This window comes from Ruegeria sp. HKCCD7628 (assembly GCF_057221005.1).
The window spans coordinates 1233780-1282937 of sequence record NZ_JBWVBA010000001.1 but is presented as its reverse complement, the minus strand read 5'-3'; the positions used below and the strand labels follow the sequence as shown (position 1 = coordinate 1282937).

The window sequence follows — 49158 nt, the reverse complement described above, 5'->3', positions numbered from 1 at the left end:
GGCTCATAACCTGAAGGTCGCAGGTTCAAATCCTGCTCCCGCAACCAATCTCTAGCCAACAGAGTCTCGAACAAGCCGCCTCAGGGCGGCTTTGTTCGTTCTGGGCCAACCCAATCATCGCTGAAAGTGCCCCTTCCAGTTCGGTCTACACGCCATAGAAAAGGCGACACTAGCGCGCTGACCCTGTCCGCCTTTCTTGCAGATTGATGCGAATGTGGCGCGGTATTAAGTTTGTTAATTCTTGCTGAGCAGAGTTGAGCACGATTCGACCTCATTGCGTCTCCCGCTATGCTCATTGATCCTTGTCAAGATTTGAGCGGGCAAGAAGTGGTACAATCAATGATAACTCAGGGGGGATTCATGGAAGAGTTAGTTGAAATCGGTAGATCCTTCGTCCAGGCCATGCGTGAGCGCAGGGGCATTGGAAGTGTCGATGAAATGTATGCCGAAAACGCACAGTCGATAGAGGCAGTCGTGCCTCCGGCTCGACAATTCCGCGTTTCAAAGGGGCGAGAAGCCATCAAGGGAAAAAGAGAGGATTGGTTGGCATCGCACGAAATCCAGGAACTCGACGTGGATGGTCCCTACGTCCACCCACCCAACCGCTTTGGAGTGCGTTTCAGGGCTGAAGTGATTCAGAAATCTACGGGTGAGCGCATTTCGCTGCGCGAGATCGCTTTGTATTCGGTGGCAGACGGCAAGATTTTGCTGGAAGAGTTCTTCATGCTGCCGAAATAAATAGAGCGACTGACAACAAAATCTATTTGTTGGTTTAATCAGTGCGCACGGCGCTGGGGCGAAGTGAAATTCCGGACGGAGGTCGGGAATGCGACACAGAACAGTGGCATATTATGTAGGAGTTGATGCTGACGACGCGTCGATTTTGGAATGCGCTAAAACTGCCCGCATCCAAAACGGCCACTTGATTTGTGTATTGATTGCGGCTTTACCCAACCTGCCTTATCTAAACTATGGATCAAACAGGTTCGTTGAGGCGGGTCTCCCTTCAAACTGGTTGGATGTTCTAGACGAAAAAAATGCCGCCTTGAAGTCCCGCGCCACCGAAGTTGAAGCGCTTCTGGCCGCGCAGGGTGTATCGGCAAATGTAAACGCCTTTATTGGATCTGGAACTGACTTACAGCATCTTGTGGCAGGCCGAGCCAAATGCTGTGATATCGCCTTTCTTGACGCTGAGTTGCGAAAAGATCCCGATTTGTTTCATAAGGTCGCGTACGGAGTATTGTTCCATTCGCCAGTCGCCATGATGATAAATGGAGATCCGTTTGCCCAACGCGACTGCATTTTCTTAGCATGGAATGATAGCCTGCCTGCGTCTAGGGCTGCGCATTTAGCTTTACCTTTTTTTCTGGCGGCCAAGGAAGTTGTGGTTGGGTGTTTCGATTTGCGGTCGTCTGATGACGTAGAAGGCGAAGAACCCGGAACTGACGTTGCTGGATGGCTCCGTCATCACGGTTGCAAAGTGACCGTGTCGCAGTTTCCGTGTGGTGAGGCCTCGATCGAACGCTGCATTCAGGATAGCGCAACAGAATTGGGAGCCGATCTCGTTGTTATGGGCGCGTATGGGCATTCCCATCTGCGCGAGTCAGTCTTTGGGGGAACGACGCAAGCAATGTTGGAGCAGACAGGGTTGCCAGTGCTATTAGGACACTAATGAAGCGAACCGGCGACTGTGATTTTCTGGTAAATACGAGAGTAGCCAGCTGTTGTTAGGATATCGTTTGAGATTAATGCTGATTGGCCCGGCCGTTTCCACCAAGAAAATCTACCACAGTAGACGTTAATTCGTCCCAATCAGTAAACTCCCGTGCACCATCTCGTGGATCGATTTTTCGACCCAGCAAGACAACGTGCTTTAGGATCTCCCTCTCAAAATATCCGTAGCTTTCGGGCCTCACTGCGCCTGCGACCAACGCTGTTGCATCTGGTTCAAAACCTGTTCGCATTAGCATTTCGTTGAGATAGTCTTGCGCTTCTTCTCGACCTGACGCGAAAGCAGCTTTTAGACCGACGGAAAGCACGAGAGACTTTCGTTCCATTAGGGCATTTCTATTTGAAGCGACAAAAGCCTCGAATGACTCGGGATGCCTACGCTCGTGGACAGGGGCCAGAAGAACAACCTTGACCACATCGTCAAGTGATATGTGGCTGGACATTTCATCGGTATTGATAAGCTTTGCGTTGAATCCGGCATTCTTCGCGACACTGCTGATGAAGCGCGCAATCTTTGCTGTCTGGCCTTCGACTGTAGCGAAGGCGATGAGTACGATCATTCCGATCCTCCCATAAATCGGTCTGAATAGATTGCTGATTATGAATAAGTGGCTTGGTTTGCCCTTGATCTCCATCAAAGGCGTTACTTGGGAGCGTATCGCGAGAGTTGTGGTTCGCTTTTGCTGTCCACGCAAAGCATGTTTTTAAGGAAGATCGCAACGACCTACATCTCGAAGCAAGTCGGCTTTTCTGGGCTGACAATTTTTGAAGCTGGCTATGGCCCGATGGTTTGTTTTGCTACCTTAAGGAAAAGGCCAAAACAGCGACGAGGATTACAAAACTGATGCACCACACCGTGACCTTCACTTGTTGGCTTGCGGGCAGATTTCTGAGCAGTCTAGTCATAGTCAAACCTTTCAGACAAAATCCGGTGTGACGCGGTGCCCCGAGCGATCAGATGATCTTCGACGGCGTCCATCATGGCCGGGGGGCCGCAGAGAACAAAAAGCCAGCTCTCAAATTGTTCAGATGACAAATTGCGGTCCAACAGGGGACCGTCGATCAAACCAGTTTCGCCGCGCCAATCCTTGGGCGGTTCGGATAGAACAAATACTGTTTCTTCTTTGGACAACTCCCGAGGATAAACAATCTGCTCCTCCACCCGGTTGCCATAGATAAGCTTGAGATCGCGTTGTGTTCCGCTCAACCTTACTTGACGCGTAATGCTCAACATCGGCGCGATACCCACACCTCCTGCGATCAGAACAATGCCTTTCTCAGGACGGTGGCTGATCGACAAATTTCCGTGTGGGGCATCCAGATAGACCGGGGTTTGCGGAGCGATCTGTCCGAGACCGCATGTGAAATCCCCAAGTTCCTTTATCACAAAGGACACTTCGGGGCCTTCGGCTGGTGCCGAACTAATCGAGAATGGGTTCTCGTGCAGCGAGAAAGCACTGTGGCCGACATTTAGCCAAGCAAACTGCCCTGCTTCGAAAGTTAGTCCGGTGTGACCATCGGGCTTGAGCCGCAACTCCCATTGCTTTGGTGTTAGTCGACATAGAGAAGCAACGCGCCACGGCCTTTTCCTCTGACGCAAAGGGCAAACGAGATAGACATACAGTAAAGTCCCTACTGCAATAGTGGTCAGGGCAAGCCAGAGAAACGTCATTAGCGGATGTCCGCCGTAGCGCCCGGCATAGACTGTGTGGTGCAACAGCAGGCAGGCAATCACCAAGGCTCCCAGCCCGTGCAATAGGCGCCATGTCTCGTACTTGTAATCAAGGGATTTACGGGCAATTGCCGAGGCAACCAGAATGAACAGTAAAAAATATGCGCCGATGCCCGATACTAGCGTAGAAAAGTCGGTCGAAATCGTAAGTTGGTTTGTTTCATCCCACGGGCGGCGTCCGCCAGATGGCGTACCCTGGTACAGCAGCGGGTGTATTAGCGCAAAGCCAAGCGCTGTACGCGCCATCATCTGATGCACCCGCATAGTCACATCCATACCCAGACCGGAAGAGATGAATCTGAACCGCCCAGACAGCAAGAACTCAACTAGTATTATTGAAAAAGCAAGCATTCCAAGCCCGGACGCGAGCTCTTGATGAAATGATCGTGGTTGCCATCCCAGAGACCAAGAAAAACCCAAGGGGGCCAAGATCAGCAAAACGTAGATCAGCGCCAGATAAGGCCATTTCATACGGCTTTGCTCCAAATTTCTAAAGGTAGGCAACCCGGGCTCATTCAGAATAAACGCTAAGCTGACATGGGACTCCGATCAAGACTGCTGAGATTGGTCTGAATTGCAGCATGACAGGGCAAGAGTGTTTGCCGACGGTTCCCATTTCTGTTCGTCCGGTCGGTACGTGCGATCTGGCTGAAGCTGAGGCTGCATGCTTGCGCAAGATCAAGGTCATTGACCGCGTTTCCTGTCATAATGTTGCGCGCGCGAAATCCGACCAAAGGAGGAGGCTCAAAAAATGCTAGAAGACAAAAAGTCCCCGCAACTTTTCACTGGAACGCATCCGCTCTCCGACAATTTTCGACGTGAAATGGAAACCCTGATGTCGCGGTTTTTTGGGGGAGGATCACCTTTCCTACCTATGGAAACGGCTGCGCAACGCACGGGTTTTCCGTCTCTTGATATGACAGGCGCGATTTCTCCGGCAATCGATGTCCAAGAGACGGATTCTGCGATAGTCCTTACGGCTGAATTGCCGGGGCTCGAAGAGGATGATGTAGAAATTGAAATCAAGGATCGCAGGCTAATCCTGCGCGGTCAGAAGAAGATTGCGCATGACGAAACGGGCGATCTGCGTGTCAGCGAAAGAAGCTATGGCAGCTTTTCCAGAGCCATGTCGCTGCCAGATACTGTGGAAGTCGACAAGGTTTCAGCAACATTCGACAAGGGCGTTTTGCGTATTCAAATGCCGAAGACTGAACCTCAGGATCCAAGCCGTAAGATCAAGGTATCGTCGAAATAGACAGACTGTTGGCGCGATACGGTGCTTGCAAATGCCAAAGCAGAGGGCCGATCATGGATCGGCCTTCTTCGAACTGCGGTCTGATAGTTGTTTTTGGTTGAATCCGGGTAGGCATCGCAGGTGCTTGTTTAAATCTGCTTTTTTGTACATTCGCGTCAAACCATGGGTTTGGTGTTGCGGCGTGATAGAATGCCCTCACGCGTTTGGATAGGGGGCCACAATGCGCAAACCAGAAGTGAGCGACATGACACCCTCAGTGAATGGTGGTGAAGGTGAGGTGCGGGCCTTTTTGGAGAGCCTTACAGGTCCATCGCGCGGAAACGTGAACTGGCTTGTCGACAATGCCCTGACTGTCTCTGTTGGTGATGGCAGGGTGTTAAGCATTCGACCTAAAGATGACCTGCCTCCCCATGACAACGATATTGCCACACTACAGTGGGCTGACGACGGTTACACAATAGCCGCATCGGTTGGGCGCAATGTATGGGTAAACGGGCAAAAAGCCTCTGCGGCGTCTCTTAGGCATGGTGACATGATCGAGTTCGGCGAAAAGGGCCCCATGTCTCGATACAGGTTGTGCGATCACTCATTTCCCGCACACCACACAGTCGAAGATATCCTCAGCGACGCATATGCTTACACCCGAACGAGCCGTCGACCCTTCGCCAAAAAGATGTCTGGTGCCTTGCGCGATAGTGGGCGGCGGCTTGCCTCTCAAACCACGATACTGTTCAGGATCACGGTTCTTGCAACGCTTCTTGTGATCGCGGGGTTTGGGTACCTGCTTTACCAAAACGACCGGCGCTTGGCGGATAGTATCGAACAGGAGTCCCGCAAGATCGAAGCGGTCGCGGTTATGCTTGCCCAGACGCGAGAAGATGCACTTACGCCTGATGACTTGGTTTCGTTGCGTGACGCTTTTGAGAACCAGGTTCTGTCGACCGAGCGGCGTCTTGGAACCTTGGAGCAACGCGCGGGGGCACCCACGCGAGTGATAGCTGCCTCCACTCGATCTGTCGCTTTCCTTCAGGGAGCTTATGGATTGCGCCACGTGGAAAGCGGGAAGATACTACGGCACGTTTTGGGACCGAACGGAGAAAACCTGAAAACCCCGTTTGGTCAGCCTTGGATCGAACCGGACGGGACCGGCGAACCCGCAGAGTTTCAATTCACCGGAACGGGGTTTTTGATCGCTGGGGTCCCGTTGATGGCGACCAACCGCCATGTCGCTTTGCCCTGGACCTCGGGGAACCGAGAAAAAGCGCTGAGCGACGCTGGTCTTGAGCCAGAGATGTTGAAGCTGCTGGCCTATTTGCCTGATCAGACGGAACCAATAGAGGCGCGGCTGCTTCGGTTCAGCGAAGCGGCAGACTTGGCGATTTTGGAAGTTGAGCCAAGCCGCGTTCAGGACCTTGGAATTCCTTTGGCGGATACCAAGTCGCGCGTAGGTGAAGAGCTTTATCTGTTGGGATACCCAACGGGTTTGAAAGCATTGATCGCGCAGGCTGGTCCGGGCTTTTTAAAGGGATTGGAGGCTGACGGAACGTTGAACTTTTGGTCGATAGCGTCCCGGCTTTCCACACAAAGCAAGATTCATCCGCTAGCAAGCCGGGGGATCGTTGCGCGGACAAGTGAGAGCGCCATCGTTTATGACGCTGAGACCACGACCGGTGGGAGCGGAGGACCAGTATTGAATCGGCGTGGTCAGGTCGTTGCCATCAATGCTGCGATCCTGCCCGAGTTCGGTGGTTCAAACATCGGCGTCCCGGTCTCACATCTCAGAGTTCTGCTGGGAGAGGTGGAAAGCCAGTAATCATTCGCTCGTTCGGAAGCGTGAGTTTTGTACGAAGAATACAGTAGCGAGTGGAACGATCACTGAGATCATGGCCACGCAGATCAGCAGGTATCCAAGTTGACTGTAGTCTGCGGTCGACGTGACCGCACCGGTTTCTGGATTTGTGACAGCGCGAGTCACAACGAATGTTTGGTTGAGGTATTTGGTGCTGAGGCTGCTGGCCGACAATGCCATGTTGGTAAACGATGCCATCACCGCAAAGAAGGTCGCTTTCAACTGAACAGGGGCATTGCGTGCAATCCAAGCCAACATCGGGACCATGGCAATCTGCCCAAGCGGCGATTCAACAGCTGTATCAAGAATGGCAATGAACCTTGCATCGACAACTCCGCCGGTACGCGCTGCCGTCCATTCATGCACGCCGTAATATAAGGCGAGGTTGGGCATGGCGAGAACGCCCGCGGCGATCGTTAACAATACCACCACATGCGCAATAGAGCGATTGGCCATAAATGGCCGGAGAACGATTAACCCCAACAACGCCAGCAGCGAAGTTAATAGTGCCAGGATTGCCAGGAACTGTTCATCGAACCCAAGTTCATCGATTTCAAACCAAGTCAGGCCTGGCCCCGGCAGAGGAACGGCACGGAATACAAAAATGATTGTCGCTGTCCCGATCAAGGCCATGGCTTGGGCCGGTTCCAGCTCTTTCAGCAGACGCGACATGAGGTACAGGATCACCGTTAGAGAAACCGCAAAGACTGTTTCTTGCGCAAACTCGAAATCGGCGGTTCCCAACACGATGCTAAGCACAACGAATGCCAGGCCGCCCAGTAATATGGACCATTTGACTTCGGTGACTTCATCCGGTGTGTGAGACGAGTGGCCGCGCTTGATAAGTTGACGCTGGAAAAAGCTGTGAAGAACCACTCCACTGACGGACAACACCGGGATGGCCAGAGCTATCAGGTACACTTGGCCATAAAGCGCAAGACGTTCCGATTTTTGCAGATCTTCAGTTCCAGAGAAAATCCAGATGTTCACAGCCGCAACCGCCGCAAACCCGGAAATGATCGAAACTCTGCCCAAGGTTTGCATTGTCGTGTGCTGTGCACGGGTTTCTTCAGGCGTAAACGGAAGGCCGTGCTGGTTAACCCTGGGGACCGCTTCGACCGTCATGGCGTCCGCAACAACGTCTTGAATGGCATAGCCTGAAGGCGCCAGCAGCAGGGCTAGGACATACCAGTCTTCCAGTGGCATGAAATTGGACATCACGGCAGGCGCGGTCACGAGACCGTACATTGTGAGCAAAGACAACGTGATCAGGGATGCGCCAAACAGGATCAGCAGGGACTTCCAGCGCCAAAACAGGTCCACGACATGACCAAGCGGCATTTTGAGTATCCACGGGATACCAGCCCAAAACGCGAGTCCTGCAACGAAAGAGGCGGATAAATCGAGATAGTCTTTTAGGAAAAAAGCGCCGACGACCGAGGTCAGGCCGGACACGCCGGCCGCGAAATAGACCATCAATGGCGGCAAATAGGACCATCGCAGCTGCTGAATCAGATCCACAAATGTTCTATGCCACCAGCCTGAGAGTTTTGATCCTATGGAAGTTTGGTCAGTCGTCATATGCTGTGGTAGCTCTTGGAAGCCTTTGGGTCGTTGTATTTAGTTAGAGAAATCCAGATCCGAAAAGCAATGCACTGGTGATCACCCCAAGGATCGGTACCACAAAAGGAACGCGGAAGTGCTTGGTGGCCTCATCCGGCTGCATCTTCAACAGGATCAGCGAAATGTTGACGAGCACAAAGACGCCCAGAACGATCTGGGATGTGCGCTCTGCCAAAGTACCAATCGGTATAGTTTGGGTCAGCAGAACGATGATCACCACGACCAGCAAAGTAGCAACTACTGGTGTCTGCGTTGCTTTCGGGACAATCGCCAGAACCTTCGGCAGATGGTCACGGTCAGCTAGTCCATAGATCACCCGCGAGGCCATAATCATCTGGATCAGTACTCCATTGACCGTCGCTACAATCGCGACCGCGGAAAAGCCCTGTTTAATCATCTCAGGGGCGTTTGAAAACACAAGCGCGAGGGGTGCTGCGGACGTCGAAAGAACATCAATCGGAACAACAAGTAGGACCGTCATTGAAGTTCCCAGATACAACACGGTTGCCAGAACGAGCGTTAGCAAAATCGCTTTTGGGATGGTGTGCACTGGGTCTTTCACCTCTTCCGCGACATTGGCCATGTCCTCGAAGCCAACAAATGCAAAGAAGGCGAGAAGTGATGCCGCGAAAATGCCTCTCCAAGCGTCGAGTTCCAGCGGCGGAAGCATCGAACTGATCTCGTATCCCTGCGGATCCTGGATCGACATGCCCCAGCCAATCACAAAGAGAAGACCTGCGATCTCGATGATCGTGATGACAGCCGCAACAAAGACCGACTCAGTGATCCCCCAAAGCGCGATTAGACCCATGATCAAAACGACGCTGATGGTCAAAACAGGGATCGCAAAACCGGTCAAAGCATGAAGGTATGATGCTGCGCCAATTGCAACGGCTGAGGCGGAGATAACGCCCGAGGCTGCCACCGCAAGCCCAACGAAAACCGCCATCCATCTTTTCTGAAATCCCGCTTCAACATAGGCCGCTTCACCTGCGCTCACAGGAAATCGAGTTGCGAGTTCTGCATAGGAAAGCGCGGTGAGTGATACGACGAGGGCGGCTACAACAAACGACAACGCCGCAAAAGGTCCGGCAATGTCTGCTGTTGCACCGACCAAAACGTAAATGCCCGCGCCGACCGTTACCCCAAGGCCATAAAGCGTGAGCAATGGGGTAGTAAGGGCTCGTCTGAGTTTCTGTTCATTTGGATCAACAGAGTTCATAAGTGATTTCCGCCAACTGCCCATTCCGAACGTCGTCAGTAGCGTCCTTCTCTTTTTGTCTCGATTGGCGCAGCGGCTTAGTCCTATGGTCCAAGCCACACCGAATGCCTTATGTCTCAACGTCTGGGCGCATTGGGCGCCAATCAACTAACTGGGGGGCTCGCCATCACTCCTGCCGAGCCCCCGTGGGTGGAACCTCCACTCCTTCAAAATTCCGTTCACCTTTGTGTTTACTTGGGGACAGGAGGGTGAACGTAGAGAATGTTGAAACATTCGAATTTCACTATGTAAATCGTATTGGTGCTTTGATCTATGTCAATCAACTCGCGGCTTCTGGTCTGCGAGGCTGAACGCAAACCAACTATCGTTTGTCGTCGGACTTAAAGGCAAAGCAAACATGTTAGGTGGTGTGAGATTTAGGGTGGAAGGCAATTCGTGATGCTCTGGAACCTGTTACCAGCCCTGGGTGGCATCGGCCTATTCCTTATCGGCATGCTGTTGATGACGGACGGTTTGAAGGCTTTGGCAGGGGCGCAACTGCGAGATATTTTGGGCCGATTCACATCGACACCTTTTACCGGGGCGGTAACGGGCGCGGTCACGACAGCTGCAATCCAGTCTTCCAGTGCGACCACCGTTGCGGCCGTTGGATTTGTCGCGTCTGGTCTGCTCACGTTTCCCCAAGCGCTTGGGATCATCTTTGGGGCCAATATCGGAACGACGATGACAGGTTGGCTTGTCGCGCTTTTGGGGTTCAAGCTGGATTTGGGGCAAGTGATGTTGCCCGTTGTTTTTGTTGGGGCTTTGCTGGCGCTTTCGGGAAGGAAAGCGGTTGCCGGCTTTGGGCTGGCGTTGGCCGGATTCAGCTTGATTTTCATTGGGATCGAGCAACTCAAATCCGGGCTTGACGCCTTTCGCGGCGTAGTTACCCCTGCCGATTTTCCACCTGATACGCTGCTGGGCAGGCTGAAGCTTGTATTGATCGGTGTCGTTATCACCATGGTGACGCAGTCTTCGAGTGCTGGTGTTGCAACGGCATTGGCTGCGTTGAGCGCCGGTGCCGTGAACTTCCCCCAAGCAGCGGCTCTGGTCATTGGAATGGACGTGGGGACAACTTTCACCGCTGTTCTGGCCACCTTGGGCGGGGGCACGATGGCGCGCCGCACCGGTTTTGCTCATGTGATCTACAACGTGATGACAGGGGCAATGGCATTTTTTCTGCTGGGGCCGTTTACTGCGGTCTTTGTAAGCGCGACGGGGGCTGGAAACTCTCTCACTGCGCTTGTCGCGTTCCATAGTTTCTTCAACGCGATAGGCGTGGCGCTGATCTTGCCGTTCGCGAAACCTTTCGCCAGATTTGTCGAGGCGCTCGTACCCGACGAAGGGGCTGACTTAACGAGACCTCTGGATCCTCTCGTCCTCGGGATGCCGGAAATAGCGGTGGATGCAGCAAAAGCCGCAGTCGAACAAATTGTAAGGACCGAAGTGGCGCACCTTCGGTCATGTATCGGGGCATCTCAGCCAAGCGGACCCGACTATGGGCGGGACAGCATTGAGACTGCTGTATCGGAAGCGCGCTCGTACCTAGACAAGATTGAACTGCCCAGCAGGTCCGACGCAGAGATATCCAGCATCAAGGGTATGTACCATGTCCTCGACCATCTTGACCGGCTGCTTTACCGGTGTAGCCAAGATGATCGGATAAGCGAGTTACCAAAAGACCGGCGTTTGAAACGGCTTGCTTCGGTGTTGATTACAGCGACTGACGGCTATTTAGAGATCGACAATCCAGTGCAGTGTGAAAGCACGCTGAACCGTCTTCGCCGTTTTATGCGGCGACAGAGGAAACTTCGCAGAGACTTGCTCATCTCCGACGCTGCGACTGACAGTCTGCCGGATGAAGTGGTCTGGGCTCGCTTGGATGCCCTCAGATGGTTGCATCGTGTGTCTTATCACCTCTGGCGAATTCGCTGGCACATGAACGCATTGGAAGGAGTGCCGTCTGGGCGCAAGGGTGGTGAGGTCACTGACGGCGTGGCGTAGTTGGAGGCTGACCTGGATTAGATTCGGCACTTGCTCAAGCGCTATTCGACCTAAACGCCAATCTTCGTGCTGAAGGGTGCAACATGAGCGAGGTCAAAGAAGTTTCTTAAGGATGCGCATTAATAAGATTTGCATCCGGTGCAGCTAATTGGAGGAGCGTATGCAGATTGTTCGCGGGATTTTACTGGCACTGTTCGTCACGGGGCCCGTACTAGCGCAGGAGGTCAGCGTCGATGAGGGACGAGATTTGTACCGGACGTATTGCTGGCAATGTCACGGTTTCGAAGCAACCGGAGACGGGCCAATGGCGGAAATGCTTGCTATTCGAACACCTGACCTCACCAAATTGGCAGGCGAAAACGACGGTGTGTTTCCGATAGATCGTATAGCTGAACAGATTGACGGCCGTTCGCAATTGCTCGCCCATGGGGGCGAAATGCCAATCTTTGGTGCGGTGTTTGAGACAGACCAACAAATCGCGGTGGCTTTGCCTGGTGGGCAACGAATGATGGTAGGCTTGCCGTTGGCGAATTTGCTCGCCTTTTTGGAATCGATTCAGGCTGAATAGCCACGGGTCAATCTGCTAATCTGTATCAGCCGTGCGTCTGATTGACATGAGAGTCAGTGGCGGCCCCAACACTTCGAAGGCCACAGTGCTGGCAATAGTAAAGGCCATGATGGACGCGGCCCAATTCGGAAATTGCTCTCCGGCGACAAGAGCCATTCCGACCGCAACACCAGCCTGTGGCAACAAAGCGGGGCCGTACCAGCGGGTCTGATGGCGAGGCAGGCCGCCCAGTCTCGCTCCGCAATACCCTCCGACAAGACGGGCCACGGCGCGCAAGATCAGGAAAAGTGCACCAGCCCAGCCCATCAAGCCGAAGGCTTCGATATCCAACGTGGCACCCGCCAACAGGAAGAACAGGATCATGAATGGCCACTGAATGTGCTCGATCTCATGAAAAGCACGGTCATGATGGCGGGCAAGATTCCCGATAGCTGCGCCCGCAACCATGCCTGCTACCAAGAATGAAACTTCCAGCCAAAGCGCGAGGCCCGCTGTCAGAAAGACTATACCCACTGCTTCTGCCTGCATCGGCTCTCCCGGTTTCAAGCGGCCGGTCAGGTAAGCGGATGGCACGCCTAGTGCGGCACCCAACAAAATAGCCCCTCCGAAATCCCACATCGCTGTGGTCGTGACTGTGGCCCAACCATCCGAATGACCGGCCAGAACTAAGGCGATGCTGAAAACGATCAGACCCCAAGCGTCATCAATTGCGACGACGCCCTTTAATGTCTCGGTGAAGCTGTTGGACACTCCAGATTGATTGATCACGTCTGTCATGGCGGCCGGAGCTGTAGCCGTAGCAATTGCCGCCAGCACCAACGCCAACCCGAAGGGCACGCCAATGGCGGTCAGTCCAGCAGACACAATAGCAAGGGTTGCAACCACGATTGAAATAGAAATCGTAAGGATGGCTCGACCATGCCGAACCAGGTTCTCGCGGGTCAAAGAACCTCCAAGAAGAAACGCGACCATCGTCAAAGCCACAATGGAAATCTCGTCGAACCACATTGCAACTTCTAGTGGGATCAAACCAATTCCGGCGTTCCCTGCGATCAGACCGAGGAAAAGTAAGGTTGTAACACGAGGAAGATGCGTGGCCCGGCCAAGTTGGTCAGCCGCCAATCCGGCAAGGAAGAGGATGCCAAGGGTAATCAAAAAGCCGGCAATGTGCATAGAAAACCAAGCGTTAAGTTCTTGTCCAGACTACTCTAACTCCAATACTGCCTGCTAGGAACCGGTGTCGGAGAGAATGCGAATGTCCCGTCGCTGCCTAAGCTGAAGATCCTAAAAATAGGGATATTGATCTGTATTAAGGCGAAAGCGCGCAGCAGGTGGCACAATAGCTCATTCAGGAAACGAGGAGGAATTTTCGATGCCGACAAAGAAATCTAGCACAAATAGCCCGACCTCACTTGTGGATGTTTTCAAGCAAATGCAGCCGCCCATGTCTGGCAATCCGGCCTTCGGCGCCCAGATCGAACAATTTTGGGACGCGCAGGAAAAATTGCTCGAAGAAACAGAGGCCTTTGCGCAGCATTGGTTCGAACGGCGTCACGAGGCGGTTCGGACGGCTCTACAAGCTGCACGCAAAGTGTCTTCTGCGAACCCGTCCGATCCAACGAAAGCGCTTCAGAGTATGACGGAATGGCAGCGCCATTCGGCTGAGCGGTTGGTTGCTGACGCGCAGGAATGGTTCGAAACCGTGTCCCGTTGTGTATCTTATGTCACTGAAACCGAAGTTGCAGCTGTTGAGAAAACAGTTGGTGATGTTGCAGCCGCTACAAAGAGCGCGGGGAAATCTTCAAAGTCCGAGCCTGTTTAAGGTTTGTGCTGCCGAATAACCAAACTGAAATCATCGGAGCAGTAGATAGGAGGTCAAATGTACAAGAACATCCTGATCCCGGTTGCTCTGGACCAAGAACACGATACACAAGCGTCGTTTGAAGCCGCGCGCCAATTGGCTGATGCGGAAACTGTATTCACCGTGATACACGTCCAAGAACCAATTCCGGCGTATGTAGGGTCTCAGATTCCCAGCGAGGTACTTGCCAATACGCGGCATGAAATCCTGGAAAACCTGCATCAGACTGCTTCTGAAATTCCGGGCGCGAAGGCTCGGCTTATCTCTGGGCACGCGGGCAGGGCTATTGTCGACTTCGCAAATGAGAACGAGTCGGATTGCATCGTCTTGGCTTCGCACAAGCCTGGTTTTGAGGACATATTTTTAGGTTCCACTGCGAACAGAGTCGTGCATCACGCCAGGTGCTCGGTTCATGTAATTCGTTGAGCCAGTGTTAGCGGTGTGGCTTCCTTTTTGATTGGCCCGTGAGCCAAATCAGATCGAGAGAATTGACCGCTGAGCCAAAGAACCCTTGGACTGCAGCTGGCCTGCGGTTTCGAATTTATTAGAATGCTGGATTACTTTATTGTGCAGAGCAGTTGCTGGTCGGTCGCTTGGAGGCTTTCGACACTTGAGTTGCCTCGGAGCCTCAGTTTGTGTTTCGAGACGTAGTCTACTTTCCTTTTCTTCGAGGGACGGTTGTTCGATGAAGGCCAAATCCTGCTCCCGCAACCAATAATCCCAGACAGATAGCAAAGCTCTAGCGCCGCCTTCGGGCGGTGTTTCTATTTGTGCCATCACAACTGGAAGCACTGTGAATGCAAACAGGAGCGAACTCAGACTGAGGCGAACGCCGTAACAAACTCGTTGTTGCCATTGATTTTTGACGGTGCCTTGTTGGCCGGACATGATCCCCAAACGCTCCTATCGCCTTTCCCTGTCTGACACGCTATTCTGCGGTGCAGAATGGCTGTTGGAGGCTTGATCTATGGGTGGTCGTATTATCTGTGTGGCGCAGCAAAAGGGCGGGGCGGGGAAGACGACGCTTGTCTCGAACTTGGCAATCGCCTTCCTGCAAGAAGGGAAAAGCGTCGCGCTTGTGGATACCGATCCGCAGGGAAGTCTTGGAAAATGGCTGGACGTGCGCGAAGAAACGTTTGGCGAGAACGCAGACCTTCGGTTTTCGACGGCGACCGCATATGGAATTTCACGGGCAATTCGTGGCGTCGGCGGGGATGCTGATATCGTGCTTGTCGATACGCCGCCCAAAGCCGACAGTGACGTGCGGTGGGTCCTGCGCGAGTCTGACCTTGTGTTGGTGCCGGTCTCGGCCAGTCAGGCAGATGTTTGGGCAACTCATGATATTCTGGATCTGGCTGACCGTATCGGGAAGCCGACGCAAATCGTTTTGAACCGAACCCGGGCCGGCACTCGCGTCGGTGAAGATGTTGCGAAATCCCTTAGCGAGATTGGCGCGGCGCAGTTTCAATCCTCATTGGCCAATAGGGTGATATATGCGGAAGCTTTAGGTCAAGGGCTGGGTGTGCTTGAGGCGAAGCGCGCCAGTTCCGCTGCGGAAGAGGTGCGCGCGCTTGCGGATGAGGTCGCGGGGCTTTTGAATGGCTGACCCCTGAAAGCCGCTCACTTGGAATTTTGCGGTCTTGGATCGTCTGTGGCAGAGAGCGTGAATGAACGAAACATCACCCAATCTGTTTTCGACGGTTTCAAGTGACTTTATCGCCGACTGGCTGTCGGCGTTGGAGCCACTTTGCACGGTTTCACATTTTGGGTCGTTATTGGAACGGTCCGAACTGCCGTCGGCGGGCGATACACGTCAGGACCGGGTAACGCTGGATCAGATTGTCGACCTGTATCAGCTGGCGGCTGTTGAAACCGGAGACGAGATGATGGGTCTTTGGTCGCGGCCGATTAGACCCAGAGCTTTGCAGCACTTGCTGACGTCTGTTCGCGAAGCGACGTCATTGTCATCGGCGCTCTATCGGTTCTCAACCTTCTGGAACCTGTTACTGGACGACTATCAGTTCAAATTGACCGAGGCCGATCAAGCCGTCGAACTGGCGCTTATGCCTGTGCACGAGGTCGAGGCCCAGCGGTTTGGTCATATGTTGATCCTAAAGCTGGCCCACGGCCTCATGTCCTGGCTGGCCCGAGGTGAAGTGCCTGTCAAAGCCGTGGGGTTTTCGTTCGACCGTCCGGTCTTTGACGAGGATTATTCGGTTATCTTTCCTGCGCCGGTATATTTCGCCCAGCCGGCCTCCTTCATTTCTTTTGACGCAAGTGTATTGGGTCCGATTCATGCCCGCCAGACGAGCGACCTAGACCTGTTTCTGGAAAATGCGCCAAGAGATTGGATATTCACGCGATCAAGTGAACACACCCAGTCTCTGCGGGTGCGCAGTTTCCTAACCAAAACGGGGTGGGATCACGCGAACCTGTCGGCGGCTGCGAAAGCAATGAATATGACACCGCGTACCTTGATGCGCCGATTGGAATCAGACGGCACATCCTTTCAGGCGATCAAAGACGCACTGCGCCGGGACATTGCTATTGGGCACCTTCAGGCAGGGCGCAAAAGCGTTGAGGCGATCGCTCAGGATCTTGGGTTTTCGTCGTCGGCCAGCTTTCACAAAGCGTTCCAAAGATGGACAGGGGCTGCTCCGAGTGCCTACAGGCGCTCGCCGATTGGATCTCGATAATTTTGTCACTTTTGGACAATTGTCTGTCGTCTCATGAGATGGCGAGCATCCTGACGCGCGGATAGAACCCTTAAAAATATATGAAACGTTCAGTGTGCCGAATTCTCTTGCTTCTGGGGTGGTCGGTGGATTGACGATTTCGGGCAATATTGCTTGTGAAAGGACTTCTCATGTCAGAAAAACTCGCCACAATTCTTGAGGCCGCGCGCCAGCATGCCGAGGATGTCATTGCACCCAACGTGGATTCGTGGAACGCGGCGCGGGCCTGGCCTCGTGACGCCTCGGACAAGGCGGGTGCTGTCGGGTTGACGGGCCTGTACGCTCCTGAGGAGTGGGGCGGTCAGGGTCTTCCTATGTCAAAAGGCATTCAGGTCTACGAACAACTGGGGCTTGGCGATGGCGCCTATGCTTTTGCATTGTCCATGCATAACATCTGCACTTTCGCCGGATGTGGTTACGGGACCGATGCATTCAAGGAAAAATGGGCACGTGATCTGACCTCGGGGCGCAAATTGGCGAACTTCGCGTTGACCGAGCCTCAATCCGGGTCTGACCCCATGAAGATGTACACCCGAGCGACCATCAACGGGGACGGTACGTGGACGATCAGCGGCGCCAAGGCATGGGTCAGCCTGGCGACTGAGGCGGATGTATATTTCACTGTCGTCAAGACAAGCGACGCGCCAGGCCACACGGACATGGCGATGATCGCGATTCCCGCTGACGCACCGGGTGTCAGCTTCGGGCCATTGTACGACACACCCTCTTACGGTTTCCTCCCGATTGGTGAAATGTATCTCGACAAGGTTGTTGTCAGCGAAGACAACATCATTTTGCCGGTTGGTCAGGGACTTCAGGGATCATTGATGGCGATCGATATAGCCCGGGTTTCGATTGCTTCGGGGTGTTGCGGGCTGATGCAAGCGGCGTTGGATACCGCGCTATCCTATTCGAAAAACCGCAAGATGTTTGGTGGCACAAACCTTCAGCTGGATGGAATTCAATGGATGCTGGGTGAGGTCGCGACCGAGCTTGAAGTCTCGAAGCTTCTGTACCGCAAAGCGGCAGAGGCGCTGGGAACGCCCGAAGGCCCGTTGATGGCAGCCCATGCCAAACGGTTCGTGCCGGATGCGGCGGTCAAGGCGGCCAATACCTGTACACAGGTTCTTGGTGGAATGGGCCTGCTGCAACCCTACGGGCTTGATCGCTTGTCACGTCTGGCGCAGATGCTGCGTATTGTGGACGGAACGACCGAGATCAGCCGGGTTGTGATCGGCCGGGCGCTGCAGAAACGCGCTGCTGGTCTGCCTGATCTTCCGGTGCCTAAAGGGTTCGGAGAAACTGACGACGCCAGCCCATCCGTTGCGGCCGAATAAGTCAGATGCGGCGTGCCTGCCGGCACAAGACTGCAAAGCCCAGCTTTCGAAAGAAGGCTGGGTTTCTTGCTTGAGCGCAAGTCCGGGTCGGATCAATCTCTTGGTTTGCGCGACACTTTTTTAAGGCTCGCGGGGACTGCTGCGCTCACTTAGCCATCACCATGGTTTCGGTGCCTTGGGTTTAGATTGCGAAGAGGTGACGGACGCGTCGCGAACTTCCCCAGTGGAATTGCTGATTTGCGGTCACGTCCGCGTCGCGCTGGGTTTGCATAGGATTTTGCGCCTCAATAGCAGAGCTACTGACATTAACAAAGTTTAACTCTCCGCCCGACATTCGTTAATCGGGCCAACCTTTATCGACTGTGTACCCCGCAACATCACCTTAATGATAAAGGAGGAGAAGATGGACTACGCACAGACAGCCAGCCCTCGGAAGGGTTTGTTTTTTAGCTTGTTTTCGAACTATGCAGAAGCGCGCGTCGAACAATTTCGCCGTAAAATCTATGGCAATACAGTCCGCGTTTTGGAGAAGCTGAGCGATCAACAGCTGGAGGACATCGGCATCCCCCGGAGCGAGATCAAGCAGCGCGCGTATCAAAGCGTCTATCACCAGATGCCGTATGACCACCGCGTGCAATAAGCGTCGCATTGTTGAAACTGGATTTGAAGGTGGAGGGATATGATGCTTGATACACATACTTGCTCGGGCGCAACCCCAAGCACGAGCGCTTTGGTGCTGTTTGACCGGGCAATGAAAATCCATGCTATCCGTGCCGATATCGTTCGAGCCGCGCAAGAACTGAACTGCCTGAGTGATCGTCAGCTTTCTGAGATGGGGATCAATCGCACGGATATTGACGAGATGATCGCAAGGTATATCTGAGATGCCTGCCCCATCCCTTGCCGGCAATGATGTAGGACGCGAGAGAACCAAAAAAGCCGCTCTGAGGGTTTCAGAACGGCTTTTATTCGCATGAAGGTTTGTGGTGTGGTCAGGCCTGGTGATCGACCACTTGCAGATGTTGGGCCAGCTTGTCGATTTCGGCCATCCAGGCTTGCACCAGTTTCGGATCGCTGGGGGCGGCATGCACTCCGGCGGGGATCGCGCGGTTCAGAACTGCCTCAACTGCCAAGGATACCGGGATCGAGACCAGACGCGCCATCGCCGTGCCTCGCGCGTCACCCCATGCATCCATGACATAGGTTTTGTGCCAGGTCTCGACGCCTTCTTTCTCGGCTTTCAGGCCCACGCACAGAACAACGCGGTCGGGCTCGCCTTCATCATAGGCGTTCTCATCCCAGAACTGGTCCGACATCTCTTTCAGACGCGCGTCGCCTTCGGGGCCGGACAGGGTCTCGATCTCGGTGAACACATCCGACCACGCATCGGCCCAGCCGTTCAGGCGCAGGGTGCCGCGGACGAATTCTTTGACCGGCCAGTGATCCTCGAACTGGTATTCGGCCATGAAGGGGATCGAGTCGCGGTTTGGGTAAACCTCAAAGCTTTCGGGTGTGGGCAGCGGCGCGACATAGCTGGTGATCGCGTCCCACGGGCGGGCCACATCCAGCGGGGCGTAGTCCCGGATGGATTTTGAGGGCGACCGCAGGGCTTTCAAAACGCCCAGCGGCGACCAGCTGAACTTGTAGCGGAACGGGTTGGGGTTTTTCGGGATGCCACCGCAATAGGAGATAAAGCTCAGGTGGTTTTGCGCATCGAACGCGTCGGACGCGCGATAATCGGCCACCAAGGCGTGCGCCATCAGGTGGTCAATGCCCGGGTCCAGCCCAACCTCATTGACCAGAGCCACACCGGCCTCGCGGGCTTTGTCATCCAGCGCGCGCATTTCGGGGGCGATGTAGGACGACGAAACGAAATTCGCCTCTTTGGAGATCGCCAGTTCCGCCAGCGGAACGTGCCAGTCACCCGGCAGCATAGAAACTATCACGTCGCCCTTGACCAGCACCGCGCCCAAGGCGTCGATGTCAAAGGCGCGGATGTCGTCGGTCAGGTCTCCGACCTCAGCCTTGGCCTTGTCGATGGTCCGGTTCCAGACGGTGACCTTGTGACCGCCCTTGATCAGGCGGCGCAGGCCGGGGATGGCCGACAGGCCGGTGCCACACCAGTGAATCGTCATCTCTCAGATCCCTTCAATATGGGTTTTGTAAGTTGCTTCGGCCCGGCCCCAGACGCCGCTGTTCAGATCGGTCAGGCTCAGCAGGGAGGGCAGCAGCTGCGCGGCGTAGTCTTCCGAGCTTTCGACGGGCAGCATCGACGGCAGGTTGTCGATGGCCATCACGTCCATCACCGGATCACTGGCCACGCGCAGGGCGGGCGCGTCCCATGTGGTGGCGCGATTATAGACCGGCACGGGGTTGTAATCGCTGTCGGGGTCGCAGGCCACGTCTCCGATGGCAGTCAGGTTGCGCGGTGCGTTCAGCGTATCGCGCGGGACAAAGACCGGCGTGCCGGGGCGCGCGAAGATGCAGTTCAGGAACAGATCATGGTCAAGGATCTCGGGGAAAGGCCCGCCGCTGGCGGTCTCGGCCATGTCCCATTTGGTCACTGAGACGCCCATCGCCTCGCACATATCGGCCGCGCCTGTGCCAACGCGGCCCAAAGCGCCGATGACGATTGCGCGGGGGCGGGTGCCGGTGGCATCCAGCTCGGCCAGCAGTTCGGCGTTCAGCGCATCTTTGTTTTGGTACACTCCGACCGGAGGGCATTCCTGCCCGCGCTGCTGCGCAGCCCATGTTTTCAGCGTTACCGCCGCGCCTGCGTATCCGGCCCAATAACCAAAGGCGGCGACCCGGCGGCCGTCTTCGGCAACCAGATATTCCAGATCGTAGAGCGTGCCGCCGCCGGCCTTGAACCGCTCCAATAACGCGCGCCCGGAATGCTGCCCCTTATAGGCATGGCCGAACATGATATGACGATGCGGCAAGGGCGTGCCGTCCTCGGGCAGTTCCTTGAGGCCAAAGATGATCGCATCCAGCGGGGCCTCGGGCCACGCATTCTCGGCTGCGATCTCACACCCTGCGTCTTTGTACCCCTGCAGCGGAATGGCGCGCACGGAACTTTCCTCGATCGTCACGCGGATGCCTGCGGTGATCAGGGCGGCGGCACCTTCGGGGGTCAACCCTACCCGTTCCTCGTTCGGGCGCTGTTCTGCCCGGACCCAGAGATGTGTCATGTCAGTTCCTTATGTTCAGAGCATTCCGGCGGCGCGTACGGCCTGAACCGAGGCCCGTGCCTCCATCGCTTCGCGAAACGCGATAATCTTGGGAAAGGCTGCGACGTCAACGCCGTCGCCCTCCAGCCAGCTGCAAACCACATACAGATAGGCGTCCGCCAGTGAGACCTCATCCCCCAGCACAAATGGACCCCGCAGCCCGTTTGAGCAGATATAGTCACAGGACGCAGTCATCGTCTGCGCCACCTTGTCCTTCATGTCTTTCCAGCTGGATTTCTTGTCGGCCCACCGCGCCCCGCGCATCTTGTGGGCGTGGTTCACATGCATGGTCGAGGCAAGGTAATACATCACCTCGCGCATCCGAGCGGCCATGATCGGGTCCGAGGGCACCAACCCTGCCTGCGGCGCAATCGTGGCGATATAATCCAGCAACGCGCCTGTTTCGGTCAGAATGCCGCCATCCACCACCAGCGCGGGCACGCGGCCCTTGGGGTTGATCTGCTTATAGGCGGGTTTGGTCTGCTCACCCCCGGCAAAGTCCAGCTTGATCGCCTCATACTCCAGCCCGGCCTCTTCCAAAGCGATGGCCACGGCGACCGAGATCGTGCGGGAGGCGTAATAAAGCTGCATTGGGGCCTCCTTACAGGTGAGTTTGGGCGTAGTGCCGGTCGGGCGCTTCCAGATGGGGCACCGCGTTGAACAATACCGGACTCAACTGGCTGCCAATCGGATGCAGACGATGCATCGACGTGTTCATGATGGCAAGCGCCACCCGCGCCATCGCCGGAATGTCCAGCCCCATCGCCTGGCGCACTGCCATCGAAATCAGCGCGCCTGAGGTCACCACAATCGCCGGCCCGCCTTCGGTTCCGATATCGTGCAAGGCGTCTGCGACGCGCGCCTCGAACGCGGCAAAGGTTTCGGGCGCATCCGCGATCTGGCCATTGGCCCATGCCGTGAATGTCCGGGGCAGGTGTTCGACGAACCCCTCACGGTCGGTGGGAACCATAACGTTGTGCTGTTGTTCGAAAAGCTGCGCGAGGGTGAAATACTCGACCTCGTTCAGACGCGGATCGCGGATCGGCTCCGGCAAGCCCATGCTCGCCGCTGTTTCCACATGCCGGGTCAGCGTGCCGCTGTAGACACGGGGATAGTGCGCGCGGGTGTCCTGCAGATGCCCGCCCAGCCAGCGTGCTTGCTGATGACCCAGATCGCTGAGTTTGTCATAGCTTTGCTCGTCTCGCGCGGCGGTGTTGGCCTGCCCGTGACGCACCAGTGTAATATGTGACATGGTCGCCCCTCTTGCCGCAAAGTCTTAGGGCAGGTTGTGGGCCAGGACCAGAGGCGTTTGGAATTCTGTTTGCAAAATCTTGGCCGTTCGAAGCTTTCCCCATGGTCAGTTTTTTACGCGGGACAGGGGGGTTTTCTATTGCGCTACGAAAAAAAGTTTCCTATAGGAAACCAAGCTGTGGCATGCGGGTGTATACACCATTCCCGAAGGTACTGCGGCCCACTCTGGCGTGGAACACGTGTCTAACTCTGTTGACTTACAGCAAAGGAGTGGGAAGCTGGCGGAACACCGCCTTTTTGCAGGACGGGGCGTTTGCGACAGTCTGTGACAACGGCTTAGGAAAGCGACCACCCATGACCGAGATTAAGCGCACGCCTTTGTATGATCTGCACGTTGAGTTGGGCGGCAAGATGGTTGATTTTGCGGGCTGGGAGATGCCGGTTCAGTATCCACTGGGGATCATGGGGGAACACAAGCAATGTCGCGAAAAGGCGGCGGTGTTCGATGTTAGCCATATGGGTCAGGTGATCCTGCGCGGCGAGAATGTGGGCGAGAAGCTGGAAACGCTCTGCCCGCAGGCTTATGCTACGCTGAAGGACGGCAAGGCGCGGTACGGGTTCTTTACCAACCCGGAAGGCGGGATCATGGATGACCTGATCGTGTCGAATGCAGGGGATCACTACTTCGTGGTGGTGAATGCGGCGCTGCGTCATCAGGACATTCCGCATATGCGCGAACATCTGGACGGCGTCGAAGTGATCGAGATTTTCGACCGTGCGCTGGTTGCGGTGCAGGGACCAAAGGCCGAGGATGTGGTGGGCGCGCTCTGCCCTGTGGCGCGGGATCTGAAATTCATGGAAACCACTGTGGCGGATATCAACGGCGTTGAATGCCGTATCTCGCGCCTGGGTTACACCGGTGAGGACGGGTACGAGATCTCGATCCCCGAGGACAAGGCCATCGATATCACCCGCGCCTTTCTGGCGCATGAGGATTGTGAACCGGCGGGCCTTGGCGCGCGCGACAGCCTGCGGCTGGAGGCTGGGCTGTGCCTTTATGGCAATGACATTGACCAAACGACCTCGCCGATCGAGGCGAGCCTTGGCTGGGCGATCCAAAAGCGCCGCAAGGAAGAGGGCGGCTTTCCCGGTGCCGACCGCATCCAGAAAGAACTAACTGAAGGCCCCGCACGCAAGCTGGTCGGCATAAAACCCGAAGGCCGCGCGCCCGCCCGTCAGGGTGTTGAGATCCAGTGCACGGAAGGCAACACCATCGGTCAGATAACCTCTGGCGGGTTCGGCCCCACGGTCGGTGGCCCTGTGGCAATGGGCTATGTGTCCGCAGGCCATGGCGAACCGGGCGAGGTGGTCAACTTGATCATTCGGGGCAAGCCGCAACCGGCGCAGATCGTGGCGCTGCCCTTCGTTACCCAGAATTACAAGCGTTGAAGTCAGGAGAAAAACCCAATGGCAACCTATTATTCCGAAGAGCATGAGTGGATTGACGTCGATGGTGACACCGCCACTTTGGGCATCACCAAACACGCGGCGGAACAGCTGGGCGATGTGGTCTTCGTGGAACAGCAGGAAGTCGGCGAAGAATTCACCAAGGACGGCGAGATCGGCGTGATCGAATCCGTCAAGGCGGCGTCCGAGCTTTATGCTCCGGTTGATGGTGAAATCATCGAAGTGAACGAGGCGCTGGCCGACAATCCGGGCGCGCTGAACGAAGACCCAGAAGGCAATGCATGGATCTACAAAATCAAGATCACGGACGCGTCGCAGCTCGAAGATCTGATGGATGAGGCCGGCTACAAGGACTTCATCGGTTAATTCAACGGCGGATCTTTACACGGATCCGCCCTTCATCTGGCTAAAATACCTCCGCCGGAGGCTCCCGCAGCCTCCGCCGTGTCTGACTTATTCATAGGAGCGCTGCAATGGCTTTCAAACTGACCGACTACGAAGCCTATGACTTTGCCAATCGCCGCCATATCGGGCCCAGCCCGACCGAGATGCGCGACATGCTCAAGGTGATCGGCTTCAAGACGCTGGACGCGCTGATCGACGCCACCGTCCCGCCCGCGATCCGCCAGAAAGAGCCGCTGGACTGGGGTCCGGCGATGACGGAACGCGATGCTCTGTTCCATATGAAAGAGGTGGCGAGCAAGAACAAGGTTCTGACCTCGTTGATCGGGCAGGGATATTACGGCACCACCACGCCTGCTCCGATCCTACGCAACATTCTGGAAAACCCGGCCTGGTACACCGCCTATACGCCCTATCAGCCCGAGATCAGCCAAGGCCGGCTTGAAGCGTTGTTGAACTTCCAAACCATGGTCAGCGATCTGACCGGGCTGGACGTGGCCAATGCGTCCTTGCTGGACGAAGCCACCGCCGCGGCTGAGGCCATGGCGATGGCCAAGCGCGGTGGTCGGTCCAAGGCCAACAACGCCGCCTTCTTTGTCGACCGCAACTGCCACCCGCAGACCATCGCGGTGATCAAAACGCGCGCCGAGCCGCTGGGCATCGATGTGCAGGTGGCCGACCCGGATCAACTAGACGCGGGCGCGGTTTTTGGCGCGATCTTCCAATACCCCGGCACCCACGGCCATGTGCGCGACTTCACCGCCGAGATTGCGGCGCTGCATGAACACAAAGCCATTGTCATTGTCGCCGCTGACATCCTGTCGCTGGCGCTGCTGAAGTCACCGGGCGAGATGGGCGCGGATATCGCCATCGGCTCGACCCAACGGTTCGGCGTGCCGATGGGCTATGGCGGGCCCCACGCGGCCTATATGGCGACCACCGACAAGCTGAAACGCGCGATGCCGGGCCGGATCATTGGTGTCAGCATCGACAGCCGTGGCAACAAGGCTTATCGCCTGGCGCTGCAGACCCGCGAGCAGCACATTCGGCGCGAGAAAGCCAACTCGAACGTCTGTACCGCACAGGCGCTGCTGGCGGTGATGGCCTCGATGTACGCTGTCTATCACGGTCCCGACGGCATCAAGGCGATTGCGCAATCTGTTCACCGCAAAACCTCGCGTATGGCCGCCGGTCTGGAAGAGGCGGGCTTCTCGGTCGAACCCGAAGTGTTCTTTGATACCATCACTGTTGAGGTCGGCCACTTGCAGACGACCGTCATGGAGGCCGCCGTTGCCCGTGGCATCAACCTGCGCAAGGTCGGCGAGACGAAAGTGGGCATCAGCCTGGATGAACAGACCCGCGCCGAGACGATTGAGGCGGTTTGGGGCGCCTTCGGCATCGACCGGAAGGATGACAGCTCGAACGTCGCCTACCGCCTGCCGGATTACGCCCTGCGCGAGACGCCGTATCTGACCCACGAGATCTTCCACAAGAACCGGGCCGAGGCCGAGATGACCCGCTATATGCGCCGTCTGGCCGACCGCGACCTGGCGCTGGACCGGGCGATGATCCCGCTGGGGTCCTGCACCATGAAGCTGAACGCCACGGTCGAGATGATCCCGGTCACCTGGCCCGAGTTCGGCAATCTGCACCCTTTCTGCCCCGAAGATCAGGTGCAGGGCTATCACGAGATGATTGCCGATCTGAACGACAAGCTGTGCCAGATCACCGGCTATGACGCGATCAGCCAGCAGCCCAACTCGGGCGCGCAGGGCGAGTACGCAGGTCTACTGACCATCCGCAACTATCATTTCGCTCGCGGCGAAGGGCACCGCAATGTCTGTCTGATCCCGACCTCGGCACACGGGACCAACCCGGCCTCGGCGCAGATGGTGGGCTGGCAGGTGGTGCCGGTGCAATCGGATGAGAACGGCAATATCGACCTTGCGGACTTCCGCGCCAAGGCCGAGAAGCATTCGGATCATCTGGCCGGCTGCATGATCACCTACCCATCGACCCATGGCGTGTTCGAGACCACCGTGCAGGAGGTCTGCCAGATCACCCATGACCACGGCGGTCAGGTCTATATCGACGGCGCCAACATGAACGCCATGGTCGGCCTGTCGCGCCCCGGTGATATCGGCGGCGATGTCAGCCACCTGAACCTGCACAAGACCTTCTGCATCCCGCATGGCGGTGGTGGCCCTGGCATGGGCCCGATCGGCGTCAAGGCACACCTGGAAGAACACCTGCCTGGTCACCCGGAATACGGCACCGCCGTGGGGCCGGTCTCGGCGGCGCCCTTTGGCTCGCCCTCGATCCTGCCGGTCTCATGGGCCTATGTGCTGCTGATGGGTGGTGCGGGTTTGACGCAGGCGACCAAAGTGGCGATCCTGAACGCCAACTATATCGCAGCGCGTCTGCAGGAAGCCTATCCGATCCTCTACACCTCCGAGACCGGTCGGGTCGCGCATGAATGCATCCTCGACACCCGTCCGCTGGACGCCGAGGCGCATGTGACCGTCGATGACGTTGCCAAACGTCTGGTCGATTCAGGTTTCCACGCCCCGACGATGAGCTGGCCGGTGGCAGGCACCCTGATGGTCGAGCCCACGGAATCTGAGCCCAAGGATGAGTTGGACCGCTTCTGCGACGCCATGCTCTCGATCCGATCCGAGGCGCAGGATATCATCGACGGTAAGATCGATGCGGAGAACAACCCGTTGAAGAACGCCCCCCACACGGTGCGCGATCTGGTTGGTGACTGGGACCGGCCTTACAGCCGCGAACAGGCCTGTTTCCCTCCTGGCTCGATGGGCGTCGACAAATACTGGTCCCCCGTCAACCGCGTCGACAACGCTTATGGCGACCGCAACCTCGTTTGCACATGTCCGCCAATGGACGCATACGCGGAAGCGGCGGAATAAACAGAAAACCCCCGCCTTGGCGGGGGTTTTTCTTAGGGAACGAAGCCTTTTGGCACCCCGAATGGCGGGGAGTCCACGCTGGATCCCGTCAGTGCGTCGAGGAATGCCAGGAGACTCGCGATGTCAGCTTCGGACAATTCCAATGGCGTGATGTCTACCTTGCCGCGCACACGCGCCATTTCCAACCGGTCGTCCCAGACGACGAAATCGGCTTTGTGCAACCAAGGAACGTTCGGCAGGTCAGCCATATCACGATTCCATTTCGACAGGCTGTTTTCGGGGTTCAGGTGATGGAGGATCATACCCTCGAGGTCGGGGAAAGCTCCGTTATGACCATAGGGCGCAGTCAAGGCCACGTTGCGCAACATCGGCGTGCGAAAGCGATAGGCGTCCTCCAGCCGGTCGCTTTCCCCCATGCGGCCAACGTCGCGCACATAGGGGTCCCATTGCCGCGTGCGGCCCGGCCCAAAAGGGGGCAAGGCCAAGGCGTGAAATTCCTGATCTGACATCAGCGGCCCGGAATGGCAGATGGAACACTGCGCTTTGCCATAGAAAAGATCCATCCCGCCCTTCTGTTCCGCCGTCAGCGCCGAGGAGTCACCCGCGAGGTATTGATCGAACGCGCTGTCGGTGCTGCGCCATTCAACCGCCATGAACGCGGCTAAGGCGTTGGCGATCTGGGTGATTGTGATGTCCTCGGTCGTGTTGACCTCATCAAAAGCAGCGACCATGGCCGGGCCATAACGCGGATCGGTGCGCACGCGCTTGGCAAGGATCGGCCAGCCCAGATCAATTCGGTCGGCAACCGCTCCGGTCACCTGATTTTCGCCGACATTGCCGGCCATTTCGAATTGTGAGGTCAGCGGGAACAGCGCCTGTGCGGCGAGCAGCGAGTTCAGCCCCTCAGGCAACCATTCCTGCGCCGGAGAGTTAAACCCGTTGCCGTAGACATCCGAGATACTCAGGCGGCCATCGTGGAATACGGTGTGAATCTCTTTCGCGCCAAGGTTCCACAGCCCCGGTGAATTACGGGGGATGCGTTTGCGAATCTTATCGGTTCCTACGCCCGGTGTCCGATCTGGCCCCAAGCCTTGCCCGCCTTCACCAATACCCAGCGATAACCCGTCCGAGGTGCCGAAATCAGGATGATGGCAGTGGGCACAGGAAATGTTCTGATTGCCCGACAGAATGGGGTCGTAAAACAGTTGATGACCGATGGCAGCCTGTTCCATATCAAATAGGATAAAGTCATCATCTGTCAGCGGGCGTGGCAAGTCCTGAGCCGCAGCCGCTCCGACGAAAAGGAAGAAAACCCCGTGCGCCAGCTTGTACTTGCCCTTTGCCTTTTTGCGACCCCGGCGCTGGCCGAATTGGAACAAGCGCGCGACATGATGGAAGCGGGTGAATTTGAGGCCGCGCGTGAGGAACTGCTGCCAGCCGCGCGCTCTGGCAATGCCGAGGCCGAAGAACTCATCGGCGTCATGTACGGCCTTGGGCTGGGGGTCGAGCAGGATTACGAGCGGGCGTTTGACTGGTATCTGCGTGCTTCGATGAAGGGGCATCCGGGGGCGCAGTCGGGTGTCGGCTGGTATTACGAGCTGGGTCTGGGCATGCCCGCGCCCGATCTGGTGCGGGCGTATATGTGGTACACGCTCAGTGCCATTGGCGGTGATCCCGATGCGGCGATCAGCCTTGAGGAAGTGGTCAAGAAAATGTCGCTGGAGCAGATTGAAAGGGCGCATGTGCTGGTGAATGATTACAAAGGGTGGATGTACCCGTTTCGGTAAGGGCCGGACGCAGCGCCCGGCCCCTTTCGCTTAGTTCAGATCCGCATCGCGAGAGGCGTTGATATCGGCCTCGGCTGCTGCAACCGCTTCGGTCAGGGCGTTGAACACCTCGTCCCCGCGGGCCACGTTGGACTGGAACCAGTCATAGACCGGCGTTGCGGCTTCTTTGAACGCTGCTTTCTGGTCAGGTGTCGGCACATAGAGATCCCCGCCACCGGCGACGAAATCTTCATAAGCCTGGATCGACTTGCGCTTGGGCGAGGCAAAGGTGGCCTGCTGCAGAGCATAGAAGCCATCGACCACCACGCGGCGCATGTCCTCGGGCATCTCCTGGAACTTGGCGTTATTCATCCACCACAACGCACCCATGTAGGCGTGGCCGTCCAGCGTGACGTATTGCAGACCGGCATCGGGGAATTTCATCCCCATGATGTCGGTGATCCCGTTCTTGGACCCTTCAACCACACCGGTCTGGAAGCTGGTGAACAGTTCAGGCCACGGGATCGGGGTGGGCGATGCACCCAGTGCCTTGACCAGCTCTTGCGGCAGGTCAGCGACCACGGTGCGGATTTTCAGACCTTCCATATCCGCAGGTTCGGCGATGCGACGCTGGGTGTTGGCAAAGTTGCGCCAGCCGCCGGTGTTGCCAATGGTCATCAGACGGATCGCGCCGCCAGAATCCTCAAGCGCCATGTCGCGGACCTTGCGGGTGAAATCGCCGGACAAGACATGCTCGGCCACGCGGTCATCGGCCATCAGATAGGGCAGGTCCAGAACCTGCACGTAGGGGAAGATGCCCGACGCGCCGCCCGAGGTCGAAATATAAATGTCGATCGTGCCATCAGCCACGCCTTGCAGGCACTCGGCCCCGTTCGAGCACAGCTGCGTCCCGATGAACAGTTCCACCTCGATGGCGCCGTTCGAGGCAGCCTCGACGTAGTTCTTGAAGACGATCAGACCATCATAGTCTTCGTCGTTTTCGTTCGAGTTGGCTGTCGCGCGCAGGGTATAATCTGCGGCGGTGGCGGCAAGTGCGGATGCAGCCACCAGCGAGGTGGCCACCGCAGCGGTTTTGATGAAGTCTCTGAGCATTCGTTTCCTCCCTGTGATACTCAGTTCAGTTTGCAAATCCCGTTATCCTCGGGATCGTCATGGATAGTGCGGGGACATAGGTGATCAGGAAGATCACTATGATTTCGACAGCCAGAAACGGCAGGATCGCCTTGGCAATGGTTTCGACCTTTTCGCGCGATACGGCGGCGGCCACGAACAGCACCAGCCCCATGGGCGGAGTGGCCAGACCGACGGTCAGGTTAACGCTCATGATAATAGCAAAGTGGATCGGGTCCACGCCGAGGCTGGTAAAGATCGGGCCAAGGATGGGACCAAGAATGATGATTGCCGGGCCTGCGTCCAGAAACATGCCCACGACAAACAGCAACAGGTTGATCAGGAACAGCAGGATCAGCGGGTTTTCTGACAGGCCAAGGATCAGTGCCGCCAATTGTTCAGGCGCATGGCTAAGGCTGACAACGGTCTTGAATGCCATCGCCGCGCCCACCAGCAGCAAAACCACGGCCGAGGTCAGGCCCGCGTTGCTGAGGATCTCGGGCACTTCTTTCAGGGTCAGTGTGCGCAGGACGAAGAAGCCGATGATGAAGGCGTACCCCACAGCAACCGCAGCAGCCTCGGTCGGAGTAAAGATGCCGCCGAGAATCCCGCCCAGAATGATGACAGGGGTCAGCAGCGGGAAGAACGCTTTGAGGCTGGCCTGACGACGCTCGCCCCATGTGTATTTGCGGCTGGCGACGGGGAAGTCGTATTTGTCGGCCATCACCTTAATCATCAGCATCAGGCCAACGCCCACCATTACACCCGGCACAATACCCGCAAGGAACAGGGCGGCCACGCTTTCACCCATCACATAGGCATAGATGATCATGATGCCCGAGGGCGGAATGATTGGCCCGATCACCGAGCTGGCCGCCGTAATCGCAGCGGCAAAGCGGCGGGTATAGCCCTGTTTCTCCATCGCCGGGATCAGCATAGACCCCAGTGCCGAGGTATCTGCGACCGCCGAGCCCGATAGTCCGGCAAACAGGATCGAACTCAGGACATTCACGTGGGCCAGACCGCCGCGCAGGTGCCCCATCAGGGCCTGCGAGAACTCGACCAGACGAATGGTGATGCCGCCACGGTTCATCAACTCTCCGGCCAGCATGAAGAAGGGAATGGCCATCAACGGGAAGCTGTCCATACCGTTGTAGACGTTCCGGTACAACAGAGTGATGTCGGCGGTCTGACCGTTCAGCCACAGCAGAATGCCGGGCGCGGCCAAAAGCGCGAAAAAGACCGGCAGGCCGATCATCAGGAAAATCAGGAAGGTGGGCAGAAACCAGATCAGCATCTATTCAGCCCCCACCGGTGCATCTGCGATTTCGGGCAGCAAGTCCCCGCCGCCCATCATCTTGACGATCGACCGCAGGATAAGCTCGATATTGACGACTAGCAGAAGGATGACCCCCACCAGCAACGATGCCATCATCCAGCTGCGCGGGACGCGGTACCACTCGTCAAACCCCAGCGAGGTCGGAATATAGAGCGCCGCCGTGGCGAAGCGGCCGCCAAAACCCGTGACCTCGGACCAGCCGATATTCACGGCGACGGCCAACACTGCCAGCGAGACGAAAAGCAGAAACAGCATCAACACCTGCCCCAGCACGCGCGGCAGCATCATGGGCAGCATATCAATAGCCACAAACCCGCCGCGCCGGAACGCGGTGGGGGCCATCAGCCCGGTCATCCACAACATGCAGAAGCGCGCGGCCTCATCTGGCCAGGGTAGGGCGTTGCCTAAAACGTATCGGAAGAACACCTGAATCAGGATTGCGATCACCATCAATGCAATCGCAACGACACCAACCGCGCGGCCCAAACGCAGCACGGTTTCGTTCACGAATGCAATCGGCGCAAGCGCCGTTGCCAGTCCGCCCATGCGGATCCTCCCTTGTTCAGCCGCAGGTTTGTCCCGCGGTCGTCAAATCACGCCTAGTGCTGCGCGAATTGGCCGAGTTTCCCGGCGTAAAAGGTCAGCGCGTCTCCGTCCGCCATGCTGACTTTCAGGACTTTGCCCACCACGATCACGTGATCGCCTGCATCGTGATAGGCGTGCTGTTCGCACTCAAACCGCGCCAGACAATCCGGCAGCAGAGGTGTTCCGTTCCCGCAGCGGTCGTGGTCGATATCCCGCAGGGCGAACGCGTCTTTCGAGCAGCCAAAACACAGATCGGCCTGTTCCGACGATAGCACGTGCACGCTGAAATGGCGCGCCTTGTGGAAATAGGGGAACCGGCGCGAATTGCGGTCGCCTGCCCACATCACCAACGGGGGGTCCAGCGACAGCGATGAAAAGCTGTTGGCGGTGATGCAGACCGGGCCATCGTCGCTGTCACAGGTGACGATGGTCACGCCGGTCGCAAACTTGCCAAAAGCGTCCCGCAAGGTGCGGGTGTCATCTTTATGCGGGACGAATGTGTGAGTGATGTCCTTTGAGATTGCGTTCATCATGGTACCTCATGCCCCAGCGCCGCCTCGTACAGGCGGAACCAGCTTTCGCGATCCAGATTTACTTTCAATGCGTCCGAGATGCTTTTGATCCGGTCCAGATTGTTCGTGCCCAGAACCGGAAGAATTCCTGCTGGGTGCGCCAATAGGAAAGCGATGGCGACTGCCGCGCGATCCACGCCGAATTCGGCAGCTATCTCATCTGCAACTATGCCGACCGGAGGGTTTCCGGCCATCAGCAACCCACCCCCCAGCGGAGACCACGCCATAACGTGCTGGCCGTGCTGCTGATGAAAGGCAAGATCGCCATTGGTGAAAGGGTCGATCTGACCCAGAGACAGCTCGATCTGGTTGGTGACCAGCGGCGTCTTCATCGCCGATTGCAGCAGGTTCCAGTCCCAGGGACGGAAGTTCGACACGCCGACAGCGCGCACCTTGCCGCTGGCGACCACCTCATCCAGTGCGGCGCCGGTTTTATGGTGGTCCATGAACGGATCAGGACGGTGGATCAGCAACAGGTCAATATGGTCGATGGCCATCTCGGTCAGAGAAGTATCGACCGATTTCAGGATATGCGCGCGCGAAGTGTCGTAGTACTTGACCTTCGCGTCCGAATACCGTCCGCAGGGCGCGACGATATCGCATTTGGTGACGATCTCCATCTTTGACCGCAGGGTCGGATTGGCGCGCAGGGCGGCACCCAGAATGCCTTCGGCCGTGTAGTCGCCGTAGATATCCGCCTGATCGAAACTGGTGATCCCCTGATCCAGACAGGCTTGTATCTTGGCCTCGACATGCGCGGCCGAGGTGTCATCGTCATCCCCGATGCGCCACATACCATATACAATGCGGCTCAGTTCCAGCGTGTCGGATAGTTTCACACGTTGCATCAGCGACGAACTCCATTGCCCAGCGGGGTGGCCGGGGTCTTTGCAGGCACGCGCCCGTATTCTTCGGGCAGCGAGCAGGTTTTCAGATTGGGCAGGACGCGGGCCCCGAAATGCTTGGCCTCATCCATGTGCGGATAGCCTGAGAAGATGAAAGCGCGGATGCCCATCTTCTGGTATTCTTCGATCTTGGACATCACCTGATCGGTCGACCCGACCAAAGCCGCGCCGCAGCCGGATCGCGCGCGCCCAACGCCGGTCCACAGGCCCGGTTCGACATAGCCATACTCATCCGCCAGATCGCGGTTCTTGGCCTGATGCGCCACGCCCAGTGAGGTCGAATCCAGCGCCCGCTCCCGGATCGCACGGCCATATTCGTCATCCAGCTTCGAAACGATGTAGTCCGCATATTCCTGCGCTTCGGCCTCGGTATCGCGGACGATCATGTGAACGCGCAGACCGTAATCCAGCGTGCGGTTGTAGTTTTCAGCCACCGCGTGAACGGCCTTCATCCGCTCGGCCAGTTGATCCTTGGTTTCGGGCCACATCAGGTAGACATCGCAATGCTCGCCGCAAAGATCGAGCGCAGAAGGGGAGTAGCCTCCGAAATACAGTAGCGGACCCCCAGTCTGATAGGGCTTGGCCGGGTCAGTGGTCAGGCCAGAGAAGTTATAGACCTCACCCGCATGGTTGATCTCATCCTGAGTCCAAGCTTGCTTGAGGATCTCGACCACCTCGCGGGACCGCTGATAGCGGAACGTGCTATCGTCTTTCTCGCCGGGAAAATCAGACGAGATGATGTTCACCGTCAGCCGCCCTTGCAGCATGTGATCCAGCGTTGCAATTGTACGCGCCAGCATGATCGGCTGCATCTCGCCACAGCGCACGGCGGCCAGCAAATTGATCTTGTCGGTGATCGGCGCGCAGCCAGCCACGAAACTCAGCGTGTCCTGACCGACCTGATAGGAAGACGGGCACAGGATGTTGCGGAACCCTTGCGCCTCGGCCTCGCGGACGATGCCGGAACAATGCTCCCAACTCGATCGCAGGTCACCATCCGGGACACCCAGAAACTGATAATCGTCTGAGCACAGCGCGGCGAACCACGAAACCTCGGCCGCATCCAGATCGGGGGATGTGATGGGGACGATGGTCATTTGATTCGTTCTCCGTGCATCTTTTGACTTTCCTCTTGCGTAGCAATCACTTTGATGTAGATCAATAGTGTATCAATTTTTTCCACGACTCGGTGAAGCACCTCGAAAATGACTGCCAACAGCCGCAACCCCAACGCGCTGCCGATCTATGTGCAGATCGCCGAGCTTCTGATCCGCGACATTGCCGCGGGTCGGCTGATCGACGGTGAACGTTTGCCACCCGAACGAGACATGGCTGCGAACCTCAATGTCTCGGTCGGGACGCTGCGAAAATCGCTGGCGGAGCTTGAGAAAAAAGGGATGTTGGAGCGTATCCAAGGCTCGGGCAATTACATCCGCGAGACCGGGACGCAGAACAGCGTTTATGCGATGTTCCGGCTGGAACTACCCGAAGGCGGGGGCCTGCCGCGCGCAGATATCCTGTCGGTGGATCATCTGGAAAAGCCCTCCGATCTGCCGGAATTCGGTACATCGCCCAAGGCGTCGCGAGTGCGCCGGATGCGCTATTTGAATGACACAATCATCGCAGTCGAGGAAATCTGGCTGGATGATTCCGCCGGAAAGGTCGATCAGGCGCTGCTGTCGGATTCGCTTTATCGCTATTACCAGCAGCAGCTTGGGTTCTGGATCACGCGGGCCGAGGATCGGGTTTCGGTCCGTGCGCTGCCCCATTGGACGCCTGAGACCTTCACCAAACCCGCTGGCGAAACGGCCGGTTATATTGAGCGGTTCAGCTGGTCCGAGGGGCCAGAACCGGTCGAGTTTTCAAAAACGTGGTTCGACCCGGATCGGGCCACCTATGTCCAACGTCTGAAATAAAAGGAAAAACGCATGACCCGGACCATCCATTACGGGCTGATCGGTTGCGGTATGATGGGGCAGGAACACCTGCATAATATCGCGTTGCTGGAAGGTACGCGCGTCTCGGCGATTTTCGAACCCGATGCCGCGATGGCCAAGGCAGCGCAGACGATTGTACCGGATGCGCAGATGGTGGGTTCGGTCGAAGATCTGCTGGCCGTGGATGATCTGGACTGCATCGTGATTGCCAGCCCCAACCATCTGCACGTGGACCAGATCGAGCAGATCGCGCGGGTGCGACCTTTGCCTTTGCTGGTCGAGAAACCTCTGTTCACCGACCCGGCAGATGCGGCGCGGCTTGACGCCATCCAGCGTGACTACCCTCATCCGATCTGGGTGGCGATGGAGTATCGCTATATGCCGCCCATCGCAGCCTTGATTGAGGGGGCGCAGGTGACCGGCGGTGTCAAAATGCTGACCATCAAGGAGCACCGCTTTCCCTTCCTGGAAAAGGTCGGCAACTGGAACCGCTTCAACCGCAATACGGGCGGTACCTTTGTCGAGAAATGCTGTCACTTCTTCGACCTCATGCGCCTGATCCTGCAATCGGACCCTGTGCGCGTGACAGCCAGCGGGGGGCAGGCTGTCAATCATTTGGACGAGGCGTATAACGGCGAAACCCCCGACATTCTGGACCACGGTTATGTCATGGTCGATTTCGCCTCGGGTGCGCGAGCAATGCTGGAGCTGTGTATGTTCGCGGAAGGTGCGCGGTATCAGGAGGAGATCTCGGCCGTCGGGTCGGACGCGAAGATCGAGGCGCTGGTGCCCGGACCGGGCCGTTTCTGGCCCGAGCATCTTGGTGATGCGCCGGTGCCGCAACTGATCGTTAGCCCACGTGCGCCTAAGGGACCGGTCGCCGAGTACATCCCCGTTGATCCAACGCTATTGGCCGCGGGTGACCATAACGGGTCTACTTTCTATCAGCATCAAGGATTCCTAGCCGTCCTGCGTGGTGATAAACCCGCCCCCGAGGTGACTCTGCAGGACGGGATGTGGGCTGTGCGCATGGGTCTGGCCGCGCAAAAGGCGCTGGAGACCGGAGAGGCGGTTTGGTTCTAGAACTACTGAGCGGCCTCTTTCTGATGTGCCGACGCCAACAGTGTCGCCAGTTCCGGGCGGCATGAGCCGCAATTGGTTCCGGCCTGCAACGCCTCACCAATGGCTTCGACGCTCATCAGCCCTTTGGTCTCAATAGCGGTTAGGATGGTGTTCACGCCTACGTCGAAACAGGAACACAGGACCGGACCGGGATCGGGCCGGTCGGCCGGCGCGCGGCCTGACAGCAGGTCGGGCACCTGTGGCAGAGTCGCAAGATAGTCGCGCATCACCGCCACGGGCTCGGGCGAAATGAACAATGCAGCGACCAGTTGTCCGTGTTCGTGAAACGCCAGTCGCGCCATGCCGCGCGCCGGGTCCTCAACTATGGTTGTCTGCGCCTCGGGCAATCCGAAAAGATCACGCGCGGCGGTTTGCCAGTCATTTATTGTGCCCATCCCGGCCAGTTCAGCGCGATAGCCGAGTTTTGTGGGGGTCTGCGCCCAATACTCGCAAACCGGTTTCATTTCGCGATGTGACACCGCAAACCCGTACCATTTGGCGTCAAAGCGGGTGACGTTCACCACGGAGGCTTTGCTTTCGGGCTGCCCGGATACAGGGTCGGTCGCCGCCGCGACCACGGCGTCGATCCGGGCTGAAGGGGCGGTTTCTCCGGTCCAGTGTATAGGCGCAAAGACCTGTCCTTGTGTGACATCGCTGGTAATCCGGGCCCGCAGGACGGATGTTCCATGCGGGCTTGCGACCCGCACCAGATCGGCGGGGTTTATCCCCGTGGCGCGCGCATCACCGGGGTGAATGTCCAGAAACGGCTCGGGCAGGTGGGCCGACAGCCGCGCCGACAGACCGGTGCGGGTCATCGTGTGCCATTGGTCGCGCAGCCGACCGGTGTTCAGCCAGAACGGATAGCGCGGTTCTGTTTTGGCTGCAGGCGCGCGCCATGTAACTGGTAAAAGCCGCGCCTTGCCGTCGGGGTGATAGAATTGCCCATCCGCAAAGAACCGCCCGCCCTGCCGTGTGGCGGTGACAGGCCAGCGCGTCGGCTGAAGAGCGTCATAGCCCGCCGCGTCCAGATCGCGGAGGCCCGAGATATCGAAATCACGCCCAAACTTGGCGGCCACTCCGGACAGGGTTGCGTATTCTCGGAAAATCTCTCCGGGCGTTTGATAATCAAAGGCCGAGGCCCACCCCATCAGCCGTCCGACCTCGGCCAGAATGTCCCAATCCGCGCGCGCTTGTCCCGGTGCGGGCAGGACCGAACGTTGTCGGCTGATCGTGCGGTCGGAATTGGTGACTGTGCCGTCTTTTTCGGCCCACGCGGCCGCAGGCAGCAGCACGTCGGCCAGCCGCGCCGTATCGGTGCGGGCCGTTATGTCTGAGACCACAGTGAACGGGCAGGCCGCGATGGCATCGCGCACCGCGTCGGCCTCGGGCATTGAAACCACGGGGTTCGTGTGGATCACCCACAGTGCCTTGACGCGCCCGTCGCCCACGGCGCGGAACAGGTCCACGGCCTTGAGGCCCGGGGCCTCGGGCATGGTCGGGGCCGACCAGAAATCGCGCACGGCGGCGCGGTGATCGGCGTTTTCGATATCCAGATGACAGGCGAGCATATTGGCCAGACCGCCGACCTCGCGCCCACCCATCGCGTTGGGCTGACCGGTGACCGACAGAGGCCCGCAGCCGGGCTTGCCGATCCGCCCCGTGGCCAGATGGCAGTTCAGGATCGCGTTGACCTTGTCGCTGCCCGAACTGGATTGGTTCACGCCCTGACTGAAGATCGTCACGACCTTTTCGGTGCCCATCCACATCTGGCAGAACTGCGCGATATCGTCGGGGTTGAGCCTGGTGACCGACACATCGTCGGCCAGCGCACTGTCCAGCGCCTCATGAATACCGGTGGTGTGGGTCAGGGAATCCGCATCCACCAAACCGGCAGTGTCGATTTGTGACAGCAGATGGTTGAACAGTGCGACATCACTGCCCGCGGCCAGTGGCAGGTGCAGATCGGCGCTGTCACAGGACGCCGTGCGGCGCGGATCGACAACGATGATCTTGGTCCCGCGCGCCTGCCGGGCTGCCATCAGGCGTTGATACAGAACCGGGTGGCACCACGCCAGATTGGATCCGACCAGCACGACCAGATCGGCCTCGTCCAGATCCTCATAAGTGCCGGGCACAGTGTCGGTGCCAAAAGCGCGTTTGTGGCCCGCAACGGTTGAGGCCATGCACAGCCGCGAATTCGTGTCGATATTGGCCGAGCCAATGAAACCTTTCATCAGCTTGTTGGCGACATAGTAGTCCTCGGTCAGCAACTGGCCCGATACATAGAAAGCCAGTGAATCCGGCCCGTGTTCGGCGATGGTCTCGCGGAACCGGTCCGCGACCAGTTGCAGCGCGTGGTCCCAGCCAGTCTCTTTGCCCGCTACCAAGGGTGCTAGCAGTCGCTGCGACAGGCGCACCGTTTCGGCCAAAGCCGAGCCTTTGGAACACAGCCGCCCTTGATTGGCCGGGTGATCCGGGTCGCCGGTGACGGTCAGGCCACCCGCGCCATCCGGTTGCAGCAGAACCCCGCAGCCCACCCCACAATAAGGGCAGGTCGAGCGTGTGGCGCAGGCACTCAGGTCTTTCACGCGGCGCTCCTTTGCCCCAATGAGGTGCTGTCGAGCAGAATGCGCTCTCCGTCCAGCTGCACCGGGTAGGTGGCGATCTGGCCTTCATCCGCGCCTTGTGCCTGACCCGAGTTCAGGTCGAAAACCCAGTTGTGCAGCGGGCAGGTGACGGACTGGCCATGCACGATGCCCTCAGATAGCGGACCGCCCTTGTGGGGGCAGGTGTCCGAGGCGGCAAAGACCTCATCTTTGGCAGTGCGGAACAGGGCGATGCAGCCCACGGGCGTTTTCACCACGCGCGCGCCGCGCAGGGGGATGTCGCCGATATGTCCGATGTCGATCCAGCTCATTCTGCGGCCTCCAATGTCAGATCGGCCATGGGCGCAAAGCGCGGGGCCTCTTTGGCCTGCTCGGCCCATGGGTCTTTGCGATAGATGGATTGGCTGAGTTCAAACCGCTCAACCAATGCGCGGCGGTTTTCGAGGTCATCCACCACGGTTTCCTTGATCCAGTCGAGACCGACCTTCGCCATCCATTTATACAAACGGTCCAGATACTTGCCGCCCTCGCGATAGGCTTGGGTGACGGCCATCACGACCTCAATCGCCTCATCCTCGGTCGGAACCTGCACCAGCAGTTCGGTTTCCTTAACGTCCATGCCCGCCGCGCCGCCGATGCTGATCTGGAAGCCCGAGTCCACACAGACCACACCGATATCCTTGCAGGTCGCCTCGGCGCAGTTGCGCGGGCAGCCCGAGACCGCCAGCTTCAGCTTGTGCGGCGTCCACGAACCCCACAGGATTTTCTCAAGCTTCACGCCGAGGCCCGTGCTGTCTTGCGTGCCGAACCGGCAGTGATCGGTGCCGACACAGGTTTTCACCGTACGCAGACCCTTGGAATAGGCGTGACCTGAGACCAGCCCGGCCTTGTTCAGATCGGACCAGATATAGGGCAGGTCGGACCCTTTCACGCCCAGCAGGTCGATACGCTGACCACCGGTGACTTTGACAGTGGGCACATCGTATTTCTCGGCGGCATCGGCGATGGCGCGCAGTTCCGCCGGGTTGGTGATGCCGCCCCACATTCGGGGCACAACGCTGAAAGTGCCGTCTTTCTGGATGTTGGCGTGTTTGCGTTCGTTGACGAAGCGGCTTTGCGGGTCGTCCTGATATTCCACCGGCCAGTCGGCCAGCAGGTAGTAATTCACCGCCGGGCGGCAGACATGACAGCCGTTGAGCGTCTTCCAGCCCAGCTCCTGCCAGACGGCCTCCTGGCTTTTCAGCTCTTGCGATTTGATCAGGCGACGGACGTCTTCGTGGGTCAGGTCACAGCAGCCGCAGATGGGCTGTGCAGTGGGCATCTGGAAGTCATCGCCCAGTGTGACCTGCAGCAGTTGCTCGACCAGTCCGGTGCATGTTCCGCAGGAGGCGCTAGCCTTGGTGGTCGCGCGGATGGCGCCCAGATCGGTTGCGCCGCCTTCGATAGCGGTGGTGATGTCGGATTTGCAAACGCCGTTGCAGCCACAGATTTCCGCCTCAGGCGGCAATGCTGCAACGGCTGAGAGAGGGTCCGCAGAGCCGCCCCCCTGATAGGCCGGGCCGAAGATCAGCGTCTCACGCATCTCGGACACGTCCTCACCATCGCGGATCAGGCCGAAGAACCAGTTGCTGTCGGCGGTGTCGCCATACATGACCGCGCCAACCAGCGTGTCGCCTTCTAGCACCAGCCGTTTGTAAACGCCGCGAGCAGGGTCGCGGAAGACGATGTCCTCGCGGGTCTCGCTCTCGGCAAAGTCCCCTGCACTGAACAGGTCGCAGCCGGTGACCTTCAGCTTGGTCGAGAGCGAACGTTGTTTGAACGCCGCATCCTCGCCCAGCAGGGTCTGCGCCAGCACTTTGGCCTGATCGTACAGCGGCGCGACAAGGCCAAAGACCTCGCCCTGATGCTCGACGCATTCGCCCACGGCATAGATATCGGCGTCCGAGGTGATCATCTGGTCATCCACATGGATACCCCGACCCACGGCAAGGCCCGTTTCCTGCGCCAGCGCGGTGTTGGGTCGGATGCCCACAGCCATCACCAACAGGTCGCAGGGCAATTCCGTGCCGTCCTCCAACAACAGCGCCCGGGCCTTGCCATCCTTGCCCGCGATTTCGGTCGATTTGGCATTCAGCAGAACGGTGATGCCTTTTTCTTCCAGCGATTTCTTGAGCAGATACCCTGCAGCAGGGTCCAGCTGACGTTCCATCAAGTGGCCCATGATATGCACGACGGTCACATCAGCTCCGCGCGCGGCCATGCCTGCGGCGGCCTCAAGCCCCAGCAAACCGCCGCCGATCACGACGACCTTGTTGCCCGCGCCCATGCCCATCATCTGTTCTGTGTCTTCCAGATCGCGATAGGCGATGACGCCGTCCAGATCATGCCCCGGCATCGGGATCATGAAAGGGTTCGATCCGGTGCCGAAGATCAGCTTGTCGTAAGGCACATGGCCGTACTCGCCTTCGACCACCTTCAGATCACGGTCAATTTTGACCACTTTCTCGCCGAATCGACAGGCGATGCCGCGCTCCGCGTACCAAGTGTCGTCATGGGTGACGATCTCTTCATAGGTCTGATCGCCTGCCAGAACCGGGCTCAGCATGATGCGGTTGTAGTTCCCGCGTGGTTCGGCGTTGAACAGGGTGATGTCGAACGCATCGGGGGCAGCGTCGGTCAGGTGCTCCAGCACCCGGCCCGAGGCCATGCCGGCTCCGATGACAACCAGTTTCTGTTTCATGTCATTCACTCCGCAGCGATGGCTTTGGGGGTAGGGGATTTGGGCTTGGGTTTGGCTCCGTGCTCATATTCCTCGAGGAAATCCAAAACCTCTTGCCGGTATTCGTAGTAATCAGGATGGGCCAGCAGCGCCTTGCGGGTGCGCGGGCGCGGCAGGTCGACATTGGTGATCTTGCCGATGGTGGCCTGCGGGCCGTTTGTCATCATCACCACGCGATCGGCCAGCAGGATCGCCTCGTCCACGTCGTGAGTCACACAGATCGTGGTGACTTTGGTCCGCGACCAGACCTCCATCAGAACCTCCTGCAGCTCCCACCGGGTGAGGCTGTCGAGCATCCCGAAGGGCTCATCCAGCAGCAGCAGTTTCGGCGACAGGGCAAAGGCGCGGGCGATGCCAACACGCTGGCGCATCCCGTTCGACATGTCGGCGGCGGATTTGTCCATCGCGTCGGCCAAACCGACCCGTTCGAGGTAATATTCCACCACATCCTGCCGCTCGGCCTGGCTGGCGCGCGGATACACGCGGTCCACACCGACCGAGACGTTTTCTTTGGCGGTCAGCCATGGGAACAGCGAAGGCGACTGGAACACCACGGCGCGTTCGGGATCGGCGCCTTCAACGTGGCGGCCATCCAGCTTGATCGCACCCTTGGAGATTTCGTTCAGACCAGCGGCCATGGTCAGCACCGTGGACTTGCCACAGCCCGAGTGACCAATCAGCGAGATGAACTCGCCTCGGTTGAGTTTCAGGTTGAAATCCTCGACCACGGTCAGCGGACCCTTGGAGGTGGGGTAGACCTTGTGCAACTGGCTGAAATCCAGATAGCGATCTTCGATCAGACCCGACTGCGCCTCTTTCACCGCTGCCGGTACACCGTGGATCGGGGTGACGTCGGGCAGGGTCTTGGTGCCTTCGACCTTGGCCTCGATGCCCACATCCATCAGGTATTTCGTGACCTCGCCACGCAGCGCCTTGAACGTCTCATCATGGTTCATGGCGGACCGGTCGCGGGGGCGGGGGATCGAGACCTTGAACTCGGTCCCCAACGTGCCATCGGGGTTCAGCGGCATAATGCGGTCGGCCAGCAGGATCGCTTCGTCCACGTCATTGGTGATCAGGACACAGGTCTTGCGGTCGGCCTCCCAGATCTTTTCGATCTCTTCCGCCAGATTGCCACGGGTCAATGCATCCAGCGCCGACAAGGGCTCGTCCAGCAGCAGAACCTCGGGGTCCATCGCCAGCGCGCGGGCCACGTTCACCCGCTGCCGCATCCCACCCGACAGCTCGGCAGGGCGGCGACCAGCGGCGTGGCTAAGGCCGACCATGCGGATGTAGTGGGCAACCTTTTCCTCTTTCTCAGCCTTGGGCATCTTGGGAAAGACCGCGTCCACGGCCAGCCGCACATTGCCCGTCACCGTCAGCCACGGCATCAGCGAGTAGTTCTGAAAGATCACCCCCCGTTCCGGCGCGGGGCCGGTGATGGCTTTGTCGCGAAAGGTTACGCTGCCCTTGGAGGGGAATTCGATCCCCGCCATCAGGTTGATCAGCGTGGTTTTACCGGTGCCAGAAAAGCCCAGCAGTACCACGAATTCACCTTCCTGAACCGAGAGGTTGATGTCTTTCAGCACATCCGTCGCAGCGGTGCCGGTGCCAAAAGATTTGCTGACATTCTTGAAGTCGATCACAGCCATTTGGGTCACCGGTTGTTCGAGAAGGTAAACAGCGACTGCAGCGCATACATCACGCGATCCAGCAGGAAGCCAATGATGCCGATGGTAAAGACGGCAACCATTATCTTGGCGAGTGAGCTGGACGAGCCGTTCTGGAACTCATCCCAGACAAACTTGCCCAGACCGGGGTTCTGCGCCAGCATTTCAGCCGCGATCAGAACCATCCAGCCAACGCCAAGCGACAGACGCAGGCCGGTGAAGATCAGCGGCAGGGCCGAGGGCAGCACCAGCTTGGTGATCTTGGTATAGGTGTTCATTTTCAGAACTTTGGAGACGTTCACCAAGTCTTTGTCGATCGACGCCACACCCAGCGAGGTGTTGATCAGCGTGGGCCACAGAGAACACAGCGTCACGGTGATGGCCGAGATCAGGAAGGATTTCGCGAACCAGCCGTCATTGGTGACGTAAACGGCCGACACGATCATAGTCACAATCGGCAACCAGGCCAGCGGCGAGACGGGTTTGAAAATCTGGATCAGCGGGTTCAGCGCCGCATTTGCGGTGGGTGACAGGCCCGCAGCGATACCCAGCGGCACAGCGACAATAGTGGCGATCAGGAACCCGAAGAACACGGTTTTGATCGAGGTCCAGATCTGGTTGTAATAACTCGGTGCGCCGGTATAGGCGACCTCTTTGACTTTTTCGGGCTGGCCCGCGTCGATGAACTTCTGGTTGCGCTTTTCAACCATGGCCTCGAACTTCGCCTTTTTGGCGGCCTTGGCCTGCGCGTCCTGATGCAGGCTAATGGCTTCGGACCAGACCTGCGCCGGACCAGGCACTGCGCCCAGCGAGGTTTGCACCTTGGGTGCCAACGTGCCCCAGAGAACCAGAAAGGCACAGATGGCCAGCAGAGGCACGACCAGCAGGCGCCAAATCTCGCCCATCTGGGCGCGCGGGTTGTCGCCTGCACCGGCCTTCAGGATGGGGGTGATCCAAGCCAAGCCCAGAACCTGAAACCATTTATCGGCGGCGTTGATCCGGGTGAACAGGCGGGCGCGTCGGGCCTCGCGTTCAGCATCAGCGGATAGCGTATCGTGGTCGATGGCTGTCATCTTGCGGTCTCCTGGCCCGGTCGTTCAGCGCCGGGCGGGGGTGGAATTCTGTGTGAATGGGGAAGCCCCCCAGCCACCAAGGGCCGGGAGGCAGGGGAGTTAACCCTGAACTTCGGTGCCGACGACGACCTGTTCGCCTTTCAGGCCGATCGGCAGGCTTTGCAGATAGGCGTTGGGCTGACGGGCGTCATAGGGAATGCCGTCGATGATATCCTCGGCGGGCGTGGGGGCCTTGTAGCCGTCGCTGTCCCAGGGGAAGTCGGCCTCATTCGCCAGGCCTTCGTCGACCAGCATTTTGGCGGCGTCCAGATAGATGTCCGGGCGGTAGACGGACTTGGCGACCTCGTCATACCAGGCATCGGTCTGCGGTTCGGCGATCTGGCCCCAGCGGCGCATCTGGGTCAGGTACCAGATGGCGTCCGAATAGAACGGGTAGGTCGCGTTATAGCGGAAGAAGACGTTGAAATCGGGCACTTCACGCTTGTCGCCTTTCTCGTACTCGAATGTACCGGTCATCGAATTCGCGATCACGTCATAGTCAGCACCCACATATTCCGGCTGGCTCAGCATCTCGACCGCGGCGGGGCGGTTGGCGTTGTCGTTTTCATCCAGCCACATTGCAGCGCGGATCAGAGCTTTGGTAACAGCGCGGGTGGTGTTGGGGTACTGCTCGGCGAACTCGGCATTTATGCCAAAGACCTTTTCGGGGTTGTTCTTCCACAGCTCATAATCGGTGATGACCGGCACGCCGATGCCTTTGAACACGGCCTGCTGGTTCCACGGTTCACCTACGCAATAGCCATAGATGGTGCCTGCTTCCAATGTGGCCGGCATTTGTGGCGGAGGCGTCACCGACAGGAACACATCCGCGCCGATCTGGCCGGTTACGTTTTCAGGGCTGTAATAGCCCGGATGCAGGCCGCCAGCGGCAAGCCAGTAGCGCAGTTCGTAATTGTGGGTCGAAACCGGGAAGACCATGCCCATGTTAAAGGGCTTGCCTTCGGACTTGTATTTCTCGACCACCGGGGCCAGAGCCTCGGCACTGATCGGGTGCTGCGGGCGACCGTCATCCATTTTCGGGATGTTGGGCTTCATCTCTTCCCAGACCTCGTTCGACACGGTGATGCCGTTGCCGTTCAGGTCCATCGAAAAGGGGGTGATGATATGCGCCTCGGTGCCGTACCCGATAGTTGCGGCCAGCGGCTGACCGGCCAGCATGTGCGCACCGTCCAGCTGTCCGTCGATCACGCCGTCCAGTAGCACTTTCCAGTTGGCCTGCGCTTCGAGCGTTACGAACAGGCCCTCATCCAGGAAGTACCCATTCTCATAGGCCACAGCCAGCGGGGCCATGTCGGTCAGTTTGATAAAGCCAAAGGTCAGTTCGTCCTTCTCCAGCTCCAGCGTTTCTGCCAACGCGGGGCTGATCAGGGCGGTGGTGGCGACAAGGCCTGCAAGCAATTTCTTCATGTGGGTCTGTCCCTTTCTTGGTCCCGGTCAACCGGGTTGGTGAAAAACAAAAAGCCGCTGCACGCTCTGGCCGGGAGGAGGTGACCAGAGAGTGAGCGGCTTTGCTCAGTCGTTCCCAAACTTTGGGAGGAATTCTTGCGACACACGCCTTTGTGTGCCGATGGGTCCAGAGTGGTAAATGCGCCGTTGCCGATCAAGCGATTTTGCTGCAACGCGGCGTTAAATGCTGCAATCGCGCGGTGTTGCGCTCGCGTCTGCCTAATTCTTAGGCGTCAGATATCCTGAGGATCAAAAATGCGCCCATCCAAGAACGCATCCCGCTTTAGCGACAGCTGCCCGTTATGGGAAGCAACGGGCGTGGTCTCACGAATCGCGCCTTCCAGCTTTTCCGACGCACCGGGCAGATCGGCCCCCAATCCTGCTAGTTGATTGCGGTAGATATCGCTGCGGAACACGCTGCCCGCTTGGGCTAGCGCCAGATGCGGGTCCAGACCGTATCGTTGCGCCAGACGGTGGGCGATCCACTTGGCCTGACTGCGCCATGGGAAATTTGCGGCCCCGTCGTGGAACTCGACAAATCCCGGCACCTCGCGCTGTTCGGCGTGGCCTGTGATGGTAAAGCGCCCCGAGAGCGCCCGGTCGATCAGTTCCGAAGGCAGGTTCAGATAGGTGTCTCGGGCAAGGATTTCAGCGGCGGCGGTGTGGCTGCCCGGTTGGCCCAGCCAACGCCCGGCGCGCCAGACGGCCCGCATCAGCTTGCCCAGCAGGTGCGGCTCGGTATCCGCCCAGTCGGTGCGCACGGCCAGCACCTTTTCCGGCGCAAAGGCCCAGATCGCCTGACCGGGCAGCAGTAACGCCCCCGCCTGCGATTCCACAGCGACCGAACCCCAGGGTTCACCCACACAGAACGCATCCACATCACCCTCGGCCAAGGCCTGCGCCATCAGCGGCGGCGGGATGGTGCGCACCTCGACCCCGATTTTGGACAGTTCGGTGGCCTCAAGCCAGCAATGCAGCAGTTCCACATGCAGCGAAAACGGGAAGGGCACGCCAAAGACCAATGGCCCATCCGCGACTGAGGCCAGCGCGGCGGCGGCCTTGAACGGATCGCGGAAGTCGAACTCATAGCCTGCGTCGCGCAGGCGGGTCTCCAGCGCGCGGCTAACGCCGATCACGTCGCCATTCACCGACAGGACCGAAACGGCTGACAAGGGCTGCGTCACCCCGCCCAGCCCCAAGGCCATGGCAACAGGGACCGGCGACAGCAGGTGCGCGGCATCCACCCGCCCAAAGGCCAGCATGTCGCGCACGGATGACCATGAGGGCGCAGCGATCAGGTCCAGTTCGACCCCTTCAGCGCGGGCCAGACCCATTTCATGCGCTACGATCAAAGGCGCGGCGTCCACCAGCGGAACATAGGCAACAGGCAGGGTAACAGCGTTCATGACAACAGCCCCGAGGCGGTGACAAGCGCCTCGGCCACGTCGGCGACGCGGCGGCCCTGATCCATCGCGGCCTTGCGCAGCAGGGCATAGGCCTCTTCTTCCTCAACCCCGCGCGCCTTCATCAGCAGACCCTTGGCGCGGTCGATCACCTTGCGTTCCTCCAGCGCACGTTTGGTTTCGGCCAGTTCGCGGCGCATCTGGCGCACGATCTGAAACCGCGCGATGGCGGCATCCAGCACGGGCTTCAGCCGATCCGGCTGCATCCCGTCAACCACATAAGCCGACAAGCCCGCCTCAATCGCGGTCGAGGCCAGATCTCCGGCTGCGCCCGAGACGAACATGGCCACGGGCCGTTCTAGAGGCCCGGATGCAAGCGTCAGTTCCTCAAGCATATCGCGGGTCGGGTTGTCGATGTCGATCAGCACCACATCCGGAATCAAGGCGGCAATCTTGCGCGCAAGGCTGGAGACATTGCCGATCACGTGCACATCATAGGCCCCGGACGCGTTGAGTGCGTCGACGATGGCAATCGCACGCTCGCGGTCTTCCTCTACTACGACAATGGTCAGGGTGTCTGGCATGGCACCTTTTCACCGGGTGGCTGCGCGATCTCAAGAGTTCGGTGGCTTTTCCGTCGGGACGCGAGACAGAGTGCCTAAAAAACAGTCAACCCCGCCGCGTGAATGTTCATGGCGCGCAAATCTTTTCGCCTATCGGAAACCTATGACCGTGTGCGGAGCGAAAAGTGATGTCGTTTTTCGGCATTCAAACGTCTTTTCTGCTTGCTGCACTGCCGAGGGGTTTCTAGGTGTGGCGGCGGGACACCCCTCCCCAACGAGGGGCGTGTATCTGGAAGGGTAATACACATGAGCATTGAACAACCGGCTACGCGGCCGGCGAATCCGCGTTTTTCCTCGGGCCCCTGCGCCAAACCCCCCACATTTGATCTGAACAAGTTGGCCGATGCCGCGCTGGGCCGGTCGCACCGTGCTGCCGTGGGCAAGGACAAGCTGAAAGCGGCCATCGAAGGCACGCGCGAGGTGCTGGGTATTCCGGCGGATTACAAAATCGGCATCGTTCCCGCATCGGACACCGGCGCGGTCGAGATGGCGCTGTGGTCGCTGCTGGGCGAACGCAACGTCGAGATGCTGGCGTGGGAAAGCTTTGGTGCCGGTTGGGTCACCGACGTGGTCAAGCAACTGAAAATCGACGCCGAGGTGAAAACGGCGGAGTACGGACAGATCGTCGATCTGGCCACGGTCGATTTCGTCAACGATGTGGTGTTTACGTGGAACGGCACGACCTCGGGCGTGCGAGTACCCAATGGCGACTGGATCGCGGATGACCGTCAGGGTCTGACGATCTGTGATGCAACCTCGGCTGCCTTTGCGATGGACCTGCCGTGGGACAAGCTGGATGTGACTACGTTTAGCTGGCAAAAGGTACTGGGTGGTGAAGCAGCGCATGGCATGCTGATCCTCAGCCCGCGTGCGGTGGAGCGACTGGAAAGCTACACCCCCGCATGGCC

The 49158-nt window shown here is 58.1% G+C and carries 44 protein-coding genes (1 of these 44 cut by a window edge); 20 read left to right on the top strand and 24 right to left on the bottom strand.

The window, feature by feature from the left end:
- The first annotated feature begins 360 nt into the window (after positions 1-360).
- Both AC2TAD_RS06365 and AC2TAD_RS06360 read left to right on the top strand, forming a co-directional pair.
- Positions 361-738 (top strand): SnoaL-like domain-containing protein, encoded by a 378-nt coding sequence (locus AC2TAD_RS06365; RefSeq protein WP_480866628.1) that lies wholly within the window; start codon positions 361-363, stop codon positions 736-738.
- Positions 739-826: 88 nt separating this feature from the next.
- A complete protein-coding gene (locus AC2TAD_RS06360; RefSeq protein ID WP_480866626.1) occupies positions 827-1672 on the top strand; it encodes a universal stress protein in 846 nt (281 codons plus the stop codon).
- Between the two features lie 73 nt (positions 1673-1745).
- On the opposite strand, the gene AC2TAD_RS06355 is transcribed toward AC2TAD_RS06360, so the two are convergent.
- Positions 1746-2291, bottom strand: a complete 546-nt coding sequence (locus AC2TAD_RS06355) for a flavodoxin domain-containing protein (RefSeq protein ID WP_170754762.1) — start codon at positions 2289-2291, stop codon at positions 1746-1748.
- Positions 2292-2629: 338 nt separating this feature from the next.
- The gene (locus AC2TAD_RS06350) at positions 2630-3934 is read right to left on the bottom strand and encodes a ferredoxin reductase family protein (RefSeq protein WP_480866624.1); all 1305 of its coding nucleotides are present in this window, start codon (positions 3932-3934) and stop codon (positions 2630-2632) included.
- 280 nt (positions 3935-4214) lie between these two features.
- Between AC2TAD_RS06350 and AC2TAD_RS06345 the strand changes: the two genes are divergently transcribed.
- Positions 4215-4718, top strand: a complete 504-nt coding sequence (locus AC2TAD_RS06345) for an Hsp20/alpha crystallin family protein (RefSeq protein WP_480866623.1) — start codon at positions 4215-4217, stop codon at positions 4716-4718.
- A gap of 220 nt (positions 4719-4938) precedes the next feature.
- Positions 4939-6531, top strand: coding sequence for a trypsin-like peptidase domain-containing protein (locus tag AC2TAD_RS06340; protein ID WP_480866621.1), 1593 nt, complete (start codon positions 4939-4941; stop codon positions 6529-6531).
- Here the strand turns inward: AC2TAD_RS06340 and AC2TAD_RS06335 are convergent, their stop codons facing one another.
- Complete coding sequence (locus AC2TAD_RS06335; protein WP_480866620.1) at positions 6532-8148, bottom strand: MFS transporter; 1617 nt, start codon at positions 8146-8148, stop codon at positions 6532-6534. It abuts the gene before it with no gap.
- Between the two features lie 43 nt (positions 8149-8191).
- The gene (locus AC2TAD_RS06330) at positions 8192-9412 is read right to left on the bottom strand and encodes an APC family permease (RefSeq protein WP_480866619.1); all 1221 of its coding nucleotides are present in this window, start codon (positions 9410-9412) and stop codon (positions 8192-8194) included.
- A 438-nt stretch (positions 9413-9850) separates the two neighbouring features.
- Between AC2TAD_RS06330 and AC2TAD_RS06325 the strand changes: the two genes are divergently transcribed.
- Both AC2TAD_RS06325 and AC2TAD_RS06320 read left to right on the top strand, forming a co-directional pair.
- Complete coding sequence (locus AC2TAD_RS06325) at positions 9851-11455, top strand: Na/Pi cotransporter family protein (protein ID WP_480866618.1); 1605 nt, start codon at positions 9851-9853, stop codon at positions 11453-11455.
- 160 nt (positions 11456-11615) lie between these two features.
- The gene (locus tag AC2TAD_RS06320; RefSeq protein WP_480866616.1) at positions 11616-12023 is read left to right on the top strand and encodes a c-type cytochrome; all 408 of its coding nucleotides are present in this window, start codon (positions 11616-11618) and stop codon (positions 12021-12023) included.
- Positions 12024-12038: 15 nt separating this feature from the next.
- Here the strand turns inward: AC2TAD_RS06320 and AC2TAD_RS06315 are convergent, their stop codons facing one another.
- Positions 12039-13196 (bottom strand): cation:proton antiporter, encoded by a 1158-nt coding sequence (locus tag AC2TAD_RS06315; protein WP_480866615.1) that lies wholly within the window; start codon positions 13194-13196, stop codon positions 12039-12041.
- A 199-nt stretch (positions 13197-13395) separates the two neighbouring features.
- On the opposite strand from AC2TAD_RS06315, the gene AC2TAD_RS06310 reads away from it, so the two are divergent.
- The 7 genes from AC2TAD_RS06310 to AC2TAD_RS06280 all read left to right on the top strand — a co-directional run bounded on the left by AC2TAD_RS06310 (position 13396) and on the right by AC2TAD_RS06280 (position 18839).
- A complete protein-coding gene (locus AC2TAD_RS06310) occupies positions 13396-13845 on the top strand; it encodes a phasin family protein (protein WP_480866613.1) in 450 nt (149 codons plus the stop codon).
- A 57-nt stretch (positions 13846-13902) separates the two neighbouring features.
- A complete protein-coding gene (locus AC2TAD_RS06305; RefSeq protein WP_480866611.1) occupies positions 13903-14310 on the top strand; it encodes a universal stress protein in 408 nt (135 codons plus the stop codon).
- Between the two features lie 541 nt (positions 14311-14851).
- Positions 14852-15490 carry a ParA family partition ATPase gene (parA, locus tag AC2TAD_RS06300; RefSeq protein WP_170355495.1) on the top strand — a complete coding sequence of 213 codons (639 nt, stop codon included), beginning with the start codon at positions 14852-14854 and terminating at the stop codon, positions 15488-15490.
- Between the two features lie 61 nt (positions 15491-15551).
- Positions 15552-16580 (top strand): AraC family transcriptional regulator, encoded by a 1029-nt coding sequence (locus tag AC2TAD_RS06295; protein ID WP_480866609.1) that lies wholly within the window; start codon positions 15552-15554, stop codon positions 16578-16580.
- Between the two features lie 170 nt (positions 16581-16750).
- On the top strand, positions 16751-17956 hold the full coding sequence (locus tag AC2TAD_RS06290) for an acyl-CoA dehydrogenase family protein (protein ID WP_170355493.1): 1206 nt from the start codon (positions 16751-16753) through the stop codon (positions 17954-17956).
- Between the two features lie 403 nt (positions 17957-18359).
- Positions 18360-18596, top strand: a complete 237-nt coding sequence (locus AC2TAD_RS06285) for a DUF1127 domain-containing protein (RefSeq protein WP_170355492.1) — start codon at positions 18360-18362, stop codon at positions 18594-18596.
- Positions 18597-18635: 39 nt separating this feature from the next.
- Positions 18636-18839: a DUF1127 domain-containing protein gene (locus AC2TAD_RS06280; RefSeq protein WP_170625461.1), complete on the top strand. Its 204-nt coding sequence runs from the start codon at positions 18636-18638 to the stop codon at positions 18837-18839.
- A 109-nt stretch (positions 18840-18948) separates the two neighbouring features.
- Here the strand turns inward: AC2TAD_RS06280 and AC2TAD_RS06275 are convergent, their stop codons facing one another.
- Genes AC2TAD_RS06275 through AC2TAD_RS06260 form a run of 4 tightly spaced genes read right to left on the bottom strand, consistent with a single transcriptional unit; the run spans position 18949 to position 22438 of the window.
- Positions 18949-20091, bottom strand: coding sequence for a saccharopine dehydrogenase family protein (locus AC2TAD_RS06275; RefSeq protein ID WP_480866607.1), 1143 nt, complete (start codon positions 20089-20091; stop codon positions 18949-18951).
- A 3-nt stretch (positions 20092-20094) separates the two neighbouring features.
- Positions 20095-21147: a saccharopine dehydrogenase gene (locus AC2TAD_RS06270; protein WP_480866606.1), complete on the bottom strand. Its 1053-nt coding sequence runs from the start codon at positions 21145-21147 to the stop codon at positions 20095-20097.
- 15 nt (positions 21148-21162) lie between these two features.
- Complete coding sequence (locus tag AC2TAD_RS06265; RefSeq protein ID WP_480866605.1) at positions 21163-21777, bottom strand: glutathione S-transferase family protein; 615 nt, start codon at positions 21775-21777, stop codon at positions 21163-21165.
- A 10-nt stretch (positions 21778-21787) separates the two neighbouring features.
- Positions 21788-22438 carry a histidine phosphatase family protein gene (locus AC2TAD_RS06260; protein ID WP_480866604.1) on the bottom strand — a complete coding sequence of 217 codons (651 nt, stop codon included), beginning with the start codon at positions 22436-22438 and terminating at the stop codon, positions 21788-21790.
- Between the two features lie 353 nt (positions 22439-22791).
- Here AC2TAD_RS06260 and gcvT point away from each other — a divergent pair, with 353 nt between their 5' ends.
- The 3 genes from gcvT (at position 22792) to gcvP (ending at position 27233) form a co-directional block, all read left to right on the top strand.
- Positions 22792-23886: a glycine cleavage system aminomethyltransferase GcvT gene (gene gcvT / locus AC2TAD_RS06255; protein ID WP_353394221.1), complete on the top strand. Its 1095-nt coding sequence runs from the start codon at positions 22792-22794 to the stop codon at positions 23884-23886.
- Positions 23887-23904: 18 nt separating this feature from the next.
- The gene (gcvH, locus tag AC2TAD_RS06250) at positions 23905-24270 is read left to right on the top strand and encodes a glycine cleavage system protein GcvH (protein ID WP_480866602.1); all 366 of its coding nucleotides are present in this window, start codon (positions 23905-23907) and stop codon (positions 24268-24270) included.
- Between the two features lie 107 nt (positions 24271-24377).
- Complete coding sequence (gcvP, locus tag AC2TAD_RS06245; RefSeq protein WP_480866601.1) at positions 24378-27233, top strand: aminomethyl-transferring glycine dehydrogenase; 2856 nt, start codon at positions 24378-24380, stop codon at positions 27231-27233.
- A gap of 32 nt (positions 27234-27265) precedes the next feature.
- Here the strand turns inward: gcvP and AC2TAD_RS06240 are convergent, their stop codons facing one another.
- Positions 27266-28507 (bottom strand): cytochrome-c peroxidase, encoded by a 1242-nt coding sequence (locus tag AC2TAD_RS06240; RefSeq protein ID WP_480866599.1) that lies wholly within the window; start codon positions 28505-28507, stop codon positions 27266-27268.
- Positions 28508-28549: 42 nt separating this feature from the next.
- On the opposite strand from AC2TAD_RS06240, the gene AC2TAD_RS06235 reads away from it, so the two are divergent.
- Positions 28550-29020, top strand: coding sequence for a tetratricopeptide repeat protein (locus AC2TAD_RS06235; RefSeq protein WP_480866597.1), 471 nt, complete (start codon positions 28550-28552; stop codon positions 29018-29020).
- 30 nt (positions 29021-29050) lie between these two features.
- Here AC2TAD_RS06235 and AC2TAD_RS06230 read toward each other — a convergent pair whose 3' ends face one another.
- Genes AC2TAD_RS06230 through AC2TAD_RS06205 form a run of 6 tightly spaced genes read right to left on the bottom strand, consistent with a single transcriptional unit; the run spans position 29051 to position 34628 of the window.
- The gene (locus AC2TAD_RS06230) at positions 29051-30112 is read right to left on the bottom strand and encodes a TRAP transporter substrate-binding protein (protein ID WP_170355481.1); all 1062 of its coding nucleotides are present in this window, start codon (positions 30110-30112) and stop codon (positions 29051-29053) included.
- 25 nt (positions 30113-30137) lie between these two features.
- Positions 30138-31427 carry a TRAP transporter large permease gene (locus tag AC2TAD_RS06225; protein WP_209196873.1) on the bottom strand — a complete coding sequence of 430 codons (1290 nt, stop codon included), beginning with the start codon at positions 31425-31427 and terminating at the stop codon, positions 30138-30140.
- Positions 31428-32015, bottom strand: a complete 588-nt coding sequence (locus AC2TAD_RS06220) for a TRAP transporter small permease (protein ID WP_170355479.1) — start codon at positions 32013-32015, stop codon at positions 31428-31430.
- 53 nt (positions 32016-32068) lie between these two features.
- Positions 32069-32584, bottom strand: a complete 516-nt coding sequence (locus AC2TAD_RS06215) for a flavin reductase family protein (RefSeq protein ID WP_170355478.1) — start codon at positions 32582-32584, stop codon at positions 32069-32071.
- The gene (locus AC2TAD_RS06210) at positions 32584-33474 is read right to left on the bottom strand and encodes an aldo/keto reductase (protein ID WP_480866596.1); all 891 of its coding nucleotides are present in this window, start codon (positions 33472-33474) and stop codon (positions 32584-32586) included. The genes AC2TAD_RS06215 and AC2TAD_RS06210 overlap by 1 nt, the downstream gene beginning before the upstream one ends.
- On the bottom strand, positions 33474-34628 hold the full coding sequence (locus AC2TAD_RS06205) for an LLM class flavin-dependent oxidoreductase (protein ID WP_480866594.1): 1155 nt from the start codon (positions 34626-34628) through the stop codon (positions 33474-33476). The genes AC2TAD_RS06210 and AC2TAD_RS06205 overlap by 1 nt, the downstream gene beginning before the upstream one ends.
- A 108-nt stretch (positions 34629-34736) precedes the next feature.
- On the opposite strand from AC2TAD_RS06205, the gene AC2TAD_RS06200 reads away from it, so the two are divergent.
- Together AC2TAD_RS06200 and AC2TAD_RS06195 are read left to right on the top strand one after the other, a co-directional pair.
- Positions 34737-35447 (top strand): GntR family transcriptional regulator, encoded by a 711-nt coding sequence (locus tag AC2TAD_RS06200; protein WP_480866592.1) that lies wholly within the window; start codon positions 34737-34739, stop codon positions 35445-35447.
- Positions 35448-35459: 12 nt separating this feature from the next.
- Positions 35460-36551: a Gfo/Idh/MocA family protein gene (locus tag AC2TAD_RS06195; RefSeq protein WP_480866590.1), complete on the top strand. Its 1092-nt coding sequence runs from the start codon at positions 35460-35462 to the stop codon at positions 36549-36551.
- Between the two features lie 2 nt (positions 36552-36553).
- On the opposite strand, the gene AC2TAD_RS06190 is transcribed toward AC2TAD_RS06195, so the two are convergent.
- The 8 genes from AC2TAD_RS06190 to AC2TAD_RS06155 all read right to left on the bottom strand — a co-directional run bounded on the left by AC2TAD_RS06190 (position 36554) and on the right by AC2TAD_RS06155 (position 48211).
- On the bottom strand, positions 36554-39178 hold the full coding sequence (locus AC2TAD_RS06190) for a molybdopterin-dependent oxidoreductase (RefSeq protein WP_480866588.1): 2625 nt from the start codon (positions 39176-39178) through the stop codon (positions 36554-36556).
- Positions 39175-39507, bottom strand: coding sequence for a nitrite reductase small subunit NirD (gene nirD, locus AC2TAD_RS06185; RefSeq protein ID WP_480866587.1), 333 nt, complete (start codon positions 39505-39507; stop codon positions 39175-39177). Before nirD ends, AC2TAD_RS06190 begins: the two co-directional genes overlap by 4 nt.
- The gene (gene nirB, locus AC2TAD_RS06180) at positions 39504-41936 is read right to left on the bottom strand and encodes a nitrite reductase large subunit NirB (RefSeq protein ID WP_480866585.1); all 2433 of its coding nucleotides are present in this window, start codon (positions 41934-41936) and stop codon (positions 39504-39506) included. The genes nirD and nirB overlap by 4 nt, the downstream gene beginning before the upstream one ends.
- A 5-nt stretch (positions 41937-41941) precedes the next feature.
- A complete protein-coding gene (locus tag AC2TAD_RS06175; protein ID WP_480866584.1) occupies positions 41942-43627 on the bottom strand; it encodes an ABC transporter ATP-binding protein in 1686 nt (561 codons plus the stop codon).
- A gap of 5 nt (positions 43628-43632) precedes the next feature.
- Complete coding sequence (locus AC2TAD_RS06170) at positions 43633-44718, bottom strand: ABC transporter permease (RefSeq protein ID WP_480866582.1); 1086 nt, start codon at positions 44716-44718, stop codon at positions 43633-43635.
- Positions 44719-44817: 99 nt separating this feature from the next.
- Entirely contained in the window at positions 44818-46185 is a 1368-nt protein-coding gene (locus AC2TAD_RS06165; RefSeq protein WP_480866580.1) for a CmpA/NrtA family ABC transporter substrate-binding protein, read from the bottom strand.
- A gap of 272 nt (positions 46186-46457) precedes the next feature.
- Complete coding sequence (locus AC2TAD_RS06160; RefSeq protein ID WP_480866578.1) at positions 46458-47630, bottom strand: ABC transporter substrate-binding protein; 1173 nt, start codon at positions 47628-47630, stop codon at positions 46458-46460.
- On the bottom strand, positions 47627-48211 hold the full coding sequence (locus AC2TAD_RS06155; protein WP_170754698.1) for an ANTAR domain-containing response regulator: 585 nt from the start codon (positions 48209-48211) through the stop codon (positions 47627-47629). The genes AC2TAD_RS06160 and AC2TAD_RS06155 overlap by 4 nt, the downstream gene beginning before the upstream one ends.
- Positions 48212-48496: 285 nt before the next feature.
- Between AC2TAD_RS06155 and AC2TAD_RS06150 the strand changes: the two genes are divergently transcribed.
- Positions 48497-49158: the 5' portion of a phosphoserine transaminase gene (locus AC2TAD_RS06150; protein ID WP_480866577.1), read on the top strand. The gene runs 493 nt beyond the window's last position; only the first 662 of its 1155 coding nucleotides appear in the window; the start codon lies at positions 48497-48499; the stop codon falls past the right edge of the window.

Coding starts and splice junctions, on each gene's coding strand:
- AC2TAD_RS06365 (WP_480866628.1), top strand. CDS start 361: ATGGAAGAGTTAGTTGAAATCGGTAGATCCTTCGTCCAGGCCATGCGT.
- AC2TAD_RS06360 (WP_480866626.1), top strand. CDS start 827: ATGCGACACAGAACAGTGGCATATTATGTAGGAGTTGATGCTGACGAC.
- AC2TAD_RS06355 (WP_170754762.1), bottom strand. CDS start 2,291: ATGATCGTACTCATCGCCTTCGCTACAGTCGAAGGCCAGACAGCAAAG.
- AC2TAD_RS06350 (WP_480866624.1), bottom strand. CDS start 3,934: ATGAAATGGCCTTATCTGGCGCTGATCTACGTTTTGCTGATCTTGGCC.
- AC2TAD_RS06345 (WP_480866623.1), top strand. CDS start 4,215: ATGCTAGAAGACAAAAAGTCCCCGCAACTTTTCACTGGAACGCATCCG.
- AC2TAD_RS06340 (WP_480866621.1), top strand. CDS start 4,939: ATGCGCAAACCAGAAGTGAGCGACATGACACCCTCAGTGAATGGTGGT.
- AC2TAD_RS06335 (WP_480866620.1), bottom strand. CDS start 8,148: ATGACGACTGACCAAACTTCCATAGGATCAAAACTCTCAGGCTGGTGG.
- AC2TAD_RS06330 (WP_480866619.1), bottom strand. CDS start 9,412: ATGAACTCTGTTGATCCAAATGAACAGAAACTCAGACGAGCCCTTACT.
- AC2TAD_RS06325 (WP_480866618.1), top strand. CDS start 9,851: ATGCTCTGGAACCTGTTACCAGCCCTGGGTGGCATCGGCCTATTCCTT.
- AC2TAD_RS06320 (WP_480866616.1), top strand. CDS start 11,616: ATGCAGATTGTTCGCGGGATTTTACTGGCACTGTTCGTCACGGGGCCC.
- AC2TAD_RS06315 (WP_480866615.1), bottom strand. CDS start 13,196: ATGCACATTGCCGGCTTTTTGATTACCCTTGGCATCCTCTTCCTTGCC.
- AC2TAD_RS06310 (WP_480866613.1), top strand. CDS start 13,396: ATGCCGACAAAGAAATCTAGCACAAATAGCCCGACCTCACTTGTGGAT.
- AC2TAD_RS06305 (WP_480866611.1), top strand. CDS start 13,903: ATGTACAAGAACATCCTGATCCCGGTTGCTCTGGACCAAGAACACGAT.
- parA (WP_170355495.1), top strand. CDS start 14,852: ATGGGTGGTCGTATTATCTGTGTGGCGCAGCAAAAGGGCGGGGCGGGG.
- AC2TAD_RS06295 (WP_480866609.1), top strand. CDS start 15,552: ATGAACGAAACATCACCCAATCTGTTTTCGACGGTTTCAAGTGACTTT.
- AC2TAD_RS06290 (WP_170355493.1), top strand. CDS start 16,751: ATGTCAGAAAAACTCGCCACAATTCTTGAGGCCGCGCGCCAGCATGCC.
- AC2TAD_RS06285 (WP_170355492.1), top strand. CDS start 18,360: ATGGACTACGCACAGACAGCCAGCCCTCGGAAGGGTTTGTTTTTTAGC.
- AC2TAD_RS06280 (WP_170625461.1), top strand. CDS start 18,636: ATGATGCTTGATACACATACTTGCTCGGGCGCAACCCCAAGCACGAGC.
- AC2TAD_RS06275 (WP_480866607.1), bottom strand. CDS start 20,091: ATGACGATTCACTGGTGTGGCACCGGCCTGTCGGCCATCCCCGGCCTG.
- AC2TAD_RS06270 (WP_480866606.1), bottom strand. CDS start 21,147: ATGACACATCTCTGGGTCCGGGCAGAACAGCGCCCGAACGAGGAACGG.
- AC2TAD_RS06265 (WP_480866605.1), bottom strand. CDS start 21,777: ATGCAGCTTTATTACGCCTCCCGCACGATCTCGGTCGCCGTGGCCATC.
- AC2TAD_RS06260 (WP_480866604.1), bottom strand. CDS start 22,438: ATGTCACATATTACACTGGTGCGTCACGGGCAGGCCAACACCGCCGCG.
- gcvT (WP_353394221.1), top strand. CDS start 22,792: ATGACCGAGATTAAGCGCACGCCTTTGTATGATCTGCACGTTGAGTTG.
- gcvH (WP_480866602.1), top strand. CDS start 23,905: ATGGCAACCTATTATTCCGAAGAGCATGAGTGGATTGACGTCGATGGT.
- gcvP (WP_480866601.1), top strand. CDS start 24,378: ATGGCTTTCAAACTGACCGACTACGAAGCCTATGACTTTGCCAATCGC.
- AC2TAD_RS06230 (WP_170355481.1), bottom strand. CDS start 30,112: ATGCTCAGAGACTTCATCAAAACCGCTGCGGTGGCCACCTCGCTGGTG.
- AC2TAD_RS06225 (WP_209196873.1), bottom strand. CDS start 31,427: ATGCTGATCTGGTTTCTGCCCACCTTCCTGATTTTCCTGATGATCGGC.
- AC2TAD_RS06220 (WP_170355479.1), bottom strand. CDS start 32,015: ATGGGCGGACTGGCAACGGCGCTTGCGCCGATTGCATTCGTGAACGAA.
- AC2TAD_RS06215 (WP_170355478.1), bottom strand. CDS start 32,584: ATGAACGCAATCTCAAAGGACATCACTCACACATTCGTCCCGCATAAA.
- AC2TAD_RS06210 (WP_480866596.1), bottom strand. CDS start 33,474: ATGCAACGTGTGAAACTATCCGACACGCTGGAACTGAGCCGCATTGTA.
- AC2TAD_RS06205 (WP_480866594.1), bottom strand. CDS start 34,628: ATGACCATCGTCCCCATCACATCCCCCGATCTGGATGCGGCCGAGGTT.
- AC2TAD_RS06200 (WP_480866592.1), top strand. CDS start 34,737: ATGACTGCCAACAGCCGCAACCCCAACGCGCTGCCGATCTATGTGCAG.
- AC2TAD_RS06195 (WP_480866590.1), top strand. CDS start 35,460: ATGACCCGGACCATCCATTACGGGCTGATCGGTTGCGGTATGATGGGG.
- nirD (WP_480866587.1), bottom strand. CDS start 39,507: ATGAGCTGGATCGACATCGGACATATCGGCGACATCCCCCTGCGCGGC.
- nirB (WP_480866585.1), bottom strand. CDS start 41,936: ATGAAACAGAAACTGGTTGTCATCGGAGCCGGCATGGCCTCGGGCCGG.
- AC2TAD_RS06175 (WP_480866584.1), bottom strand. CDS start 43,627: ATGGCTGTGATCGACTTCAAGAATGTCAGCAAATCTTTTGGCACCGGC.
- AC2TAD_RS06170 (WP_480866582.1), bottom strand. CDS start 44,718: ATGACAGCCATCGACCACGATACGCTATCCGCTGATGCTGAACGCGAG.
- AC2TAD_RS06165 (WP_480866580.1), bottom strand. CDS start 46,185: ATGAAGAAATTGCTTGCAGGCCTTGTCGCCACCACCGCCCTGATCAGC.
- AC2TAD_RS06160 (WP_480866578.1), bottom strand. CDS start 47,630: ATGAACGCTGTTACCCTGCCTGTTGCCTATGTTCCGCTGGTGGACGCC.
- AC2TAD_RS06155 (WP_170754698.1), bottom strand. CDS start 48,211: ATGCCAGACACCCTGACCATTGTCGTAGTAGAGGAAGACCGCGAGCGT.